Source organism: Lysinibacillus parviboronicapiens, from assembly GCF_003049575.1.
Lineage (GTDB): Bacteria > Bacillota > Bacilli > Bacillales_A > Planococcaceae > Lysinibacillus > Lysinibacillus parviboronicapiens.
Window position 1 is genome coordinate 1 of the sequence record NZ_PYWI01000030.1, and the last position, 41325, is coordinate 41325.

33 protein-coding genes and 3 pseudogenes are annotated in these 41325 nt (G+C 35.9%); 28 read left to right on the plus strand and 8 right to left on the minus strand.

What is annotated here, in order from left to right:
• The 9 genes and pseudogenes from C9J35_RS19045 to recQ all read left to right on the plus strand — a co-directional run.
• A partial coding sequence (locus tag C9J35_RS19045) for a M3 family metallopeptidase (protein ID WP_167396010.1) occupies nt 1-1341 on the plus strand: 1341 nt, incomplete at its 5' end.
• 51 nt (nt 1342-1392) lie between these two features.
• Nucleotides 1393-2466 (plus strand): ribosome small subunit-dependent GTPase A, encoded by a 1074-nt coding sequence (gene rsgA / locus C9J35_RS19050; protein ID WP_235616373.1) that lies wholly within the window; start codon nt 1393-1395, stop codon nt 2464-2466.
• 1034 nt (nt 2467-3500) lie between these two features.
• A complete protein-coding gene (locus C9J35_RS19055) occupies nt 3501-3719 on the plus strand; it encodes a hypothetical protein (RefSeq protein WP_054767739.1) in 219 nt (72 codons plus the stop codon).
• A 200-nt stretch (nt 3720-3919) separates the two neighbouring features.
• Nucleotides 3920-5378 (plus strand): annotated as a pseudogene (locus C9J35_RS19060) (DHA2 family efflux MFS transporter permease subunit).
• Nucleotides 5379-5841: 463 nt separating this feature from the next.
• The gene (locus C9J35_RS19065; RefSeq protein WP_054767740.1) at nt 5842-6621 is read left to right on the plus strand and encodes a GNAT family N-acetyltransferase; all 780 of its coding nucleotides are present in this window, start codon (nt 5842-5844) and stop codon (nt 6619-6621) included.
• Nucleotides 6622-6996: 375 nt separating this feature from the next.
• Nucleotides 6997-7284, plus strand: coding sequence for a hypothetical protein (locus C9J35_RS24335; protein WP_235616374.1), 288 nt, complete (start codon nt 6997-6999; stop codon nt 7282-7284).
• Nucleotides 7285-7303: 19 nt separating this feature from the next.
• On the plus strand, nt 7304-8176 hold the full coding sequence (locus C9J35_RS19070) for an MFS transporter (protein WP_235616375.1): 873 nt from the start codon (nt 7304-7306) through the stop codon (nt 8174-8176).
• Nucleotides 8177-8422: 246 nt separating this feature from the next.
• Nucleotides 8423-9526, plus strand: a complete 1104-nt coding sequence (locus C9J35_RS19075; protein ID WP_107925984.1) for a TcaA NTF2-like domain-containing protein — start codon at nt 8423-8425, stop codon at nt 9524-9526.
• An 8-nt stretch (nt 9527-9534) separates the two neighbouring features.
• Nucleotides 9535-11304, plus strand: a complete 1770-nt coding sequence (gene recQ, locus C9J35_RS19080) for a DNA helicase RecQ (protein WP_107925986.1) — start codon at nt 9535-9537, stop codon at nt 11302-11304.
• Nucleotides 11305-11679: 375 nt separating this feature from the next.
• On the opposite strand, the gene msrA is transcribed toward recQ, so the two are convergent.
• Nucleotides 11680-12201 carry a peptide-methionine (S)-S-oxide reductase MsrA gene (gene msrA, locus C9J35_RS19085; protein WP_107925988.1) on the minus strand — a complete coding sequence of 174 codons (522 nt, stop codon included), beginning with the start codon at nt 12199-12201 and terminating at the stop codon, nt 11680-11682.
• 172 nt (nt 12202-12373) lie between these two features.
• On the opposite strand from msrA, the gene C9J35_RS19090 reads away from it, so the two are divergent.
• Complete coding sequence (locus C9J35_RS19090; RefSeq protein ID WP_107925990.1) at nt 12374-13324, plus strand: LCP family protein; 951 nt, start codon at nt 12374-12376, stop codon at nt 13322-13324.
• A gap of 64 nt (nt 13325-13388) precedes the next feature.
• Nucleotides 13389-14588 (plus strand): AI-2E family transporter, encoded by a 1200-nt coding sequence (locus C9J35_RS19095; RefSeq protein WP_107925992.1) that lies wholly within the window; start codon nt 13389-13391, stop codon nt 14586-14588.
• A gap of 155 nt (nt 14589-14743) precedes the next feature.
• On the opposite strand, the gene C9J35_RS19100 is transcribed toward C9J35_RS19095, so the two are convergent.
• Together C9J35_RS19100 and C9J35_RS19105 are read right to left on the minus strand one after the other, a co-directional pair.
• Nucleotides 14744-15448: an MBL fold metallo-hydrolase gene (locus tag C9J35_RS19100; RefSeq protein WP_054767750.1), complete on the minus strand. Its 705-nt coding sequence runs from the start codon at nt 15446-15448 to the stop codon at nt 14744-14746.
• 185 nt (nt 15449-15633) lie between these two features.
• Nucleotides 15634-16809: an aminotransferase class I/II-fold pyridoxal phosphate-dependent enzyme gene (locus tag C9J35_RS19105; RefSeq protein WP_107925994.1), complete on the minus strand. Its 1176-nt coding sequence runs from the start codon at nt 16807-16809 to the stop codon at nt 15634-15636.
• A 244-nt stretch (nt 16810-17053) separates the two neighbouring features.
• Here C9J35_RS19105 and C9J35_RS19110 point away from each other — a divergent pair, with 244 nt between their 5' ends.
• Nucleotides 17054-17866, plus strand: a complete 813-nt coding sequence (locus tag C9J35_RS19110) for a hypothetical protein (RefSeq protein ID WP_107925996.1) — start codon at nt 17054-17056, stop codon at nt 17864-17866.
• 46 nt (nt 17867-17912) lie between these two features.
• On the opposite strand, the gene C9J35_RS19115 is transcribed toward C9J35_RS19110, so the two are convergent.
• Entirely contained in the window at nt 17913-18707 is a 795-nt protein-coding gene (locus C9J35_RS19115) for an enoyl-CoA hydratase/isomerase family protein (RefSeq protein WP_107925998.1), read from the minus strand.
• A 367-nt stretch (nt 18708-19074) separates the two neighbouring features.
• On the opposite strand from C9J35_RS19115, the gene C9J35_RS19120 reads away from it, so the two are divergent.
• Nucleotides 19075-19950, plus strand: coding sequence for a tyrosine-type recombinase/integrase (locus C9J35_RS19120; protein WP_107926000.1), 876 nt, complete (start codon nt 19075-19077; stop codon nt 19948-19950).
• 51 nt (nt 19951-20001) lie between these two features.
• Here the strand turns inward: C9J35_RS19120 and C9J35_RS19125 are convergent, their stop codons facing one another.
• From C9J35_RS19125 to C9J35_RS19135, 3 genes are all read right to left on the minus strand, one after another.
• The gene (locus tag C9J35_RS19125; RefSeq protein WP_107926002.1) at nt 20002-20856 is read right to left on the minus strand and encodes a transglutaminase family protein; all 855 of its coding nucleotides are present in this window, start codon (nt 20854-20856) and stop codon (nt 20002-20004) included.
• Nucleotides 20857-20917: 61 nt separating this feature from the next.
• Nucleotides 20918-21883, minus strand: coding sequence for an alpha-E domain-containing protein (locus C9J35_RS19130; protein WP_107926004.1), 966 nt, complete (start codon nt 21881-21883; stop codon nt 20918-20920).
• Nucleotides 21837-23324: a circularly permuted type 2 ATP-grasp protein gene (locus tag C9J35_RS19135; RefSeq protein ID WP_107926006.1), complete on the minus strand. Its 1488-nt coding sequence runs from the start codon at nt 23322-23324 to the stop codon at nt 21837-21839. The genes C9J35_RS19130 and C9J35_RS19135 overlap by 47 nt, the downstream gene beginning before the upstream one ends.
• A gap of 77 nt (nt 23325-23401) precedes the next feature.
• On the opposite strand from C9J35_RS19135, the gene C9J35_RS19140 reads away from it, so the two are divergent.
• The 9 genes from C9J35_RS19140 to C9J35_RS19180 all read left to right on the plus strand — a co-directional run bounded on the left by C9J35_RS19140 (nt 23402) and on the right by C9J35_RS19180 (nt 34130).
• Nucleotides 23402-23818: a hypothetical protein gene (locus C9J35_RS19140; RefSeq protein ID WP_054767741.1), complete on the plus strand. Its 417-nt coding sequence runs from the start codon at nt 23402-23404 to the stop codon at nt 23816-23818.
• Between the two features lie 329 nt (nt 23819-24147).
• Nucleotides 24148-25122 (plus strand): tyrosine recombinase XerC, encoded by a 975-nt coding sequence (locus C9J35_RS19145; RefSeq protein WP_107926008.1) that lies wholly within the window; start codon nt 24148-24150, stop codon nt 25120-25122.
• 121 nt (nt 25123-25243) lie between these two features.
• Entirely contained in the window at nt 25244-25393 is a 150-nt protein-coding gene (locus tag C9J35_RS19150; protein WP_054767743.1) for a hypothetical protein, read from the plus strand.
• Nucleotides 25394-25720: 327 nt separating this feature from the next.
• Nucleotides 25721-25900, plus strand: a complete 180-nt coding sequence (locus C9J35_RS19155; RefSeq protein ID WP_054767744.1) for a hypothetical protein — start codon at nt 25721-25723, stop codon at nt 25898-25900.
• 334 nt (nt 25901-26234) lie between these two features.
• Nucleotides 26235-27935, plus strand: coding sequence for a putative bifunctional diguanylate cyclase/phosphodiesterase (locus C9J35_RS19160; protein WP_167396011.1), 1701 nt, complete (start codon nt 26235-26237; stop codon nt 27933-27935).
• A 420-nt stretch (nt 27936-28355) separates the two neighbouring features.
• On the plus strand, nt 28356-28682 hold the full coding sequence (locus C9J35_RS19165; RefSeq protein ID WP_054767745.1) for an ArsR/SmtB family transcription factor: 327 nt from the start codon (nt 28356-28358) through the stop codon (nt 28680-28682).
• The gene (locus tag C9J35_RS19170; protein WP_107926012.1) at nt 28679-29092 is read left to right on the plus strand and encodes an SRPBCC family protein; all 414 of its coding nucleotides are present in this window, start codon (nt 28679-28681) and stop codon (nt 29090-29092) included. The genes C9J35_RS19165 and C9J35_RS19170 overlap by 4 nt, the downstream gene beginning before the upstream one ends.
• Before the next feature lie 240 nt (nt 29093-29332).
• A complete protein-coding gene (locus C9J35_RS19175; RefSeq protein ID WP_107926014.1) occupies nt 29333-32503 on the plus strand; it encodes an ATP-binding cassette domain-containing protein in 3171 nt (1056 codons plus the stop codon).
• 352 nt (nt 32504-32855) lie between these two features.
• The gene (locus C9J35_RS19180; RefSeq protein ID WP_167396012.1) at nt 32856-34130 is read left to right on the plus strand and encodes an NtaA/DmoA family FMN-dependent monooxygenase; all 1275 of its coding nucleotides are present in this window, start codon (nt 32856-32858) and stop codon (nt 34128-34130) included.
• 305 nt (nt 34131-34435) lie between these two features.
• Here C9J35_RS19180 and pdxR read toward each other — a convergent pair whose 3' ends face one another.
• The gene (pdxR, locus tag C9J35_RS19185) at nt 34436-35914 is read right to left on the minus strand and encodes a MocR-like pyridoxine biosynthesis transcription factor PdxR (RefSeq protein WP_107926017.1); all 1479 of its coding nucleotides are present in this window, start codon (nt 35912-35914) and stop codon (nt 34436-34438) included.
• A 187-nt stretch (nt 35915-36101) separates the two neighbouring features.
• On the opposite strand from pdxR, the gene C9J35_RS19190 reads away from it, so the two are divergent.
• The 6 genes and pseudogenes from C9J35_RS19190 to C9J35_RS19215 all read left to right on the plus strand — a co-directional run.
• A complete protein-coding gene (locus C9J35_RS19190; protein ID WP_107926019.1) occupies nt 36102-36887 on the plus strand; it encodes a PhzF family phenazine biosynthesis protein in 786 nt (261 codons plus the stop codon).
• A gap of 143 nt (nt 36888-37030) precedes the next feature.
• Nucleotides 37031-37273, plus strand: a complete 243-nt coding sequence (locus C9J35_RS19195) for a hypothetical protein (RefSeq protein ID WP_054767746.1) — start codon at nt 37031-37033, stop codon at nt 37271-37273.
• 823 nt (nt 37274-38096) lie between these two features.
• Nucleotides 38097-38486 carry a hypothetical protein gene (locus C9J35_RS19200; protein ID WP_054767747.1) on the plus strand — a complete coding sequence of 130 codons (390 nt, stop codon included), beginning with the start codon at nt 38097-38099 and terminating at the stop codon, nt 38484-38486.
• A gap of 553 nt (nt 38487-39039) precedes the next feature.
• Entirely contained in the window at nt 39040-40098 is a 1059-nt protein-coding gene (locus C9J35_RS19205) for an NAD(P)/FAD-dependent oxidoreductase (RefSeq protein WP_107926023.1), read from the plus strand.
• Between the two features lie 574 nt (nt 40099-40672).
• Nucleotides 40673-40938, plus strand: a pseudogene (locus C9J35_RS24340) (MarR family winged helix-turn-helix transcriptional regulator); the annotation flags it as partial.
• A gap of 275 nt (nt 40939-41213) precedes the next feature.
• Nucleotides 41214-41325, plus strand: a pseudogene (locus C9J35_RS19215) (ArsR/SmtB family transcription factor); the annotation flags it as partial.

The window sequence follows — 41325 nt, forward strand, 5'->3', positions numbered from 1 at the left end:
ATAAACTTACCTCATTACTACAATAAATTTATTTTAGAATTAAATAGTGATAACTCTTTGAATAATAAACACTTTAATTCAATTAGAAAAACGATTAGAGAATATCAACTTCTATTAGAGGGAATCCCTTATAAGTATAAGAATACTAGATTTACGTATAAAGACTTGGAAGAGCTTTTGTATTCTAATTCCAAAGATATTAGGCGAGAGGCTTGGTTAGCAATAAATCAAATAAGAAATAAGTATTTATTTGATATAGAAAAACTATTTAAAAAAATAATTATAGAAAGAAATAATTTAGCATCAAAAAAAGGTCATGAAAATTACAAGGAATATGTATTGTCGAATAAAGATAAGCCAAGAGGATTAAGAGATATAACTTTAAATTTTGTTGAAACAAATATAGTTCCACTAAAAAAAATATATGAAGAAAAGCTATGTGAATCGTTAAACCTTGATTCATTAAACCCTTGGGATGTGAGGGTAGATAGTACTAATTTAATTTATAGATTTGCGAATGAAAGTGATTTTATAAATGTTATTGGTGAATCGCTTAAGGGAATTGATCTGGATATCTATCACTTTTTTCGTGATGAGTTAATTTATCGAGGTAATTATGATATAGATGTAAATGAAAACAAAGAAAATTTGAATTATTGTACTATTATTGGGGAAAAAGAAGCTGTTCCATTTGTATTTATGAACTTAAATTATAATTATCGAGATTTGATAAGTTTCATTCATGAAATTGGTCACGCTTTTCATTTTTATTCTGCTTATAAAAAAACACCTTTGAAATTTTATAGTAAACCTCAATTAGAAATAGCAGAAATAGGGAGTATGACTTTAGAATTAATATTTATCGAAAATTTAAAAAAGAATAGCTTACTAGAAAATAATGTGATTAAAGCTTTGGAGAAGTATTATTACTCAGATGTGTTATATACATTAACAGCTTCATGTATGTTTGAAGAATTCGAAAGACATATATATACTGAGCCAGATTCTATATTTTCCGATAAATTTAATATATTAATGGATAAATATAACGGTATCATAGATATGGGAAAATATAAAACTGAAATGAATCATCAATGGAGATTTTCAAAACATTTATTCTTAATCCCATTTTATTCATTAGAATATGCAATATCACAGTTGATAGGATGCTTAATACTTATTGATTATAAAAATGATCCTATTAAAACCCTGGAAAAATTTAAATTTACTTTATCTAAAGGAAATATTAACATTAAAGAATTTTTAACTAGCATGAATTTAGAATTTACTAAAGAAAAATTGAAAAGTGTTATGAATTTTTTAGAATCAAAACTAGAATAATTTAATAAACAAAGAGTGATTTAAAAGATAAATTTTGATGGAGCTGATTCTGTGGTAAATTTAAAGACATTTGGTTTATTGGATTCAATAAGTGATCAATTCCTTCACTTTGAAAGTCAAGGATATAGATTAGGTAGGGTAGTCTCGGAACATAAGGGGCTTTATAAAGTAATTACTGAGTTAGGTGAAGTTATTGGAAATTTACCAGGTAGTTTTTTGAATAAGGTCTCTGAAAGCTCAGATTATCCTGCAGTTGGTGATTGGGTATTATGTACAATAAGAGAGTATGAAATGAGAGCAACTATACATAAAGTATTTGAAAGATTTAGTAAAATTTCGCGAAATGCAGCTGGAAAAGCCAATCAAGAACAGGTTATTGCTACAAATATAAATACTGTGTTTATTACAGTATCTTTAAATAGTGATTTTAATTTAAGAAGAATTGAACGTTATTTAACAGCAACATATGATAGTGGTAGTAATCCAGTAATAGTACTTACCAAATGCGATCTTGTTAGTGAAGAAGAATTAATAAAAAGAATTGCAGAAGTTCGAGACATTGCTTTTGGCACTTCAATATATTGTGTTAGTGTCTTAACTGGAAAAGGGGTTGAGGAAATTGAAAAGTACTGTGGTGAGGGGCAAACAGTAGCTCTTTTAGGTTCTTCTGGGGCAGGGAAATCTACTTTATGTAATTATTTAACTGGTATAGAACTTCAAATAACTCAGGATATTAGAAATGATGACAAAGGGAGACACACAACGACTCACCGTCAATTAATTAACCTTCCATCTGGAGGGAATTTAATAGATACACCAGGTATGAGAGAGTTGCAAGTATGGGATACAAATAATAGTGTTACTAACAGTTTCACAGATATTAAAGAGCTTGCGTCAACATGTTATTTTAATAATTGTACACATATAAATGAACCTGGTTGCTCTGTACTGGGTGCTGTAGAGGAAAACTTACTTAATCAAGATAGATTAGATAACTATTTTAAAGTTGAAAATGAAATTAAACATTTAGAAAGGAAAAATGATAAAATAAAACAAAGTCAATTTAAGAAAAGTCAAAAGAAGGAAGCTCGTTACAGAAAAAAAATAAAAGGTAAATTTATTTAAATACAAGTTACTTAAAAATGATGGTGAAGAAATTGCTAGCCAATGGGTATTGGTAAAGGGCTTAAAGATGAGTCTATTTGTGATAAATTTAATTTGGCTATGAGAAGGAATTCTTCTTATAGCCTTTTTTGTATTTTATAAACCCTATAACTAGTGGTATGAAATCCAGATGCTAGAAGATTTTGATTTAATACGTACAAAATAGAAGTGAAGCGTAAACCCGTAATCAAATAACGCATATAAATAACCAGGCACCTCCGGTACTGAAGTGCTCTCTGTCAAGTAGACAGTGGAAATAATAAAAATACTTTATGCGGCTTGATCCCTGAATTCTAAAGAGCTCAAAACGTTTATCGTTATTAGAGCTATTGTTGTTACTGAATAAAGAGACAAATGCCATTTCTATTAAAACATGTACAGATACTTTAAAAATCAGATTTGCTGTATTGCTAGTCTTTAGGAAATTACTTTTCATCCCTCAATTTAATAAGATGGAGCGATGAGTAGGCCGTAAGCTATACAAAGTAATTTATATGTAGAGGAGTCTTCTTTGTGAGTCTAACAAACATTCTTTTTTGTTGTTCCGCTGATAACGGTTTACAGAGTTGTCCGAGAGTAAGGCAAAAGAAAAAAGTAGTATTGACGTTGAGAACATTCAATACTACTCATTTTATATTAAATGTAAGGACCGTTTAATTGAAGAAGCTTTTTTGTCTCAAAAGATACGATTGACATAAAACGATATACTATTGGTAAAGTATGAATGGGTCATTATGAAGAGAAATCCTTGAAATGTTATCAAACTAGGTGTTTTTACTAAACGGGGGAGAAACTTTATCGTGCAGATTTTTTAGAAGAAATAGCAAAATCACTCATAAATAAATCAACAATTACGTTGAAAAAAATGAGGTCTTGTGGTAAATTTATATGGATAGACATTGTATAATTTTTTTGTATATTATCCCTATTTTAATTATACGATACAATCAATTCTTTAGTCAACCCTTATATTTATTTTTTAAGGAGTGTTTGCTATGAAATCAGTATTGCAAGAGCAAAAACGAGTGAAAAGTGAAATGGAAATAATGAAGGAGCGAATCAGCAGACTAGAGGAAGAAACTAGCCAGCGCCAGAACGAAGTGATTTCTATCCGCAAATATGTTGAGGATGAAATCAAGGGGAATATGGATACCTTCGACGATTGTCTTAAGACCATCATTGGCTTAAGACAAGAGGCTCAAGCGTTGCCATAAATCAAAGCACCAAAAGACATACATACAAGAAATTGTCAGCGCTGCACCGTAGGCAGGAGGTTCCTTATAATCGAGGGAAGTGGGCGTAGCCGGCAGCGGCAAGATTTGCCGGTAACAATGCACTTTATTTAACGTAGAAAGTAGGACTGATTCTATTTGTCAAAGGAAACCAATTCTGTTCAAAAAAACCGCCATACGGCATGATTGCCATTTTATTTATCGGGGCCTTTGTTGCTATATTAAATGAAACATTACTAAACGTTGCCCTTCCATCTATTATGGAAGAATTCAATGTGAATGCAACTACAGTACAATGGCTCTCTACAGGTTACATGCTTATTAACGGTATTTTAATACCAGCGAGTGCGTTCTTCATTCAGCGCTTTTCTGATAAAAAGTTATTTATTACAGCAATGTTATTGTTTACTTTGGGCACACTCCTAGCTAGTATTGCACCTGCATTTGGTGTGTTATTAGGGGCACGAATGATTCAAGCTTCAGGCTCCGCAATTATGATGCCGTTATTAATGAATGTCATGCTTACCGCATTTCCAGTTGAAAAAAGAGGTACAGCAATGGGCATGTTTGGTCTTGTAATGATTACAGCTCCAGCGATTGGACCAACTCTTTCTGGATGGTTGATTGAGCATTACAGTTGGAGAATGTTATTCGATCTTGTTCTGCCAATTGCCGTTTTAACCTTAATTTTTGCAGTCTTTAAATTAAAAGATGTCACACCACAACGTGCTATTAAGCTTGATTTCATGTCTCTCGTTTTATCAAGCATAGGATTCGGTGGCTTGCTGTATGGCTTTAGTTCTGCAGGGAAAAAGGATGGGATAGTCCACTCGTGTACGGTACGATTATAATTGGTGCACTTGCTTTAATTACCTTTATAGTACGTCAACTTCGGATGGATGATCCAATGCTTGAGTTTCGTATCTACAAATATCCAATGTTCGCCTTGTCATCGGCTATTTCAATCGTGATTGCGGTCGCCATGTTTTCAGCAATGATCTTGATGCCAATCTATGTACAAACCATTCGTGGAATTTCACCTATGGACTCTGGCCTATTAATGCTTCCTGGAGCAATTGTTATGGGGATTATGTCGCCCATTACAGGGAAACTCTTTGATAAGTATGGGGCAAGAATTTTGGCCGTGAGTGGGTTGACCATTACCGTTGTGACATCTTATTACTTTAGCAAAATTGGTATGGATACGGCTTATTCTACCCTTGTGCTGCTGTATACCTTCCGTATGTTTGGGATGTCAATGGTCATGATGCCGGTCATGACAAATGGTTTGAATCAGCTACCAGCGATAAATAATCCACACGGAACAGCTATGAACAATACACTACAACAGGTATCAGGTGCCATTGGTTCCGCGTTGTTGATTACTGTAATGAACAACCAAACGACAGTAAAAGCAGAGGAATTAGCTGCTGACCATCTGCACAGGCTACAACTGAAATACAACAACAAATCATGAATGAAGCGATGTTACATGGTATTAATTTTACCTTTTTCATTTCTACATTGATTGCGGTTATAGCACTCATTCTGGCTTTCTTTATTAAAAGGGTAAAACCCAATCAGGAGGATAAGACGGATGAAGAAGTTGGGGTTCAACATGTAGATACTGGTAAAGAGTGATAAATATACTGAAAACCAGGTGATGCCTAGCTCTGGCACCGCCCGGTTTTTTTATTTCACAACCACCAATTCTTCAAAGCTCGATTACTATGATTAATTGCTTTAACATCCGCATGCTTTATTCTATAAAACAAAAGGAGAGTATGTATATTTCACCACTTTCTTCTATTCAACTAATCTGCACTGTTAGGTGATATGTAGTTAAAGATACTGCTGTCATCTCTTTTCAGGCGCGGCCATAGCTTTATAGTGTTACATATAACCAGCTCATTGATTTGTAGGGGCTTTTTCATTAACCATTCAATATAAGAAGTAACAGTTGGAATTGCAGGAATTATTTGTTTTTTAGTGTGGGTATAGTAACATAGTTATTGTGTTCGCAATGTGTGATTGTTCATTCGGTATTTTAACGATTAATTTGAGCAATTAAAGAGACTTCAACGATGAAGGACGGGGGTTAGATATGGAAAAAGAAGCGCTTATTTCAAAATTTCATAAAGAGCTAAGACAATATGCAGAGGTAGAGGGTTACAAAAGAGAAGCAACAGCAGATGTTGTGCGTCACATATCCCAGTTTGGTGAGAAGAGTTTTATTATTGCGTCTAACTTAACCGATGTTAATGTAGAAAAAGTAATTGAACAAGAAGTTAACTATTTTCGAAAGCTGAATCAACCTTTTGAATGGAAAGTATACAGTTATGATAAGCCGTCAAATTTAAAGGAGCGGCTTGCCCAGCAAGGCTTTACAATCGAAGATCCGGAAGCAGTGATGGTTTTAAAATTGGAACCACAGCATGCGCTACTATCGGAGACAACACCGCTCCATTTGCAGGAAATAACGGATGAACAAGGTATTCAAGATATTGTCAAACTAGAAGATACTATTTGGCATGTTTCACATCTAGAAATGGGCAACAGACTATGGCGGGTCAAACAAGCTATACCTGAAGCACTGCACCTTTATGGTGTTTATGAAGATGACCAGCTTGTTAGTGCGGCATGGATGTATACTGAAAACAAGTCATCCTTTGTCAGTTTATGGGGCGGTTCAACATTGCCTGACTACCGAGGAAGGGGCTATTATTCGGCACTTCTAGCCGCAAGGGCACAAAAAGCATTTGAACAAGGTTATCGTTATCTTACAGTCGATGCTAGTCCGATGAGTAGACCGATTCTCGAAAAATTTGGTTTTTGTTGTCTTGCTTATGCGTATCCTTGCGATTCACCATCGAATAACAGCTAAGTATTCGTGTATGCTATACCACAAGGACATTTTATTAAAGCTTTCTACGACTTTATCAGAAATAACTCATATAGTGCTTACTATTGATAAAAATACAGTGCAAGTCACATCCAATCGGGTGTGGCTCTTTGGTGCCTTTATGGAGTCGTGAATGGAATTGGGAGTAATCAAAAGGTTATTGCTAGGCAATTCTGACACCAAAACGTTTTAAACGCGACTGGACATTCAAGATTACGACATGCGTTTAGAAAAGTAGTCGACTTTGTGAACAGGACTGACTTTTGCAGTAAAAGGAATCAGAGGTTTGAAATTGTTTTCATTCCTAGAATATGCTTTACTAGTAGTGAATTGGATGAGGAAAGGTTTTAATAAAGTATGAAAAACAAGCAATGGACAATTACGATGGTTTTGGTAGTTGTCAGTATTTTTTTAGTGGCACTGAATATGCGTCCTGCTGTGACCGCTATTGGACCACTGTTTACGATATTGATGGAATCGCTTCATGTTTCGAATACTCAGATGAGTCTATTAACATCAATTCCGGTGTTTTGTATGGGGCTCTTTGCACCAGTTGCTGTGCCATTGCAAAAAAAGCTTGGAACGAAGACGGCGATCATGCTGCTGGTAGTAATCGTCCCTAGCAAATGGCTTGCGGTTTCTTGAGGAAAATTATGTACTGCTTGTGGCCACAAGCTTTGCGGCTGGCTTTGCCATTGCCATTATCGGGCCGATTGTAAACGCCTATATTAAGGAAAAATTCCCGAAGCGCTTTGCGACAGTCGTTGGCGTTTATTCTTTTGGCATTGGAACGGGTGCAACATTGAGTGCGGCGTTGACAGTATCATTTTATAATCGTTTTAATCAACATTGGACAGTTGCGCTTGGTAGTTGGGTAGTGCTTGCAGTTATAGCATTCGTTTTTTGGTTACTCGTTGTTCGAAGCGAGCAGGATTATTTGACGAGTCAAGAAGAGACGACACAAGGAGCAGCACGCAATCCTTGGAAAAATCGTCGTGCATGGACAATCTTAGTGTACTTTGGCTTACAAACATCATTATTCTTTTCGATGATGTCTTGGTTATCGCCAATGTTGCAGGATAAAGGCTTTTCACTTGTTGCCGCAAGCTCCATGTTAACATATATGTCGATTGTTCAAATGATTGGTAATATTGTTATTCCAATGCTGATGGAGAAGTGGCCAAACCGCATTACATGGCTAGTTGCATTAGGGGCACTTGGCATAATAGGCTTTATATTATTATGGGTAGGTACAGGAGCAATGTTATGGGTGGCAGTATTCATCATCGGTATTGTTTTAAGTGGCTTATTTCCAATTGGCTTATTACTACCACTTGATGAAGCACGCACTAACGAAGAAGCAAATAGTTGGTCTTCAATGGTGTTATCAGGTGGTTTTATGATGAGTTCGATCATTCCTATTTTAATCGGCTATTGCTATGACGTGACAGGAAATCACGCCTTTACGTATGTTATTTTTATCGTATTAATGCTTGGTATTATTACAACAACCTTTATCTTAAAGAAAAATAATTAAAAGGCATGCTGCGAAAAAGTAGCATGCCTTTTCTTTCCAATATGACGAATTTTGTAGGTAAATGTACGTAAAAGTGTATGCCTAAATAGAGATTTAATAGGTGTTTAGATATAGTTAGTTGGTGAGTGCTATAATATCAAAAAAATATTTCACTAATAATATTATTATGTAAACTTGAAACGTTTGAAAACCTTGTTTATGATAGGAAAGAGGAAAGATGCTTAAATAGAAAGTTTTGGTGAACGTATGCGAAAAAAGATGCTCATACTCGGAGCGGCAAGTCTGCTATTAACAGGCTGTGGCGATCAATCGGTTGCTGAAATGTTTAAATCGGAAAAGGCACAAGTAAAAACGGAAAAGTCTGTGAGTAATTCAGAACAAAAGATTGTACCAGAGGTAAAAGTCGTTGGGGAGAACGGTATCGGTGCAGGTATTATTGTGAAACAGGAGCCGAATATGCTCTATATTGTGACGAATGGTGCACTTGTTGCTTCGAAGCCTACTGCACTCGTACAACTTAGTAACGATAAAACGGTTGCGGCTGATGTTTACTATATGTCTACTGCTTATAATATCGCGATTTTACAAGTTAAGTACAAAGCTTCAGTAAATGTGCCAGTTGTCTATAGTGGTGAATTAAATAAGCTGGCTGTTTATGTGGACGGCTTACCACACACCATCAATAAATATAGCGATAGAGTAGCTGCCTATTATGTAGATGCGGATGAAGAATTGCCACTAGGAAGCCCAGTAATGGCAGCAGAGAATGGTGAAATCGTGGGCATTTATTTTAATCGACGGCACAACGGCGCTTCACAACCATACATACTGCCATTTAAAGATATTGCACAGCTATTAGATGAATGGATTGCAGAGGGGATGAAAACAAAGGATCGCTTATCACAATCCAAAAACTTGTACCCTTATATTGAAGAAGGGGATAAAGAGGGCGTCAAACAAGCGGTAGAAAAGTACGGTAAAAATGTTTTTGCCTACAATGCCGATGAAGTGAAAATTTTTATTGATACTTTTCATGAACATTTAAAAGCTGCCGTCACAATCAATGATGCAAGCGTCATGAAAAAAGTAACGGGTGCAGATGATTTACAAAGTACTATGGATAGCATGGTAGCTTACTACGCATCAAAAAATGCAAAAATCCACTTTTCAAATACAAATATTAAAAGTATTGACATGGTAGGACAAAATATTGTGGTACGAGCAAAAACAGAGTACGTGCTGATAAATTCAGCGGGGCAGGAGGCACTTGCCAACTCCTTGATGAAATATGAAATTTTCAAAAATGAACAGGGCGAATATAAGCTTATTCGTCTTACTGCTGAGGAGTGAGGTATAGAATGGAGCAAGCAAGACAAATGTTACAACACCACTTTGGCTACGATTCATTTCGCATTGGACAGGCACAAATTATAGAGCAGGCCTTAAGTGGACAGTCAAGTCTTTGCGTGATGCCAACGGGCGGTGGGAAATCCATTTGCTATCAAATTCCTGCACTGATGTCAAAGGGGATTACAATTGTCATTTCACCGCTAATTTCACTTATGCAAGATCAGGTAGAATCGTTACGTGCCGCAAATATACCTGCTGCTTACATCAATAGTACGTTAACAGCTCAGGAAGTAGATGAAACGATGCAGTTAGCGAGTGCAGGTTATTTAAAGTTGCTCTATATTGCCCCAGAGAGACTAGAAAGTACATCGTTTTTACAAGCACTATCTCATTTTAATGTCCCTTTAGTTGCTGTTGATGAGGCGCATTGTATATCCCATTGGGGCCATGATTTCCGACCAAGCTACCGTGCCATTCAAAAGTTATTTACATTGTGGTCTCACAAGCCGACTGTCTTAGCACTTACTGCGACTGCAACACCCGCTGTGTGCGAAGATATTCGACAATTATTAGATATTGACGAGCAAGCGACAGTCATTACCGGCTTTGCACGTGAAAATCTGTCTTTTTCAGTGTTAATTGGTGAAAACAAAGAACGTTTTATAAAAAATTATATTGAAAAAAACAATCATGAAGTGGGCATTATTTATGCGGCGACTAGGAAAGCGGTAGACGGGTTGTATGAGGTGTTATCCCGCTCTGGTGTATCTGTTGCTAAATATCATGCAGGGTTATCTGAGGACATGCGTATGTCTGAGCAAGAACGCTTTTTGAAGGATGAAGCCCGCATCATGGTGGCAACCAATGCATTTGGTATGGGAATTGATAAGAGTAATGTCCGTTTTGTTATTCATTATCAAATGCCACGTAATATGGAGAGTTATTATCAGGAAGCGGGTCGTGCAGGTCGTGACGGTTTGCCAAGTGCTTGTATTCTGCTTTATGCATCTGGAGATGTCCAGACACAACGTTTTTTAATCGAGCAAACACAAGATGAAACTCGAATTGCCCAAGAGTTAGCAAAGCTTCAAACCATGGTGGATTATTGTCACACAGAAGGTTGTTTGCAAAATGCCATTTTGACGTATTTTGGAGAGCTAGCAGGTGAGCCGTGTGGACGATGCGGTAATTGTAATGATGAACGTGAAGTGAAGGATGTTACAGTAGAAGCACAAAAGGTATTAGCTTGTGTAGTGCGGATGGGGCAAAAATTTGGCAAAACGATGGTGGCACAAGTATTAATTGGTTCGAAAAATCAAAAAGTCTTGGAATTTGGTTTTACGAGGCTTTCCACATATGGCATATTAAAGGGTCATTCTTCAAAGGAAGTATCGAATTTTATTGAATTCTTAATTGCAGAGGGGTTACTTGCCGTGAAGCATGGCACGTTCCCGACGATTTATGTGTCCGATGAAGGCAAAGCCGTTCTTCTTGGTGAACATCAGGTAACGCGAAAAGAAGCGGTCACTGTACGTAGACTTGCAGAGAATGATCCATTATTTGAGCATTTACGATTGTTGAGAAAAGACATTGCTGACGAGGAAAGTGTACCACCGTTTGTGGTGTTCTCTGATAAGACCTTACGTGAGTTATGTGACAAAAAGCCGACCGAGCTAGAAGGACTTCGAAATGTGAGTGGTATTGGGGAAGTGAAATTTGAGAAATATGGCAAGCGTTTCTTTGAGGCACTACAGTCGTTTACAGAAAGTAACGGATAAGTCGTAAAATTGTCGCCTCTTACAACAGGGGGCGGCAATTTTTGCGTATGAACGTAATGGCATGAACTAAATTTACATGTATCAGCAAATGATAACCACGTATTTTGAGCAGACTTTGTTCACAATACGTGGTTATTTAATGCGATTTATGATCTGACTTTGACAACGTGTTCTAAGAGTTGTTTTTTATATGTTTTTGACATCCTCCTCCGTGATAACAATTTTAACAACGAGCACTATGCAGTGTTCATAGTTAGCATTGTTTGTGGAACGGGACCTTATAAGAAATCCGCTAGAATCTATCATGACATCTCTCGCAACAAGCGTCTTATTGTGCTTTACATATAAACTAATATGCTATTGCAGACTGCTATATTATTTCTTCCAGTGTTGTTCAATAAATGTATCACGTCCAGAGATAGTACGATCTTGTTTATAATGTTGTGGTTCTTTTTTATAATAATCCTGATGGTAATCTTCCGCTGGATAAAAGTGTTGAGCATCACGAATAATGGTTACAATAGGTTTATCAAAGCGACCACTTTTAGCAAGCTTTTCCTTCGAGGCTATTGCTATGTGCTTTTGTTCCTCCGTATATGTAAAAATTGCAGTCGCATAAGAAGCACCGCGGTCATGGAATTGACCATATGCATCGGTAGGATCAATTTGCATCCAGTAGATATCTAGTAACTGCTCATAGCTAAAAATGGCTGCATCATATTCAATTTCGACCACTTCTAAATGGCCGGATGTTCCTTTTTTTACATCTTCATAGGTCGGGTTTTCTATGTGACCACCCATATAACCAGAAGTGACTTTATGTATACCATCCCATTCAACAAATGGCTTTACCATACACCAAAAACAACCGCCAGCAAATGTAGCTTTTTCAATCATTTTACTCATCCTCTCTTTTGTGAAAATAGTATAGCATTTTTTTGCTCATTACTGGTAATTTAGGTGTAGAATAACGGGTAGATAGATTTTACGAGTTAGTAGTATAAAAAATGAAACTTTACGTACTATCAATCGTTAAATTAACTATAAAAATTAGAGGAGTTAATGAGTTATGGAAGAGGAAGAGTATACAAGACGCTCGCAACGTCCCAAAAAACGCCGTTTACGGAAAGGGCGCGCCATTTTTACGTTGTTGCTACTGTTTGTCATTGTAATAGCTGTTTATTCGGTTATACAATATCGAAGCGGCTTACAATTAGCATCAGATACAAAGGTGGCACAGGAAGATTTTAGCGGCGATCAAATAAAAGGCGATATTGAAAACTATTTATTATTAGGTATTGATACTCGTGGTGAAGAAAAATCACGTACAGATACAATGATGGTGTTATCTTGGAATAAGGCTACGAATGATGTGAAACTTGTGTCGTTTATGCGGGATATTTATGCGGATATACCTGGCTATCAGTCCTATAAATTAAACACAGCCTACTATTTAGATGGCGTCCAACTTTCAAAGGAAACGATTAGCAATATGTTTGGCTTGCCGATCCATCATTATGCACTTGTCGATTTTAAAAATTTTGAATCACTTGTTGATATTTTAGCGCCAAATGGTGTTGAAATGGATGTAGAAAAGGATATGTCCGAAAAAATCGGCGTCACGCTTACACAGGGTGTGCATCATTTAAATGGTCAGGAATTACTCGGCTATGCTCGATTCCGACAAGATGCTGAAGGGGACTTCGGTCGAGTGGCACGTCAGCAGAAAGTAATTGAAGCATTGAAAAATGAAATATTAGCGCCTCAAAACATCCTCAATTTACCGAAATTCGTTGGGGCTGCACAGGGCTATATAACAACAGATTATTCATCAGCTGGTGAAATTCAGCAAGTTCTGAAAATGCTCTCTAAAGGGAAGGTATCGATTGAGAAAGCTACAGTGCCAATCGAAGGAAGCTATGAATTCCAAAACTTTAGCCACGCTGGTTCAGCCATCGTTATTGATGTTGAAAAAAACAAAGAATTTTTACGTGAATTTTTAGGTATTTCATTAGAGTGATTTTTAGCAAAAGCCAACATTATCCTGTAATATAAAGGGAGAGCAACTGGATTGGGGTGACTATATGGAAAAAGAAAGACCGAAAGAGCGGTCAAATTTGTTTTCGACGAAATTTATTCGCTTTCTAGGTGGTAAAAACTTATTATTTACATTGTTTATTTTATTATTACTTGCATGTGTTATTTTTATGTTCGATAAAGTTTCCTTCATATTTACCCCCCTTCAAGTATTATTTGAAGTGGTTATTTTACCAGGAGTACTGGCAGTCATCGGATATTATTTATTGCGTCCATTACTAGCCATTTTAGAAAACTGGCGGATTCCAAGAATTTGGGGCATCTTAATTTTATATATTGGGGTTATTGGCGTAATTACTTTACTCGTCGTACTTGTGTATCCGTTCTTGCGGGAACAATTTACGAATTTAGCCCAAGAATTCCCTGTGTATTTTATGGCACTCACGCAAAAAATTGTGGATTACTTGAATAATTCACGTATCAATGAATACTTAGATAATATTAATTTTAACTATGAGCAAGTTGTTACGAATTTCACAACTGATATGGTTGAAACGGTAAAAGACACGGCAGCCAATTTAGCGCAAGGTGTTGCTACAGGTATTACAGGCTTTTTATCAACCTTAACAGGAATCATTCTATCACTTGTAACGGTACCATTTATATTATTTTACTTATTAAAGGATGGCGAAAACCTACCGAAATTTATTATAAAGATTTGCCCGCCACGTATGCGTAAAGGTTTACATGAAGTGTTGCACGATATGGACAAGCAAATTAGTTCATACATACAGGGTCAAATTTTAGTTTCTATGTGTATTGGGGCAATGGTAACGATTGGTTTTTTGATTATCGGTATGGATTACGCGTTATTACTTGGTTTCCTTGCGATGATTACCAGTGTTGTACCGTATTTAGGGCCGGTTATCGCCATTACGCCTGCAGCAATTATTGCGCTCGTGACATCGCCATTTATGCTTATTAAACTAGCGATAGTATGGACTGTTGTTCAGCTGATTGAAGGGAAATTTATTTCTCCACAAATTATGGGGAAATCATTAAGTATCCATCCAATTTCCATTATTTTCGTTTTGTTAACAGCAGGTTCGTTATTCGGCGTCCCAGGTGTCATTTTAGGGATTCCTGGATACGCAATCTTAAAAGTTTTTGTGAAGCATATGTTCAGACTGTTTAAACTGCGTTACAACCGCTATGAGGATGAGGCACAGCAAAAATATGATGTGTGAATTAAAACAGTTGCTACGACTTGTAGCAACTGTTTTTTAGCGAAACAAGGCAAAAGGCCATCAGCCATTATTTTATATCTACAAAACAATAAAGTCCTTCCAACTAATATGTGCGGAAGGACTTTATTGAATTAATGGCTACTTAATAGGTCTAGTCATTTATTTGTAATTATTGCGCGCTCTATTTTCCCACCATGATAACAGTAGTATCTTTCTACATCCATGTGTTTAATGCTGTGAAGTGATTGTTGTGCAGTTTCAATATCTAAGCAAAAATGTGGGTTGGCAATTTTCAATTCATTATTTTCTACTATAGCGGCATCGCCAGTAATGACTGTTTTTAATGCGGGAATATGCAGAGAAATATGACCAGATGTATGCCCAGGCGTTGATATGACGACACATTCATTACTGAGAATACAATCGCCATTGCTTACGATTGTATCGACTTGCACATGCTTTAAACAGGTTAATTGTTTAATGAATGCTTGTCCAAATTCCTTTTGAGTATCTGGTAATACTTCTAACATCTTCTCAGCTTGTAGTAATCTTTCTGATTTAGTGGTTCCTTCAATCGCATCTTTTTCAATTGCACTCGCCATAATTTTAAGGTGAGGGTATTTGACTTTAAAATCAAACAAAGAACCGATGTGATCGTCATCATAATGTGTAATGATAATATTTTTTAGATCGTTCATTTTATAACCGAGTGCAATGATTCGTTGTTCTATCATTGGCATAAACTGTGGGTATCCAGTATCTACTAATGTTAAATCATTATTATCAATAATTAACGTAGGGTATATAAAGTGTGTTTCGTTATTGTAGTGATAAGGTAAAGCCAATTCTTCTATTTTTATCATAGTTTTTCCTCCAACCTACACGATTGTATGATTCGGTAGTCAATACTTATCATTATATACCATAGCAATTGGATAAACATTTATAATAAATTTTGCTCGTTTACAAGTAATTGAATAAATAAAGGGTCTGTTCAAAAGTTGAAAAATCGACAATTGAACAGACCCTATATCGTTAGTGGTTATTAGTGTTGCAGCTGTAGTTGTACTTGTGCTAAACGATCAACTGCTTCTTGCAGTACTTCTTTAGGTTGTACTAAAGCTAAACGTAAATAGCCTTGTCCTGCAGAGCCAAATACTGTTCCAGGCACTGTCACAACGCCTACTTGTTCAATGAGCTTGAAAGCAAGTTCTGTGCAATCCATATCGTACGGATATTTTGCCCAGACAAACATGCCACCATTTGAAGGGGCCGCATCCCATCCGAGGCCACGTAAGCCATTCATCAACGTTTTATGACGCTCAGAGAATGTTGCACGCAAGTTTGCGGTAATTTCCTCTGCGTTATCTAGTGCGACTACTGCAGCGTCTTGAATTGGTTCAAAGATACCGAAATCTAAATTAGATTTAAGTTGCTTCATAATGGCAATCATCTCTGCGTTCCCCGCGATATAAGCAATACGTGTACCAGCTAAGCTAAAGCTTTTTGAAAGAGAGTTAATTTCCATGCCAACTTCTTTTGCTCTAGGGGCTGAAAGGAAACTAATCGGACCTTCTCCTGTAAAGTAAAACTCTGAATAAGCAGCATCATGTAATACGATGACGTTATATTTTTTCGCAAAGGCAATCACTTTTGCAAAATAATCTAAAGAGGGCATTGCAGGAACTGGGTTACCAGGTAAGTTTAAAATAAGTAGCTTTGCCTTGTGCGCAATTTCTTCTGGCACAGCATCTAAATCCGGTAAAAAGTTATTTTCAGCTGTTTGTGGCATGTAATAGGGTGTTGCGCCTGCAAGATGAATTCCAGCATCGTAGGCAACATATGCTGGATTTGTTGAAAGAACGATGTCTCCTGGATCACAAAAGGCCATTGGTAAATGTACTAAACCTTCTTGAGAGCCAATTGTTTGTATGATTTCACAAGCGGGGTCTAAATCCACATTGCTACGTCTTTTGTAATAGCGACTAACTGAATCATAAAAACGTTGGGTGCCTGTTAATGTGTAACCATATGACTCTGCTAGATTCGCTCTATATGATAATTGCTCGCGAATTTTTTCATGTGGGGGAAGGTCAGGGCTACCTAAACTTAAATCAATCATAGTCATGCCTTTTGCTTGTTGTTGTTTTGCGAAGTTTTTTAAATCTCCAAAAATAGCTGGTGTAAATAATGACATTTTTTTTGATGGTTCGATTTTCAAACGACTACACTCCTTATAGTTGTATAACAGAATAGTAGTACACATTTTATCATACTAAAGCGCATAAAGGGGAAGTTATTCTGAAAAAAGAATATATTTTTGTAATGGAGAAGATGTGCGCATAGACTAGAAGAAATATTTTAAAATCTGGTGTAAACTAAAAGAAAATAAATAGTATCTATGCTTCTACGGCGGGATTATTTGAGGCCTTCAACTCATATTACGAAAGTTAGGGGGGAGTTACATGAAAGTATGTTCGTTAAGTGGACCTAGTGGAACAGGAAAAAGTACAAGTGCCCTTGTTTTTGCTCATAAGGTAGGAATAGAGGCTATTATTGATGATGGTTTACTGATCGTAAACGGAGTCAAAGTAGCGGGCGTATCCGCAAAATTTGAGAAAAATACAATTACAGCGGTCCGACGCGCTATCTTTTCTGATGATGGACATTGTGAGGACGTAAAAAAAGCACTTGGTACATACAACGTTCAATCCATTTTACTGATTGGGACGTCAGATAAAATGACGAAAAGTATTGCCAAACGATTAGAGCTTGGTCCAATCAGTACGTATTACTACGTGGATGATGTCCGTTCCCAAAAGGAAATCCAAAAGGCACGCTTTATCCGAGAAACGCAAGGAAAACATGTCATGCCTATACCATATCGTCAAGTGGAACAAAATTTCTTTAAACGACTAGTTCAAAAGGGCAAAGAGATTTTCTCGCCAAAACGAGAGAAAATTGGTGAAACAACGATCGTTCGGCCTGATTTTCAACAGCAATATATTGAAATAGAAAAGCAAGTTTATGTGCAGCTTATTACTTATAACTGTACACAACAAGAAATTGTGCAGAAGGTGGAACAAGTGCAATTTAGCCTTGGAGAGCAGGCTAAGGCTGCTATAACGCTGCAACTAAAGATGCCTATTGATTATTCATTGCGCGATCGATTGTCTCAGTTACAAGAAGCGGTGCAAACATCATTTTATCAGCATTTTGGCTATGAGCTAGATGCCATTCACCTTCATATTAAGTCAGCAGTGTTAAAGAAAAAGTAAAACCCAGGTACTCTATTTGCCAAGAGGCGAGAAGAGTACCTGGGGTTTATTTAGGTTGACGCTTGAAATGTGGCTGACGTTTTTCAACAAAGGCAGCACAGCCCTCAGAAAAATCAGCACCTACAAATGGGGTAGAACCTTGCCATAACTTTGGCACACTATCTACACACTCTTGGACAGATTGTTTGACGGCGAGTAATGATTGTGGTGACATACCAGCGACAAGTTTCCCCATACGAATCATGTACTTATTTAAGTCCTTTTCAGCGACTAAATAGTTTAAGAGCCCAAGTTTGAAAGCTTCTTCTGCTTTAAACATACGCCCTGTAAATACTAAATCCTTCGTGGTAGATGGACCAACAAGCTGGACTAAGCGTTGAGCAAATTTGTTATTGAGGGTAATTCCTAATTTACCCACTGGAATCCCTAATTTTGCTTTTTCAGAACCGATGCGGATATCGCAGGCTAATGCAAGTTCTAAACCAGCGCCCATTGCAGGCCCATTGATAACGCCGATTGTTGGAATGGGCAATCGTTCAATTGTTGAGATGGTTTTTTCCATATGTACAAATGCTTCTTCCGCTTTTTCCAACGAGATAGCATTGAATTCTTTAATATCGGAACCAGCTGTGAAGTTTTCACCAGAACCTCGTAAAATGAGCACTTTATTTTTAGGATTATCCAATACTTGTAGTGCAATCTTTGCTAATTGATCCCACATATTTGCTGTTAGTGCATTTTTCGCCTGAGGACGGTGGATTGTAATAATGGCTAGTCCAGCAGTTTCCTGATAGATAATTTTAGCATCCTCTGCTTCAAGTCGTGTCGTTCTTACTTGCATAATTGAAAAGCCCCCCACATTAAGATAATATCCTTATTATATAACACAAACGGCAATAAACACTAAATTATACGAATTTTCATGTAAATTTAGTCTGTTACACAAGAAAAGAGGCAAATTCAAGAAATTGTACTACAACAGTGGGATGTAGATTTACTATTGTAATAAAGCAAAAGATGTGAGAAACTATTTTCAGAACATGTGTTTCTTTATTACGAAAGAGGCATTTCCATGTTAGAAGCGATGGCGTTCATCATGTTACAGATTATCCGACACTAAGTTTTGGAAAAATATCCATTGCACACACCTCAAATTAATATAAAATAGAATAATAATTACCTGCACCAGCAAATAAGGAGGTATTTTAATGATTGCATTATGGGATGCTTGGGAAAGTTACTTATTGTTATTAAATTCTTTGAAGAAAAGTGCAGCAACAAAAAAGCAATATAATCTGGATGGACAGCAATTTTTAACATTTGCAAATAAGGAAAACTATCTTTTTTTGGACAACCAATTTAAAGAATTATTATTTTTATATAGTAATCATCTGAAGGAAATGTATGCGAATGTGAATACGTACAATCATAAAATTGCTACACTTCGTAGTTTTGTGGAATTTGTATTTTTACGTGAGTGGGTTGAACCATTTGATTATCAATTGATTTTACAACCAATGAAGAGAGAGAAAGAAGCATTAAAAATACTGTCAAAAGAGCAATTAATAAAGATAGTTGATGTATGGCCAACATATTTTCAATTTGCCAAAACAAAAGAGCATGTATGGCTAGCAAGACGCAACGGCTGTATTGTACAAATGTTACTGGAGACAGGGTGCAAACCGGCAGAGCTTGTACGCATGAAATGGACGCATTTACTTACAGATGCCTCACTAATTTATGTATCTAACAATAACGGTCGAAGAGAAATTAAACTTTCGAATATTCTAATTGAGATGTTGCAGCATTACAAAGTAGCAACCGAAGAAATTCATCAGGAGAAGGTTGGGGAATGGCTGTGGGTGAGTGAAGCGAGCCAGACAAAATCCATCACAACAAAGACTGTAGAGCGCATATTCCAAACAATTTCAAAAGAAATTGGGACGGCTGTCCGAGCAACTGATTTACGTTATACAGTGATACAAAAGGCCTTACAAAGTGAAAAAACAATTGAAATTATTCAACAAAAAATGGGTTATGTACGAAAGTGGGTATTAACGGAAAGAGGAGAACGTTTTAAATAGTGCGTGCAGGAAATAGTATCATTATCATTCAACTAATCGCTGCACGCTATTTTACAAGTGATTCAAAGCTTTAACAGTTACTTTTACAGATAATTCGTGTTTACCGCCTGTATAAACACCTTCGACAGGGCTTATATCTGAGTAATCTCGCCCAATACATAAGATGATGTGATTTTCTAGTACTTCCACATTATTTGTTGGGTCTAAACCAATCCATCCAATACCGGGAATCATTACTTCTACCCAAGCATGTGTAGCTATATCGCCGATTAGGGCAGAGTTGTCATCGACATATAAATAACCACTCACATAACGTGCGGGAATGCCCTTTGCTCGTAAAACGGCAAGCATGACATGTGTGAAATCCTGACAAACGCCTCTTTTTAAAATGAAAGCCTGACTTGCAGTTGTGGTTACATCTGTAGCATCTGAATCATATTCAAATGTTGAATATAAATACTGCATTAAATTAAGGGAAAATAGCACTGGGTTTTCGGCATGACCAATCGCATGATAAACTTCCTCTAACTGTACTTCGGTCATAAAGGTAAAGTTAGTTGACTTTAAATAGGGTAAATAATGCTCATAAAAAAGTTGAGAATGAAAAATTGTTTGCATCTCTGGTGAATATTGAATACGGTGTATAAATGGCGCTCGTTGAATACTCACAATAGATGTTGTCTGAATTTCTAGCTCTTGGTGTTGCTCTGGGATATAAAAAGTTCCGACAGTGTTTCCCCAAATGTCCAAATGCTCACGCGTGAGTGAAGAAGGTGTAATTGTGATACGATAAGAGAGTAAGCGCTGTCGTTCATCGCTCCTAGGCTTTAAGCGGATTGTGTTCAAACTTTGATCGACTTCAGACTCATATTGAAAAATATTTGTATGCTGAATTTCAAATTTCATAGTGTCCGCTTCCTTTTCATTACTGACTTGCTTGTTGAAAGGGAGCTGTATGTTGTTCCTTTCATAATTGCGCGCTGGGTTCATATAAATGATAAGTTGTTGCAAATGTATGACTAAAATCGATACATTGCCACAATCTTTCCTCCATTGAAAAAATAGCTTCTTCTAATGTGATTGTCAATACGTCTATATTAATCATTGCTACTAGTAAAGCTTTTAACGGATTGTTGACTGCTAAAAATCGAGCAGATAGATGGTCTTTTTCAATATGCATAAAGGCCTCTTCTAGTTTATTGAAACAAAACATTACTGAGCTTGGAAAATGTTCATCATGTAATAGATATTGAATGACACAAGCCAAGTTCGTTTGGCGATGCTTTCTTAAATAAGATTCTGTCGCTTTCGATAAATCTAACAGAAACGCTCCGTCCGCTTCTTGTATGGAACTTGCCATCTGTTTTTGTTGCTCTAGCATAATTAATGCCATACGAATCGTTTTTTCCGCCCGTTCCATCCATTTTCCGACTTGCATAAAATAAAACGGTAAATCCCGATCCATGGAACCTTCAATTAACCCTGTTACAGTCAAGGATGTCTTTCGCACATTTTGTAAAAAATAGTTAAGCGATATGAGTGGAAAAGGTTTTTCACGTTCAATAATTTCCTGCTGTAAATATAAATAGAAAGAGTTCTGCAATTCCCAAAGCTCGATAGGGATACTATCACGTGTTATGCGTGCATTTTCTCGAATTGCACGCAAGGTTGCAAGGAGGGCATTACTATTTTTTTCGGAAAATAATAGATATTCAATAAGTGGATTGACACGTCTGGATTCATAATACGACATAAATTCTTCTTTTGACGCACAAATATCTAATATGGCTTCCCAATGATCGATATATTCATTTTCCTTCCCAGATTGCTCCAACATATTCAACAGCTGTACTTGTAATATATGTGCGTTCGTTTCTGTTCGTTCGCTATATCTTGCCATCCAGTATAGTGCATCTGCTACTCGACTTAGCATGCTGTATTTCCTCCTTTAATATCCACGTATCTTTTGCTCCTCCACCTTGTGAAGAATTGACAACTAATGATCCTTCTTTTAAGGCAACACGTGATAAACCTCCAGGTAGTACATAAATGTCATCACCCTTCATGACGTACACACGTAAATCGACATGACAAGGATAAAATCGCCCATCCTGATAAGCAGGGGCACGTGACAATTGAATAGTTGGTTGAGCAATGTATTGATGAGGATTTTCTAAAATTTTCTGCCGGAAAAGCGCTATGTCCTCGTCACTAGCATGTGGTCCGATAAGCATATCATAACCACCAGAAGCACTGACATTTTTTACAACAAGTTCGTGTAAATGATCGAGTACCCATGCACGTTGCTCATCATCATGTAAAAGATATGTTACCACATTTTCTAAAATTGGTTCCTCTTTTAAATAGTAACGAATCATATCGGGCACATAAACATAGATGGCCTTATCATCCGCTACGCCATTTCCTACAGCATTTAAAATCGCAACATTTCCTGCCTTATAAGCAGCCATAATATTCGCTACACCTAATAAAGAATCCTCGCGAAATACTGTTGGGTCTAAAAAATCATCATCAATTCGGCGATAAATAATATCTACTTGCTCTAGCCCATAAATTGTCTTCATATACACCATGTCACCCTGTACAATCAAATCTCGCCCTTCTACAAGCGGAATATTCAGCTGCTGTGCTAAAAAGACATGATCATAATAGGCTGAATTATACATGCCTGCTGTTAATAAGACAGCTTTAGGATCAGCACTGGCATCTAGTTTACGTGGACGATGTGCAAGGAGTGCCTTTTTCATAAACGCCATCTGTCTTTCGAGTGAAAGGATTGTATGCTTTGAGAAAAATTCTGGATACACTTCCTTCATTACATGACGATTTTGGAATACATACGACATGCCTGAGGGATTACGTAAATTATCTTCTAACACACGGTACACACCATTTTCATCGCGAATTAGATCAATACCTGCTAAAAAAATATGATTATCAATGGGTATTTGTACACCTACTATTTCTTTAAAATAATATGGATTGCTTTTTACAAGCCATTTCGGAATGACACCATCTTGTATAATAATCTGTTCATGATAGACATCATGTAAAAAACAATTCAAGGCTTCGACACGTTGTTTCATACCCGCTTCAATCACTGCCCATTGCTTATTAGGAATGATAATTGGAACAAAATCGAAGGGCATTGTTCGCTCCGTTCCACCCTGTGCACCATATACAGTAAATGTAATACCTTGTCTTAGGAAGCTCGATTGGGCTTGTTGATTTTTTTCTTCTAGCTGTTCTTTTGAAAATGCGCCTAACTTACGATGGAAGGACCGGTAGTGTGGTTTGGGTTGATTTCCATCTAGCATTTCATCAAAAAACAAACCGGATTCGTACAATTTCATAGGTGAATCGCCTCCAAATTTAAGTAGTAGTGAAAACATGTTACACTAGTAAGAAATACATAAAAGGAGCTAGCAAGATGACAATTATTAATTTAATGCAAGCATATGAGCTGGACAAGCTTTCTAAACTAGGTTTAACAGACGAGGAGATAATACGCACTTTACAATCTGGAGATGTATCCGCATGGCAGGAAAAGATTCCTCAATTTGAATTTCATGAAACTACAGCACTCTTTCAAGAAGGGAAACATTTGTTCCTTGGTGCGTTGCATGGCAATTATCGTGTGAAGTATGTAACATTGCCAGGAATTCAACGTTTACTACAACTTCGTTTTCAACTAGAAGAGGGTGAGGATTATCAATTATTAGAAACAGGCATTCAATATTTGTCCTGTAATGAGGAGATTGTGACGAAGTTACAAAATCTGCTATCAGCTAATTGGCATCTTACAAAACAAGAAGATGGAACATATAGTATTTTTGTCAAACAATAACATCGAACCAAATAATTCCACCCGCGTTATGAGACGAATCGACATGTATAGTTATCCACCTATTAAATTTTCAAATCGTCTCACAGTATTTTTCCGTCCTAGAGTTTAATATTCGTATAGTTGGCTATTTATGCTTAAAATCAAATTAATTTTATAAAAAACAATAAAAAGATGGTTTTCTAGAAACTTAGAAAATCATCTTTTATTATCATTAATAACAGAACGTTTGTTCTGTGTTTTAAAAAAGGGCATTTTTTTGCTATAAAGTTCCCAAATTTATATTTGGGAACGTTTTTTCGTGGTAAAATGGACAATATAGAGGTGATTTTATGCAAAAAACACAGCTCCCAAAAATAATGAAGGACTTCCTTGTGTATTTAACAACTATCAAGGGAAAATCACAGCGAACAAGAAAGGAATATGAATACGATCTCACATTGTTTTTTCGTTTCCACATGGCCGCACAAAATGACATGGACCTTACAGAAATTACTAAAATAAATATTGATACTATTACAATAGAAGAAATCCGTGAAATTACATTGGAGGATCTCTATTTATTTATGGAGTATTGTGAAGTACAACGTCAAAATTCTGCTTCAGCTAGAGCGCGAAAAGTAGCGACATTAAAATCATTTTTCAAATACATTAAAGGAAAACGTCGACTTATAGAGGAGAATCCAGCAGATGAATTAGAAACACCGAAAATTGCGCGTAGGAAACCTGTTTATATGAATATGGAAGAGGCAAGTCTATTTATCGATGGCATTCAGCTAAATCGTGCTTCACCTCGAAACTACTGCATGATGATGTTTTTCTTAAATCTAGGCATTCGAGTAACAGAGCTTTGTCAATTAAATAAGGCATCGATTCAAGGTAGGTACCTAACCGTTATCGGCAAAGGCAATAAAGAGCGTACCGTTTATTTAAACGATAGCTGCATGCAGGCTCTAGCAGATTATGAGCAAAGTGGTAAGACTGCCTATAGAGGAGAAGGAGATGAGCCTTTGTTTGTTTCCCAAAAAGGAACACGCTTTACACGTCAAACTGTAGCAAAGCTTGTTAAGCAAATAAATAAACAATCTGGACTACAAAAGGAAAGACTGACACCTCATAAGTTACGCCATACATCCGCAACAATGATGTACAAGGCAGGGGCAGATATCCGAAGTCTTCAGCATATTTTGGGCCATTCAAGTGTGGCGACGACGCAAATATATACACATATTGAAGATGAAGAGCTGCAACATGTACTTGAAAACAATCCGTTTAATATTGTTCGTGAAAGCGATAGTCCTGTGTGACTATCGTTTTAATTTTGGAAAATTGCTATAAAATAATTGACGAACGCAGCAATCTGTTATATATTAAATAAAAATAATACAAACTGTTATAAAACAGATTTGTTCTTAGGAGGATTTTAATATGTCAAAGTATCGAGATGGATATGAATTTTATTGTGAAATGTGCGAGCGTTATGGTTTGGAGCCAATCTCATTCCGCTATTATATCATCCAGCTATCACAGGAGCAGTTGTCTGCATATAACATGCAAGCGAAGCAATTAGGCATCTAATTATTATTGCGCTAAAGGATGTGGTTATTACGGAAATCGACGCGAATATTTTATGAAAAGCCCAGCCATACTGATAAATATGGACTGGGCTTTTATATTTTTTTAAAGAAATATCAGAAAATTTATTATTGACTTAGTAAAATCTCTGTTATATATTATTTATACAAAAGTAATTCTGTTATAGTACAACTTAATAAGGAGTGAATGATGATGTCGCATTATCCACATGGCTATGATTATTATGTAAAGAAATGCGCGCACTTTGATCACGACAACAATTAGCATACACAACAATGCAGCGTTACATATGAAAGGGAGTTAATTAGCATGACAGACTATCGAAAAGGCTATGAGTTTTACCGACAAATGTGCGAAAAACATGGTTTGGAGCCCATTAATTTTCACTATTATATTTTAAATTTATCGCAAGAACAATTAGATGCCTATAATGAAGAGCATGCAAAAACGATGGGAGGACAAATTGAATATGAAGTTCTTGAGTTGTAAAATGCCTTACTGCCAACCGTGCCAGTAAGGCATTTTCAATAAGTACTTCTTAAGATAAATAGACTGATTTTCACATTTTAGGTAGTGCTAAGGTAATTGTTTTGTCTGGAAATGGGCTGTTAAAGTACTTGGAAGGTCACTGATTTTTGTCTAATTTATAGAAATCTATGAAATGATAAAGATACAGATTTTTAGATTTGGGTTGAATTAACTGCTTTTCTAGGACTATAATATAATTACATAAAAAAGGGCGATATACCACAACTTTATACCTCGCTATATACATAAAGCAAAAGTACCAAACCCTTGTTATTTCAATGAACGGAGAATGAAAATGATGAATATCACGCCTGGTAGTATTAATCAAGTTAACTACAGCCTGAAAGAATTACAAGACATTTTTTCAGCAATGAACAGTTCTATCATTGTAGCGATTACAGATCGAACAGGGAAAATCACATTTGTTAATGATCATTTTTGTAAAATTTCTAAATATACGCGCGAGGAATTATTGGGCCAAGATCACCGTTTACTCAATTCAGGCTTCCATCCAAAGTCTTTTTTCAGAGAAATGTGGAAAACAATAGGAAAGGGTGATATGTGGAATGGCGAGGTATGCAACCGGGCAAAAGATGGTAGCCTTTACTGGGTAAAAACCACGATTATTCCTTTCTTAGATGATAATGACAAACCATATCAATATATCGCTATTCGAGTTGATATCACCGCACAAAAAGACATTAAAAAGATAACGCATATTGCCTATCATGATGAATTAACAGGGTTGCCAAATCGTCGCAAATTAGAGCAACGTTTAGAAAATGAATTCCATCAATCTCGACGTACCGGGGAGAAGTTTGCGTTATTTTTCATTGATGTGAATCGTTTTAAAAACATTAATGATGGACTCGGACACATCATTGGAGACATGTTCTTAGTGGAAATGGCAAATCGTTTACGTAATATTGACCATACTTCCAATTCTTTCTATCGTCACAATAGTGATGAGTTTGTCATGATTTTAAATGATGTCAATCGAATCGAAGAGAAAGCAAAGGAAATTATCGGTGTTTTCGATGACAGCTTTATTGTCGATACGTATGAATTTTATGCAAGTATTAGTATTGGGATTAGTGTTTTCCCAGATCATGCAAACTCCATTGAAGAACTGTTGAAAAATGCGGATATAGCGATGTATGCTGCAAAATCTACACGTGGTAATCAATACCGTTTATATCGTCCGAATATGGATGAGGCGAATGATAAATGGCTATTACTCGAAACAAAACTACATCAGGCGCTTAAAAAAGATATTTTAGAACTGCATTATCAACCAAAAATCGATTTAAAAACTGATAAAGTGATTGGCATGGAGGCATTGCTCCGCTGGTACGATCCTGAATTAGGACAAATGCCACCAGATCGTTTTATTCCGTTTGCAGAAGAATGTGGACTTATTAATGATATTGGCGTATGGGTATTAAAAAAAGCTTGTGCTCAGGCTCGTGCTTGGAATCAAACATACCACTTAAACTTACGAGTAGCAGTTAATATTTCACCAATTCATATTAGTACGTTTGGTTTTGTTGATATGGTACGTGGAGTTATTGCAGAAACACAAATAGACCCGAATACACTAGAAATTGAAATTACCGAAATGAGTATGCTAGATTACACAGAAGAATTGATTAATACTATCGAGCAATTAAGATCACTAGGCATCACAATTTCATTAGATGACTTTGGGACAGGCTATTCATCACTTAATTATTTAAAGAAATTCCCAGTGGATGTGTTAAAGATTGATCGTGCGTTTGTGCGTGATATCGTGCCAGAAAAATCAGGAATTGCGATGATTTCCGCAATGATTTCTTTAGCACATGCTTTAAATCTTCAGGTTGTAGCTGAAGGTGTGGAAGAAGAGGCGGAATTGAAAGTGCTACGAGAACAGGGGTGTGAATTCGTACAAGGCTACTACTTTAGCAAACCGTTGTCAGTAGAAGAATTCACAAAATCGATCTTAATTAATGCGTAAATAATCGAATCATATTAGCTTAATATTTGCATTTACAAAAGAAGTTCTAATTGATTGTCCTGTTCATATGGACATAAAATTTAGAGCTTCTTTTCCTATATATCGGCAACTATTACTTAAAAATAGAATATAGAACAAGTGTTAGGTTATAGATTGTAGTAATTATTATCTTTAAAATAAGCACAGACTTATGAAAAGTTAGAGATGAGCAATGTTGTCCATTAAAAGCGAGTGCTGATTTAGACCGTATTTAATTACTTTCATACATGAAAAACAGTGAGGTTTGTGGATGTTTTAGGAACTTGACATGTCACCTTTTGGTGTCCTATAATCAATATGACAACAAAAGGTGTCTTATTACGTAACATGTAGTTTAATTGTTGATATTACAGTAAATAATAATGTAAAGGTGGGGGGATTTTGAACGAAAACAGTCAATTGAGGGATGTTTATGATGCTGTTGCCGATCCAACAAGGCGAAAATTACTTCAATTGTTGGCAGACGTAGAAGAATTACCCCTGCATGAGCTAACGGTTCATTTTCAAATGGGGCGTACTGCAGTTTCTAAGCATTTGGCTATTCTCAAAGAAGCTAATCTCGTAATTGCTCGAAGGGTTGGTAGAGAAACGAGGTATCGCTTGAATGCCACGCCGTTGAAAGAAATTCAAGATTGGGTATCTTATTATGAAGGATTCTGGAAAGAAAGAATGGTTAAATTAAATCTTATATTGGAGGAAAAAAAATGAAAGCAGATGTATCTTTAGATTATCAATTTACAAGTTCAATTGAGGAGGTATGGAACGCTTTAACTGATTCAGATACTCTTGCAAAATGGATATGGAAAAATGACTTTAAACCAATCGTAGGACATAAATTTCAATTCCGTGCGGAGCCAAATGAATGGTGGGATGGAATTGTAGATTGCGAGGTACTCGAAGTGAATGAGCCTCATAGCTTATCTTACACTTGGGCAAGTGCCGGTGAAAGTACTACTGTTACATGGACGTTGAAAAAAGGTACAGATGGGACTGTCCATCTACATCTCGACCAAACAGGATTTAGTGAGGAAACGAAAGCTCGTCAGGGTGCCATAGAGGGAGCTAAATATGCTTGGACAAATATGGGTAATCAGCTTGAAAAAGTATTAGCACTGTAAACGTGATTCCTTTAACCTCGCTTTAATAAACGATTCATTTACTATCAAGAGCGCAATTCCGTAGCAAGAATTGTGTTCTTTCATTTTTAAGAAGGGCGTTCTTCTAAAGCAAGAAAGTCGCCCTTCTTCTTATTATCTGGGATAAAAGTGCAGCTAGTATTCTTTAAACGATCTACTACAATCGGGCGCTTTTCCGGAACACGGAATGACTTAATTTAAGGATTGGAAGTGGATATCAATATGAAAATCACTCAATTAATCGCCAACAATATTAACCGTTTAGATGCCATCTTGCCGGAAGATCGATCACTAGCAATAGCTGGATTGTCTGGATCGGGTAAAACCACATTTTGTCAAACGATTGGTGAAGAATCTAAGAAACGACTTGTTTCTTTATTACCAAAGGCTGAATATCAATACTTGTTCCCAAATATCATGGAAACGAATTTTAGTGCCATTAAAATGGCAGATATGCCTTTAGTTCTTTTTTTAGGAAAATCATCCATTTCAACTAATCCACGTTCAACCATTGGCACTCATACTGGGGTTTTTAAAGACATTCGGGAAAGGCTTGCAGATGAATTTCATTTATCACCAGAAGTTTTTTCATTTAATAATGCATTAGGCTGGTGTCCTGCGTGCAAAGGACGTGGCACTACCAAAAATGTTGAATGTAAAAAGTGTGAAGGAAAACGATATAATCTGGAAGTTGAACAACATAAGTTAGAATTAAGGAATGAACGATACAGTATTTCCGCTATAAATAATTTAAGTATGGAAACAATTTATGCCCTTTCAGAAGAATTAAAAATTAGTGAAGAGAAACAACATATTCTACAAAATATCATCAATATGAATATCGGTTACTTAACATTAAATCGAATTATGGGGACATTGTCAGGGGGAGAGTTAACAAGACTTTACTTGGCAGAATTTATGGCAACTAGTGAAAATACCGTCATTATTGTAGATGAAATTTCCGTTGGTTTGGATCACGAAACCCTTTTGAAAATTTTGGAGCAGATTAAACATTTAGGCAATAAAAATCAAATTTGGCTGATTGATCATTCTGACACTGTGCTAGACACAGCTGATGAGCATTTGTTTTTCGGGCCAGGGAGTGGAAAATACGGTGGGAAAATTGTAGAGGAATCACCGCGCCCTCAACCAATTCCTTGGGAACGAAATCAAGCAATGCCAACTGCATACTATCAATTCCTTGACCTCCATTGCCGTAATATTCAAATGGCTGAAATACAGATTCCTCAAAATAGACTTGTTACCTTTACAGGTGAGTCTGGATGTGGAAAATCGACGCTTGTCAATGAGTGTATCGCCAAGGATTTCTTGAAGCGCTACCCAAAAGATAAGTTGGTAATGGTAGGGCAAGACCGTAACCAATCGATTACAAGCCGTTCAACTGTGGCGACGTTTCTAGATATTAAAAAGAAACTGTCCAAATACAGTGAGGACATCGATGATATTTTTCAACGCTCGATTGAAGATATTATTGATGAATTACCAAATGAAGACATCGCTCATAAACGCTTAAGCCTATTGATTAAACTAGGCCTAGGCTATCTGACTTTAGAAAGAAAAACACAAACATTATCGACGGGTGAATTTCAATGTGTTCATTTAGTTTCTGAGCTGTTTGCTAACTCACGCAACCCACATACGCTTTTCATTTTCGATGAGCCTTCAAAAGGTTTGTCTCAAAATATATTAAACCAATTCATTGATAGTGTGAGGGACATTCTAAAAGAGGCATCAATCTCAATCATCATGATTGAACACAATGCCTATATGTTAGAAAGTTCTGATTATATCGTTGATTTTGGGAAAAGACAACAGGCGCCTGTGGAGCATCTTGATGTGGTGAGTCATGATGATTATTTTAGTCAACAAAATCGGACAGCGAAAGTAGCACCATTGCAAATAGCATCAACACTGGAATCAAAAAAAGGCATTCATTACTTAGAAGAAAATCATATTAGCTATTTTAAAAATGCTGAAAACGTCTATAAGGGCGGTATATTAAAAAGCTTATCATCAATGGCCCGTCTGATTTATGGTGAATACGAATCTAATACTATTGCGCCTGTCATTGCCATTGATCTTGAAAAACATTTGTATAGCCAATATAGCTTTCTCTATGAAATGGGTGGCCTGATTAACCATATTGTGGCGGCTCATCCGACCAATAAAGATACGAGAAGTTTCGATTTCTTTAGTCAAGAAAATCATTGTTCAAGTTGTTCTGGTCGTCTGGAAATTGAAAAATTTGATTTTGATATCGTGATGCAAGACAAAAACGTGTCGTTTTGGGATGGCTTATTACATCCAGACGTGATGGAGGTCTTAAAATACTATCAATATCCAAAATTACAATTCCTTTTTGATGAGTTAAAAAATGAACTTGGTCAAGATATAAGTAAAAGCTATAATGACATGACAGAAGAAGAAAAGCATACATTCTTATATGGTTATTGGGAAAAATCATTTTATGATAAAGCAAGTAAATCTTCGAAAAAATGGGAAGGTTTTAATTTAATTATTGGGCGTTATATTGTAATTTCAAAATCACTCATTAAAGAGCAAATGAAAGAATCAAAAGAGATGGTGGTCTGTCCAATCTGTCATGGAACCGTGCTCAACCACCAGAAAAAACTTGCATTTGGTGATACGGATATTCGTGCGTTGATTCATCAACCTATTGATGAGGTCATAAAAATAGTAGGGGAATTACCAGAACTAGTAAAACTGAAAAACATTGTTGGTGGCAAGATGGTACTTACGGAGGATGTGTCTTTACTGCCTAGGGAAGCACAAGTATCATTAAAAATGTTGGAATTAGAACTTGCAAGTTTTGTTGGTTATGAAATCGTCTTACAAAATGTTTACCCATTCTGGGACAAAATTACTAGCAATCTTGACGCTATCAGCCACAAAAATCTGATAACCATCTGTGATTTTGCCAATATTAACGAAACAAGAGAAACCATTATTGATAAGTATTTTACCAATGGAAAATATAAAAAGCTGACGTATGTCTATGAAGCGTTCGGTTACAAAAAAATTGTCACTGTCATTAATAAGATAAAAGCAAGTCATCCATGTCCTTTCTGTAAAGGCAAGAAAGTCTTATCAGAAGATGGACTACATGATGGCGTCTATAAATTATCAGTACCATGTGTAAGTTGTTATGCAAGTGGCATCAATGATGAAGGACGTAAAGAAATGGTTGAGGGCATAGACGTACAAACATGGCTAACTGGTACAGTAAGTGATGTTGTTACTGAAAGCTTACATTTAGAGGCTGTTGCAAAACTGCTAATTTTCAAGCGAATTCGTGAGTTGAATAAACAAGAAATGATGGCGATTTACCAATTCCTTGAGCAAAATAATTAAATCAAAATGATTAACACAAGCGATAGTTAAATACTGAGCTAGCTGCCAGTCAATCAGTGAAGAAAACTCATGTGCAATGAAAAATTGCATATGAGTTTTTATGCTATTGTGAAGAGGAACAATTGGAGATGTAAAGAACAGAGGGGATTGGCAGTTGACCTGATGGATTAGCGATTGATAAATGTCATGAATATGAAAGCTGTTAATGTTGTGACAGGTACGTGGAGGAATCCAAACCTAGCAAATTAAAGTTGGTTGGTTATAAACTGGAAAAGTATGTATTGCATTGTTAGAAAATACATTATAATATGATAATGATAATCATTTTCAATTAAAAGGGAGAGAGCGTTAATTGACAACCAAAAGACATCTTATAATTGGCATGCATTTAGCAGTGAGTGGTGAACAAGGTAAGAAAGGGGCGTTTATTGATGAGCATATTGCGTTTGCCCAACGTGCTGAGGCAGCAAAATTAGATTTTGTATTTAAGGCAGATTATTTAATAGCCCATCCGGAGTTAATGGCTAAAACGAAAGGAACAGCAGGGCTAGATCCTAGTTTTTTATTTGCGACAGTAGCAAGAGAAACTAAACACATTGGTTTAGTCACAACAGTTTCAACATCATTTATTCCACCTTATATTATAGCTCGGCAATTACAATCCTTGAATTGGATTAGTGAGGGACGTTTAGGTTGGAACCTCGTAACATCCATAGATGGGGCATATAATTTCAGCAACGAGCCAATGCCCTCATCAGAAGAGCGTTATGCAAAGGCAGCTGAATGTAAGGAGGTTGTACAGCAGCTATGGCATAGTAACCCATATGAAATATTAGAGGCAGACGGTAATTTAGAGATAATTAATGAGCTTGTCAAGCCAATTAACCACGAGGGAGAGTATTTTCATGTAAAAGGCCCTTTAAATATTCCGATGCATCCGGCAGGTGATATTCCGCTATTCCAGGCAGGAGCATCGGAAACAGGACGTCAATTTGCAGCAACAGTTTCTAACGCAATTTTCGCTGCCACGCCAGTAATGGAAGTAGGTATTGAATTACGTAATGATTTACGCAAACGTGCTATTACAGCAGGTCGTTCGGCAGATGACATACGTTTATTACCTGGATTGTATTTCTTTATTGGTGATACATATGAGGAAGCATTAGAAATGCATCGTAAAGCACATGAGCATCTTACAACTGAACGCCGCTACACCGCCTTAGAATCTGTTATAGGCATGGACATTCGTCATTTATCTCTTGTGGATCATGTAACAGCAGCTATGTTGCCACCAGAGGATCAAAAAGTTCGAAGTAAAACGCATGCACAACTTGTGCGCCGTTATATCATTGAACATGAACCGACTGTTGAAGCATTGTTAGCACGCCCAGAAGTAATTGGCTCTGCACATCTAGTAGCCATTGGTACACCACAAGATATTGTGAATCAGATTGTCACGTTTTATGAAAAGGGAGCATTGGACGGCTTTATCGCAGTGCCAGGTGGTCCTGCCAAATCTTTAGATTTATTCTTTAGCGATGTTATACCGATGTTAGTCGAACGTGGCTTATTCCGAGCTGAATACAAAGGGAACACATTGCGCTCCCACTTAGGATTAGATGTGTAATTATTGATTGCAACAGTGATACAATTGCGACAAAGGCAAGTGGTTGTGCATAAACACATTTGTCTGTATATTTTTTATTTATTAAAAAATAACTCTCCAGCATACCGAAGTCAATTGCTGTTTAATGTAGAGAATGGTCTTTTATTAAACTGTCTACTTTATAGGGTTCAGTTCATATACTGTAGATGGTTTTTTTGATTTAAACTAATCACAATTTAAATATTTAAGTAATAGCAAGAGAGATTCCTCACCTCGTCAAAAATATGTTGCAATAACTACTATTTTACGAGAGGTACTCTCTTTTTTTAAAAATAAGGCGTGTTATTATTGTTTTTCTTTGATGGAATTTCAGAATTTAAAATATTACATAATGTTCTAATTCCCTGTTGTAATTGTTGTTCATTCATATATGAAAAGCTTAGTCGCATATGGTGATTCTCTTGCTCCACGGGGTAACAAGCTGATCCCGGTAAGAATGTTATATTATTTTTTTTGGCTTCGATCAGTAGCTGATTTGTATCTACCCAAGTTGGGAGACTAATCCATATGTTTAAACCTCCAATTGGTATTATCCATGAAATCCCTTCTGGCGCGTAGTGTGATAGTAAATCCAGTACCAAATCTCGTCTTACTTTTAAGGCCGTTCTTAATTTTTTCATATGTTCAATCATTTTTTTGGAAGTAACGAATGGTAATAATGATTTTTGTGTTAATAATGGACTTCCTAAATCAGCATTTGATTTAGCTGCTAATAGTCGATTAAATATAGAACCTGAAGCTGAAAGTATTCCAATTCTGCAACTTGGTGCTAAGGTTTTACTCAGCCCTTTTAAATAAATCACATGACCATAATAATCCATACTTTTAATAGGAGTAGGAGGTTTTTTATCAAAATAAATCTCACACCATGGGTCATCTTCTACAATAATACATTGAATACTTTTAGCTATCTCTAATAGTTGCCTCCGTCGCTTGTGAGACATAACCGTACCTGTAGGATTATGAAATGTAGGTATTGTATAAATAATTTTTGGTTTGTATTTATCACATAAATTTTGAAGTATGTCCACTTTCATACCCTCTTTATCAATTGGAACTGTAAGTATCGTAGCGCCTCTCCCTCTAAAAATATCAATAGCTCCTGGATAAGTAGGACTTTCCATTACCACAACATCACCCGGGCCAATAAATGTACGAGCAACTAGATCTAATCCTTGTTGCGAACCATTTGTAATTAAAAGGTTGTCAGGGGTAGTAGAAACTTCAAATTGTTTTAAATATTGGGACATTGCAACCCTCAGCTTATAGTCTCCTTGGATTTCACTATATTGTGATAAAATTCTTGGATTCTCCGAAAGCATTTTATGAATTTCTTGCTCTAAATATCGATTAGGAAGAAGCCCAGGGTCAATCATCGAAGAAGAAAGTTGAATTTCACCCGGAACGTGGTGAAAGCGAGAAAACTGAGCTCTTGGAACATAATCTTGTAGCGATAACTGCCAATCGAATGCAGGTTCATCTTTTTCTGTTTTCCTTATATCCGATTCTTCAATATTTACAAATGTTCCTTTCCCTTGTATGGATGTAACTAATTTTTCCTTTTCAAGTTCTTTATATGCCTTCACGACAGTAACAAAGCTTACTTCTAACTCCTTAGATAATTCACGGACAGAAGGTAACTGACTTCCTTGTGGTAGTAGACCTGATCGTATGTGATCAACGATTGATTGGAAAATTTGCTTAGAAAGTGAAGTCTCAGATTTTCGTTGAATTTCAATATGCATGTTTACCCTCCATTAAGTGTTATACAAGTGCATTGAGTGTTATACATGGTTTGGTTATAAAATATAGAGGATTTCAAATGAACACATTATAACACTGAGAGGGGTGTTTTGCGATGTGAAAAATTGAGGGAAGTTGAAACAGCTTGAGTAATACAAACGAATAGAAAATATCAGGAGGTTTTTCAAAATGAAATATTATGTAGTAGATGCTTTCGCTGAAAAAATATTTGAGGGTAATCCAGCTGGTGTTTGTATTATGGAAGATTGGTTATCTGAGGATATGATGCAGGAAATTGCTAGCGAGAATAACCTTTCTGAAACAGCATTTGCTGTAAAGAAAGGGCATAAAGACCATTATCATTTAAGATGGTTTACACCAGGAGGAGAAATTGATCTTTGCGGACATGCTACCTTAGCAACTGCATATGTAATCACTAACTATTATGAAAAAGAACTAGAAAAAATCAGATTTCAAACAAAGAGCGGGGAACTAGTTGTTTTAAAAAATAGTAATCTTTATGAATTGGATTTTCCGAGTATTAAAGTTGAGGAATATACACTGACAAATCAGATGGTGGAAGCACTCGGTATAAAACCTATTGAAACATATATAGGGAGAGATTTGGTGTTTGTACTCGAAAAAGAAGAAGATGTGCTCAATTTATCTCCTGATTTTGCTAAATTAGCACTATTTCCAGAAGGACTTGCAGTTTTTGTGACTGCAGAAGGAAATGAAGTTGATTTTGTTTCCAGAGCTTTTTGGCCAAAATTACAGGTAAACGAAGATCCAGTTTGTGGCTCAGCACATTGTAGTTTAATTCCTTTTTGGTCAAAACGACTTGGGAAAAACGACATGATTGCTAGACAGCTCTCTAAACGTGGTGGAACACTGTACTGTAAATACAATGAGGACAGAGTAAAAATTAGTGGTTCTGCTGTTTTATATTCAATTGCAGATCTCCAATTATATTGATAACAAAAAATGCACTTTTTTTCGAATATTGTAGGGTACGTTATGGCTGGTAGATTACTTACAAATTATGCAGTTGGTGTAACCATTTTCCCGATTGTATTAACTGTTGTTTATCTTATCTTTTTCCTACGGCTATTATTATAGTGATTTGGGGGATTTCAGGAGAGATTGGTGCGAATATCAATCAATATTGGATTATGTCGTCCATTCCGAAATACCTGATTTTAAAATGGCTTATTCTGACTTCTGTAAACTTAGGTACCACTATTGGCGCTAGTATTGCAGGCGTTATCATCGCACAATTTGGAATAAAATATATTTTATTTGTAGGCATCCTTTCATTAGTGATTGGTTTTATGTGCATTATACTTCGAAATTCCTTGTAATAAAACTGTCGTGTCAATGTAAGTTATCATGTGTTTTTTTCGGAAGACCCAGGCGTAAGCTGTGACTTTTGGCGGGGGAAAGAAGTATTTATCAAGGACGTAATAAAGTTTGATTAAAAATATCTCACCTCTGTATATTTCGGTGAGATGAATTTTATTGTATTCACATAGCATTAAAGATTGTGAGACATGGACTTAAACTAACATGACAAATTAGTGAAATAATAAAATTTAGCCTCCTTTTTTACAGCTACCAAGCCTCGTAAGGAGCAAAAACCTTTATTAAAACTCCGTTGTATACATGCTTATAGAAAAATAGCCACCTCCATAGAACTAGGAGGTAGGCAATTTTGTAATTTAACATTTAGTTATGAATACTGTTGCAAGAAATACCGATTTCAAAGGGGGTTTAAATTGCGGGACCTATTTTCTGTTTATAGTTACGCCCACTAAAAAACAGGTGTTTCAGTTAAATAAGACACTTCTTGTATTTTTATAATAATTTCTTCCCTTATCGTTGTGACCACATTTGCAACAAAAATTCGTTTTCATTATGCCTCATGTACAGAAAGGGTAAACCTTAAATTATAAGGCTTTATAGTCCAATTTTAAACAACTTTATTAATATCTATTTTGAGGATGATCTTCTTACAATCAAAATTAAACAGATTCCATAATATTCAATGTTTGCTTCTTTAGCAGTCATGCTGGAACAACTACTATGAATGGTTATTTTTAATTATTCTTCACTCTACCTTCCTTATGTCCAAACAATTGTATTCGATACGAATAACATATTTATAGGAGAGGAGGTGAATATAAAATGGCATCATTTGAAATTGGCTCGAGAAGTCTTTTCAATTTTCGAAACGAACGCTTTTTCCTATTAGTTGAAGATGAAATTACAGTTCCAGATAAAGGTGTGGAAATTGATCCCGTTAATATCTATGAGATTGACCAACAAACTTTCAATTTTATCAGAGATGAAGGCGATACACCTGTGGTTGTACCAGTTTTTAGACTTCCAACTGTACCACCTGGATTTGAATTAGAACGAAAATGTATTTTTACAGTGGATAATTCATATTTTGTCATCTATGATTTAGAAAATGGAACTGATACCAACGTTATATTAAGGATTAGTGCAGCTTTATTTAACTCATTGAGAAATTCTGGTGTTCGTGAATGTATTCCTCAAAATTTCATTAACTAATGTAAGGGTACAAAAAAACAAGCAATCAATTTTATTGGCTGCTTGTTTTTTATTTTGAAGGGTTTATGCATGTTTAACACTTCGAAGACTTTATTATTTCTTGACAAAGTAATATTATATTACTAATTTTGAGCTAATTTAAATGGATAAAAATTTATTAGCACTTAACATCTTTTATAATTAATCGTATGGAACCAGTGTCAATTTGTTCAAAGTAACGGTTCCAAGGAAGGCTTACATCAGAATCAGTTAATGTAGGAGCAGAATTAAAGAATACAAAACTTAAGCTTCTAGGCCCATTTCATATCCCGCCTAATTTTAGCAAGGGGTATAATTGTTTAAGGTTAAAGATTAATTACTTTAATATCATTTTACATCAACTCAGCAAATTAGTTTTCTGTTTATTTACTTCAACTCTGTTGAATCGTTTTCAAGTTTATTTAATAGTAAACCTTAAATAAGGTGATTATAAGCTAAATCAACTTTACACTTTATTCTCGCAACTTCTGATGTGGTATTACGTATAATACAAATAGAACAAGGAGGGAAAGTAATGACTAAAAAGCAAAAGGTAATAATTGTTGGTGCAGGGATTGTTGGTGCATCTATTGCTTATAATCTATCAAAGGAAAATCAGGATGTCACTTTAGTTGAGAGCCATTCAAAAGCAGGATGTGGTGTAACATCAAATTCCTTTGCTTGGATTAATTCATCAGGGCGTGTTCCAGATAACTTTCAACATTTGTATGACGGGTCATTAGCAGAATATCATGTATTGGAAAAAGAGATCCCAGAATTAAAGGTAGATTGGAACGGCTCCCTTTCATGGGGAATTCCTGTAAACAGCCATAAATCTTATATAGAAAAAATAAATCGCCAGCAAGTATCGGACTTGGAACCTCATTTAAAAGAATATCCAAAGGAAGCTCTATATGCTTTTAAAGAAGGCGCGGTAGACCCTAATATTCTAACGAATCTTTTAGTAAAGAAAGCGCAAGAAAATGGGGTAAATATATTGTTCGACACAAAAGTAACAAAAATTAAAAAGGAGGACGCTAAAGTTGTTGGCGTACATACATCAAAAGGATTTATAGAATCAGATGTCATTGTATTGGCAACTGGTACAGCTATACCTGAGCTTTGTAAGCCTCTTAGTATTGATATTCCTGTTGAGTCATCACCTTCTATTATTATTCGTATGAAATCTCCAAAAAAGCTTATTCACACATTAATTTCTAATTCAAGATTTGAGGCAAGACAACTATCTGATACTACTATAATTGCTGCTGAAGATTATTTGGATGACCATGGAGAAAACGGACCAGAAGAGGTTGGAAGAAGAGCTTTTGATACCCTTCGAAATGATTTAAAAAAAGGAGAATATCTTGAGCTAGATAGTATTCAAGTAGGGAAGCGACCAATGCCTAAAGACGGCTACCCTATTGTTGGTTTTCATGATCAAATAAAAGGACTCTATTTAGCAGTTATGCATGCCGCAATCACATTATCTCCTGTTATTAGTCGATTGGTTGCGAAGGAAATCGTAGATAATGTGCCGTTAGAAGAACTAGAAGGTTGTAGACTATCTCGATTTAACCTAGTAAATGAATAATACTTTAATGTTTTTGTAAGACGGGGTTACTATAAGAAATGTAGCTAAGAGCATGTTTTGATCAATCTTTTTTCAAAACATGCTGTTAGATTTGTTTTCAAATCAGGATTAATATATGAGCAAAAGTTGTTCAAAACTATTTTTGTAATATTAACTAATGCTGTTGAAAAAGAAGTGAGTCATTTGACTGTTTTCTTATAGATTGTTGTTATTCAACAAACGGGGCAGGTAAAAAGAATTAAAGAAGCGTGCTCCATTTATAAATTTTTATCTGCATTGCTTATAATTTGCTTTCATTCTTACTTTTAAACGGTGTTGGTCACTAATTTTGTGATAGGGGGCATGTACTTAGCGATATTTTTTACGCCTATATTTACTGTTGCTGGTTCATTCATTTATAGAGACATAACACAAGACGGATTTGAAGGATTAGGATTGACTTTATTCGTGCCACTTGAAATAATTGCAATCCTTTATAAATGGAATTACTAATTAGATTAGCGGGGGCTTTATTTCAATAAGGAGTAGAGCCCTTTTCTACTTAAACTAAAGGCGTAGTTTAGTGGAATGACAAGTAGCTACATTTAATAGACATATTCAAATTCTTATTTAGATGAATCTTGTCAAAAAAACACCCCTAACATTAGATAAAAGAGTGTACATTTAATCATTAACTGTGGAGGGTACATTTGTCGCTACTACAATTGATCAAATGATAAACAATTATTTAAACGAGGTTTTTTCGCAATTGAGTTCGAAAAAGAAACTGTTTCACGTTCAATTGAACTCTTAAACAAAGCTATGGCTAAATCAAGCTTTAGTTGTAAACCATCATCATAATTGGTTAAAGAAAAATTAATGGGGTATAACTAAATCATAATTTTTTAGTAATATGATAAAGAGGCTAATAAAGATAAACAAATCTTGAATATGGTGAATGGTTTAACGGAGTTATAAAAAGAAATTTTCAAATTGGTAAATATCTGTTGCAATTCAAAACATAAAATCATAATATAAGAATATAGTTATATACTAATAAAATCACTTTTCTTTAACAAGGTGATTTTATGTAAAATTATATATAAGCAAATGGTTATATAAAGGAGTGCAGATAAATGGAAAACTCACTAATTGAAAAACAATTAAAAGCAGCAGCTGATTTGAATCGCATTAAATTACTTGCATGTATGAAAAATGGGGAGGTATGTGTATGTGATTTTGTGGATG

Excerpts from the sequence above, each read along its gene's own strand:
- C9J35_RS19055 (WP_054767739.1), top strand. The coding sequence starts at position 3,501 with ATGAAATCAGTATTGCAAGAGCAAAAACGAGTGAAAAGTGAAATGGAA.
- C9J35_RS19065 (WP_054767740.1), top strand. The coding sequence starts at position 5,842 with ATGGAAAAAGAAGCGCTTATTTCAAAATTTCATAAAGAGCTAAGACAA.
- C9J35_RS24335 (WP_235616374.1), top strand. The coding sequence starts at position 6,997 with ATGAAAAACAAGCAATGGACAATTACGATGGTTTTGGTAGTTGTCAGT.
- C9J35_RS19075 (WP_107925984.1), top strand. The coding sequence starts at position 8,423 with ATGCGAAAAAAGATGCTCATACTCGGAGCGGCAAGTCTGCTATTAACA.
- recQ (WP_107925986.1), top strand. The coding sequence starts at position 9,535 with ATGGAGCAAGCAAGACAAATGTTACAACACCACTTTGGCTACGATTCA.
- msrA (WP_107925988.1), bottom strand. The coding sequence starts at position 12,201 with ATGATTGAAAAAGCTACATTTGCTGGCGGTTGTTTTTGGTGTATGGTA.
- C9J35_RS19090 (WP_107925990.1), top strand. The coding sequence starts at position 12,374 with ATGGAAGAGGAAGAGTATACAAGACGCTCGCAACGTCCCAAAAAACGC.
- C9J35_RS19095 (WP_107925992.1), top strand. The coding sequence starts at position 13,389 with ATGGAAAAAGAAAGACCGAAAGAGCGGTCAAATTTGTTTTCGACGAAA.
- C9J35_RS19110 (WP_107925996.1), top strand. The coding sequence starts at position 17,054 with ATGAAAGTATGTTCGTTAAGTGGACCTAGTGGAACAGGAAAAAGTACA.
- C9J35_RS19115 (WP_107925998.1), bottom strand. The coding sequence starts at position 18,707 with ATGCAAGTAAGAACGACACGACTTGAAGCAGAGGATGCTAAAATTATC.
- C9J35_RS19120 (WP_107926000.1), top strand. The coding sequence starts at position 19,075 with ATGATTGCATTATGGGATGCTTGGGAAAGTTACTTATTGTTATTAAAT.
- C9J35_RS19125 (WP_107926002.1), bottom strand. The coding sequence starts at position 20,856 with ATGAAATTTGAAATTCAGCATACAAATATTTTTCAATATGAGTCTGAA.
- C9J35_RS19130 (WP_107926004.1), bottom strand. The coding sequence starts at position 21,883 with ATGCTAAGTCGAGTAGCAGATGCACTATACTGGATGGCAAGATATAGC.
- C9J35_RS19135 (WP_107926006.1), bottom strand. The coding sequence starts at position 23,324 with ATGAAATTGTACGAATCCGGTTTGTTTTTTGATGAAATGCTAGATGGA.
- C9J35_RS19140 (WP_054767741.1), top strand. The coding sequence starts at position 23,402 with ATGACAATTATTAATTTAATGCAAGCATATGAGCTGGACAAGCTTTCT.
- C9J35_RS19145 (WP_107926008.1), top strand. The coding sequence starts at position 24,148 with ATGCAAAAAACACAGCTCCCAAAAATAATGAAGGACTTCCTTGTGTAT.
- C9J35_RS19150 (WP_054767743.1), top strand. The coding sequence starts at position 25,244 with ATGTCAAAGTATCGAGATGGATATGAATTTTATTGTGAAATGTGCGAG.
- C9J35_RS19155 (WP_054767744.1), top strand. The coding sequence starts at position 25,721 with ATGACAGACTATCGAAAAGGCTATGAGTTTTACCGACAAATGTGCGAA.
- C9J35_RS19160 (WP_167396011.1), top strand. The coding sequence starts at position 26,235 with ATGATGAATATCACGCCTGGTAGTATTAATCAAGTTAACTACAGCCTG.
- C9J35_RS19170 (WP_107926012.1), top strand. The coding sequence starts at position 28,679 with ATGAAAGCAGATGTATCTTTAGATTATCAATTTACAAGTTCAATTGAG.
- C9J35_RS19175 (WP_107926014.1), top strand. The coding sequence starts at position 29,333 with ATGAAAATCACTCAATTAATCGCCAACAATATTAACCGTTTAGATGCC.
- pdxR (WP_107926017.1), bottom strand. The coding sequence starts at position 35,914 with ATGCATATTGAAATTCAACGAAAATCTGAGACTTCACTTTCTAAGCAA.
- C9J35_RS19190 (WP_107926019.1), top strand. The coding sequence starts at position 36,102 with ATGAAATATTATGTAGTAGATGCTTTCGCTGAAAAAATATTTGAGGGT.
- C9J35_RS19200 (WP_054767747.1), top strand. The coding sequence starts at position 38,097 with ATGGCATCATTTGAAATTGGCTCGAGAAGTCTTTTCAATTTTCGAAAC.
- C9J35_RS19205 (WP_107926023.1), top strand. The coding sequence starts at position 39,040 with ATGACTAAAAAGCAAAAGGTAATAATTGTTGGTGCAGGGATTGTTGGT.